At 59.7% G+C, this 56,981-nt stretch carries 53 protein-coding genes and 4 pseudogenes (2 of these 57 running past the window's edge); 17 read left to right on the top strand and 40 right to left on the bottom strand.

The annotated features are described in order from the left end of the window. Window positions 1-627: the 5' end (the start) of a translation elongation factor 4 gene (gene lepA, locus HWX44_RS05215; RefSeq protein ID WP_175973468.1), read on the bottom strand. 1,221 nt of this gene lie to the left of the window's left edge; the window shows 627 of its 1,848 coding nt (coding positions 1-627); it begins with the start codon at window positions 625-627; its stop codon lies off the left edge, out of view. Window positions 628-645: 18 nt separating this feature from the next. Here lepA and HWX44_RS05210 point away from each other — a divergent pair, with 18 nt between their 5' ends. The 4 genes from HWX44_RS05210 (at window position 646) to HWX44_RS05195 (ending at window position 3,530) form a co-directional block, all read left to right on the top strand. Continuing rightward, on the top strand, window positions 646-1,167 hold the full coding sequence (locus HWX44_RS05210) for a type II toxin-antitoxin system PemK/MazF family toxin (RefSeq protein WP_049156445.1): 522 nt from the start codon (window positions 646-648) through the stop codon (window positions 1,165-1,167). A gap of 118 nt (window positions 1,168-1,285) precedes the next feature. Further along, a complete protein-coding gene (rpsT, locus tag HWX44_RS05205) occupies window positions 1,286-1,549 on the top strand; it encodes a 30S ribosomal protein S20 (RefSeq protein ID WP_010190855.1) in 264 nt (87 codons plus the stop codon). After that, window positions 1,550-2,359, top strand: a complete 810-nt coding sequence (locus HWX44_RS05200) for a DNA adenine methylase (RefSeq protein WP_175973466.1) — start codon at window positions 1,550-1,552, stop codon at window positions 2,357-2,359. Continuing rightward, window positions 2,352-3,530, top strand: coding sequence for a type II restriction enzyme (locus HWX44_RS05195; protein ID WP_254868115.1), 1,179 nt, complete (start codon window positions 2,352-2,354; stop codon window positions 3,528-3,530). Before HWX44_RS05200 ends, HWX44_RS05195 begins: the two co-directional genes overlap by 8 nt. Here the strand turns inward: HWX44_RS05195 and HWX44_RS05190 are convergent. The 20 genes from HWX44_RS05190 to HWX44_RS05095 all read right to left on the bottom strand — a co-directional run bounded on the left by HWX44_RS05190 (window position 3,527) and on the right by HWX44_RS05095 (window position 23,402). Beyond that, window positions 3,527-4,168 carry a LysE family translocator gene (locus tag HWX44_RS05190; RefSeq protein WP_049156454.1) on the bottom strand — a complete coding sequence of 214 codons (642 nt, stop codon included), beginning with the start codon at window positions 4,166-4,168 and terminating at the stop codon, window positions 3,527-3,529. The two genes, HWX44_RS05195 and HWX44_RS05190, sit on opposite strands and share 4 nt — an antisense overlap. Then, entirely contained in the window at window positions 4,165-4,533 is a 369-nt protein-coding gene (locus HWX44_RS05185) for an ankyrin repeat domain-containing protein (protein ID WP_049156457.1), read from the bottom strand. Before HWX44_RS05185 ends, HWX44_RS05190 begins: the two co-directional genes overlap by 4 nt. Before the next feature lie 11 nt (window positions 4,534-4,544). Beyond that, window positions 4,545-5,492: a DNA polymerase III subunit delta gene (gene holA, locus HWX44_RS05180; RefSeq protein ID WP_175973462.1), complete on the bottom strand. Its 948-nt coding sequence runs from the start codon at window positions 5,490-5,492 to the stop codon at window positions 4,545-4,547. Next, window positions 5,489-6,739: a ComEC/Rec2 family competence protein gene (locus tag HWX44_RS05175; RefSeq protein WP_175973460.1), complete on the bottom strand. Its 1,251-nt coding sequence runs from the start codon at window positions 6,737-6,739 to the stop codon at window positions 5,489-5,491. The genes holA and HWX44_RS05175 overlap by 4 nt, the downstream gene beginning before the upstream one ends. After that, a complete protein-coding gene (locus HWX44_RS05170) occupies window positions 6,736-7,338 on the bottom strand; it encodes a ComEA family DNA-binding protein (protein WP_144013489.1) in 603 nt (200 codons plus the stop codon). The genes HWX44_RS05175 and HWX44_RS05170 overlap by 4 nt, the downstream gene beginning before the upstream one ends. 104 nt (window positions 7,339-7,442) lie before the next feature. Continuing rightward, entirely contained in the window at window positions 7,443-8,228 is a 786-nt protein-coding gene (locus tag HWX44_RS05165; protein ID WP_254868114.1) for a DegV family protein, read from the bottom strand. Beyond that, complete coding sequence (locus tag HWX44_RS05160) at window positions 8,228-8,926, bottom strand: histidine phosphatase family protein (RefSeq protein ID WP_070517903.1); 699 nt, start codon at window positions 8,924-8,926, stop codon at window positions 8,228-8,230. Before HWX44_RS05160 ends, HWX44_RS05165 begins: the two co-directional genes overlap by 1 nt. Further along, a complete protein-coding gene (rsfS, locus tag HWX44_RS05155) occupies window positions 8,923-9,390 on the bottom strand; it encodes a ribosome silencing factor (protein ID WP_046648992.1) in 468 nt (155 codons plus the stop codon). The genes HWX44_RS05160 and rsfS overlap by 4 nt, the downstream gene beginning before the upstream one ends. A gap of 96 nt (window positions 9,391-9,486) precedes the next feature. Further along, entirely contained in the window at window positions 9,487-10,104 is a 618-nt protein-coding gene (gene nadD / locus HWX44_RS05150) for a nicotinate-nucleotide adenylyltransferase (RefSeq protein WP_049156470.1), read from the bottom strand. After that, on the bottom strand, window positions 10,097-10,945 hold the full coding sequence (locus tag HWX44_RS05145) for a cutinase family protein (RefSeq protein ID WP_254868113.1): 849 nt from the start codon (window positions 10,943-10,945) through the stop codon (window positions 10,097-10,099). The genes nadD and HWX44_RS05145 overlap by 8 nt, the downstream gene beginning before the upstream one ends. 10 nt (window positions 10,946-10,955) lie before the next feature. Next, window positions 10,956-11,861 carry a cutinase family protein gene (locus HWX44_RS05140; protein ID WP_049156476.1) on the bottom strand — a complete coding sequence of 302 codons (906 nt, stop codon included), beginning with the start codon at window positions 11,859-11,861 and terminating at the stop codon, window positions 10,956-10,958. An 820-nt stretch (window positions 11,862-12,681) separates the two neighbouring features. Beyond that, window positions 12,682-13,950, bottom strand: a complete 1,269-nt coding sequence (locus HWX44_RS05135) for a glutamate-5-semialdehyde dehydrogenase (RefSeq protein WP_175973458.1) — start codon at window positions 13,948-13,950, stop codon at window positions 12,682-12,684. A 74-nt stretch (window positions 13,951-14,024) separates the two neighbouring features. Beyond that, window positions 14,025-14,531, bottom strand: a complete 507-nt coding sequence (locus tag HWX44_RS05130; RefSeq protein ID WP_175973456.1) for a DUF1707 SHOCT-like domain-containing protein — start codon at window positions 14,529-14,531, stop codon at window positions 14,025-14,027. Continuing rightward, a complete protein-coding gene (locus tag HWX44_RS05125) occupies window positions 14,531-15,436 on the bottom strand; it encodes a D-isomer specific 2-hydroxyacid dehydrogenase family protein (RefSeq protein WP_175973454.1) in 906 nt (301 codons plus the stop codon). The genes HWX44_RS05130 and HWX44_RS05125 overlap by 1 nt, the downstream gene beginning before the upstream one ends. Window positions 15,437-15,450: 14 nt before the next feature. After that, complete coding sequence (locus HWX44_RS05120) at window positions 15,451-16,380, bottom strand: D-isomer specific 2-hydroxyacid dehydrogenase family protein (RefSeq protein ID WP_175973452.1); 930 nt, start codon at window positions 16,378-16,380, stop codon at window positions 15,451-15,453. Beyond that, on the bottom strand, window positions 16,380-17,540 hold the full coding sequence (proB, locus tag HWX44_RS05115) for a glutamate 5-kinase (RefSeq protein ID WP_254868120.1): 1,161 nt from the start codon (window positions 17,538-17,540) through the stop codon (window positions 16,380-16,382). Before proB ends, HWX44_RS05120 begins: the two co-directional genes overlap by 1 nt. A gap of 91 nt (window positions 17,541-17,631) precedes the next feature. Further along, window positions 17,632-19,161, bottom strand: coding sequence for a GTPase ObgE (gene obgE / locus HWX44_RS05110; RefSeq protein ID WP_070701338.1), 1,530 nt, complete (start codon window positions 19,159-19,161; stop codon window positions 17,632-17,634). Between the two features lie 160 nt (window positions 19,162-19,321). After that, window positions 19,322-19,600 (bottom strand): 50S ribosomal protein L27, encoded by a 279-nt coding sequence (gene rpmA, locus HWX44_RS05105; RefSeq protein ID WP_010190882.1) that lies wholly within the window; start codon window positions 19,598-19,600, stop codon window positions 19,322-19,324. A gap of 43 nt (window positions 19,601-19,643) precedes the next feature. Next, the gene (rplU, locus tag HWX44_RS05100; protein WP_010190885.1) at window positions 19,644-19,949 is read right to left on the bottom strand and encodes a 50S ribosomal protein L21; all 306 of its coding nucleotides are present in this window, start codon (window positions 19,947-19,949) and stop codon (window positions 19,644-19,646) included. A 201-nt stretch (window positions 19,950-20,150) separates the two neighbouring features. Further along, window positions 20,151-23,402, bottom strand: a complete 3,252-nt coding sequence (locus HWX44_RS05095) for a translation initiation factor IF-2 N-terminal domain-containing protein (RefSeq protein WP_175973448.1) — start codon at window positions 23,400-23,402, stop codon at window positions 20,151-20,153. Between the two features lie 157 nt (window positions 23,403-23,559). Between HWX44_RS05095 and HWX44_RS05090 the strand changes: the two genes are divergently transcribed. Further along, window positions 23,560-24,363 (top strand): hypothetical protein, encoded by an 804-nt coding sequence (locus tag HWX44_RS05090; RefSeq protein WP_049157132.1) that lies wholly within the window; start codon window positions 23,560-23,562, stop codon window positions 24,361-24,363. Here the strand turns inward: HWX44_RS05090 and arsB are convergent. Beyond that, complete coding sequence (gene arsB, locus HWX44_RS05085) at window positions 24,360-25,424, bottom strand: ACR3 family arsenite efflux transporter (RefSeq protein ID WP_102234100.1); 1,065 nt, start codon at window positions 25,422-25,424, stop codon at window positions 24,360-24,362. The two genes, HWX44_RS05090 and arsB, sit on opposite strands and share 4 nt — an antisense overlap. 112 nt (window positions 25,425-25,536) lie before the next feature. On the opposite strand from arsB, the gene HWX44_RS05080 reads away from it, so the two are divergent. Next, complete coding sequence (locus HWX44_RS05080; protein ID WP_046648980.1) at window positions 25,537-25,887, top strand: ArsR/SmtB family transcription factor; 351 nt, start codon at window positions 25,537-25,539, stop codon at window positions 25,885-25,887. A 120-nt stretch (window positions 25,888-26,007) separates the two neighbouring features. Here the strand turns inward: HWX44_RS05080 and ndk are convergent, their stop codons facing one another. From ndk to HWX44_RS05050, 6 genes are read right to left on the bottom strand one after another with little or no spacing between them, the layout of a single operon-like run. Beyond that, window positions 26,008-26,418, bottom strand: coding sequence for a nucleoside-diphosphate kinase (gene ndk, locus HWX44_RS05075; RefSeq protein ID WP_039676402.1), 411 nt, complete (start codon window positions 26,416-26,418; stop codon window positions 26,008-26,010). A 59-nt stretch (window positions 26,419-26,477) separates the two neighbouring features. Beyond that, window positions 26,478-26,789 (bottom strand): hypothetical protein, encoded by a 312-nt coding sequence (locus HWX44_RS05070; protein ID WP_046648979.1) that lies wholly within the window; start codon window positions 26,787-26,789, stop codon window positions 26,478-26,480. A 5-nt stretch (window positions 26,790-26,794) separates the two neighbouring features. Further along, window positions 26,795-27,679: an alpha/beta hydrolase gene (locus tag HWX44_RS05065; RefSeq protein WP_254868112.1), complete on the bottom strand. Its 885-nt coding sequence runs from the start codon at window positions 27,677-27,679 to the stop codon at window positions 26,795-26,797. Window positions 27,680-27,688: 9 nt separating this feature from the next. Then, entirely contained in the window at window positions 27,689-28,135 is a 447-nt protein-coding gene (locus HWX44_RS05060) for a DUF4233 domain-containing protein (RefSeq protein WP_102234099.1), read from the bottom strand. After that, the gene (gene folC, locus HWX44_RS05055; RefSeq protein ID WP_175973446.1) at window positions 28,132-29,661 is read right to left on the bottom strand and encodes a bifunctional tetrahydrofolate synthase/dihydrofolate synthase; all 1,530 of its coding nucleotides are present in this window, start codon (window positions 29,659-29,661) and stop codon (window positions 28,132-28,134) included. The genes HWX44_RS05060 and folC overlap by 4 nt, the downstream gene beginning before the upstream one ends. Beyond that, entirely contained in the window at window positions 29,661-32,399 is a 2,739-nt protein-coding gene (locus HWX44_RS05050; RefSeq protein ID WP_175973444.1) for a valine--tRNA ligase, read from the bottom strand. Before HWX44_RS05050 ends, folC begins: the two co-directional genes overlap by 1 nt. Before the next feature lie 57 nt (window positions 32,400-32,456). Here HWX44_RS05050 and panB point away from each other — a divergent pair, with 57 nt between their 5' ends. Then, complete coding sequence (gene panB / locus HWX44_RS05045; protein ID WP_175973442.1) at window positions 32,457-33,278, top strand: 3-methyl-2-oxobutanoate hydroxymethyltransferase; 822 nt, start codon at window positions 32,457-32,459, stop codon at window positions 33,276-33,278. 10 nt (window positions 33,279-33,288) lie between these two features. Further along, window positions 33,289-34,157: pseudogene (gene panC, locus HWX44_RS05040) on the top strand (pantoate--beta-alanine ligase). Here panC and HWX44_RS05035 read toward each other — a convergent pair. Then, window positions 34,067-35,017, bottom strand: a pseudogene (locus HWX44_RS05035) (malate dehydrogenase); the annotation flags it as partial. The pseudogenes panC and HWX44_RS05035 overlap by 91 nt on opposite strands. A 175-nt stretch (window positions 35,018-35,192) precedes the next feature. On the opposite strand from HWX44_RS05035, the gene HWX44_RS05030 reads away from it, so the two are divergent. Continuing rightward, on the top strand, window positions 35,193-35,936 hold the full coding sequence (locus HWX44_RS05030) for a TetR/AcrR family transcriptional regulator (RefSeq protein WP_175973440.1): 744 nt from the start codon (window positions 35,193-35,195) through the stop codon (window positions 35,934-35,936). A 160-nt stretch (window positions 35,937-36,096) separates the two neighbouring features. After that, complete coding sequence (locus tag HWX44_RS05025; protein WP_254868110.1) at window positions 36,097-36,714, top strand: Mu transposase domain-containing protein; 618 nt, start codon at window positions 36,097-36,099, stop codon at window positions 36,712-36,714. Here the strand turns inward: HWX44_RS05025 and HWX44_RS05020 are convergent. The 7 genes from HWX44_RS05020 to HWX44_RS04990 all read right to left on the bottom strand — a co-directional run bounded on the left by HWX44_RS05020 (window position 36,711) and on the right by HWX44_RS04990 (window position 45,806). Next, window positions 36,711-38,147 carry a hypothetical protein gene (locus tag HWX44_RS05020; RefSeq protein WP_175973438.1) on the bottom strand — a complete coding sequence of 479 codons (1,437 nt, stop codon included), beginning with the start codon at window positions 38,145-38,147 and terminating at the stop codon, window positions 36,711-36,713. The two genes, HWX44_RS05025 and HWX44_RS05020, sit on opposite strands and share 4 nt — an antisense overlap. Continuing rightward, window positions 38,080-38,736 carry an ABC transporter ATP-binding protein gene (locus tag HWX44_RS05015; protein WP_049157198.1) on the bottom strand — a complete coding sequence of 219 codons (657 nt, stop codon included), beginning with the start codon at window positions 38,734-38,736 and terminating at the stop codon, window positions 38,080-38,082. The genes HWX44_RS05020 and HWX44_RS05015 overlap by 68 nt, the downstream gene beginning before the upstream one ends. Beyond that, window positions 38,737-40,002, bottom strand: coding sequence for a hypothetical protein (locus HWX44_RS05010; RefSeq protein WP_141745876.1), 1,266 nt, complete (start codon window positions 40,000-40,002; stop codon window positions 38,737-38,739). Further along, entirely contained in the window at window positions 39,986-42,433 is a 2,448-nt protein-coding gene (locus HWX44_RS05005; RefSeq protein WP_175973437.1) for a class III lanthionine synthetase LanKC N-terminal domain-containing protein, read from the bottom strand. The genes HWX44_RS05010 and HWX44_RS05005 overlap by 17 nt, the downstream gene beginning before the upstream one ends. Continuing rightward, on the bottom strand, window positions 42,426-43,904 hold the full coding sequence (locus tag HWX44_RS05000; RefSeq protein WP_049157201.1) for an ABC transporter ATP-binding protein: 1,479 nt from the start codon (window positions 43,902-43,904) through the stop codon (window positions 42,426-42,428). The genes HWX44_RS05005 and HWX44_RS05000 overlap by 8 nt, the downstream gene beginning before the upstream one ends. Window positions 43,905-43,980: 76 nt before the next feature. Then, window positions 43,981-44,124, bottom strand: coding sequence for a hypothetical protein (locus HWX44_RS04995; protein ID WP_158010520.1), 144 nt, complete (start codon window positions 44,122-44,124; stop codon window positions 43,981-43,983). A 489-nt stretch (window positions 44,125-44,613) separates the two neighbouring features. Continuing rightward, a protein-coding gene (locus tag HWX44_RS04990) for an IS3 family transposase (RefSeq protein ID WP_175973435.1) occupies window positions 44,614-45,806 on the bottom strand; the annotation gives its coding sequence in 2 pieces (ribosomal slippage) (window positions 44,614-45,527 and window positions 45,527-45,806; 1,194 coding nt in all). 294 nt (window positions 45,807-46,100) lie between these two features. On the opposite strand from HWX44_RS04990, the pseudogene HWX44_RS04985 reads away from it, so the two are divergent. Then, window positions 46,101-47,213 (top strand): annotated as a pseudogene (locus HWX44_RS04985) (NupC/NupG family nucleoside CNT transporter); the annotation flags it as partial. Window positions 47,214-47,265: 52 nt separating this feature from the next. Here the strand turns inward: HWX44_RS04985 and HWX44_RS04980 are convergent. Together HWX44_RS04980 and clpX are read right to left on the bottom strand one after the other, a co-directional pair. Further along, window positions 47,266-48,194 (bottom strand): annotated as a pseudogene (locus tag HWX44_RS04980) (sugar-binding transcriptional regulator). Between the two features lie 90 nt (window positions 48,195-48,284). Beyond that, window positions 48,285-49,580 (bottom strand): ATP-dependent Clp protease ATP-binding subunit ClpX, encoded by a 1,296-nt coding sequence (gene clpX, locus HWX44_RS04975; RefSeq protein WP_175973433.1) that lies wholly within the window; start codon window positions 49,578-49,580, stop codon window positions 48,285-48,287. Between the two features lie 199 nt (window positions 49,581-49,779). Between clpX and HWX44_RS04970 the strand changes: the two genes are divergently transcribed. Together HWX44_RS04970 and fabG are read left to right on the top strand one after the other, a co-directional pair. Then, window positions 49,780-51,084, top strand: coding sequence for an MFS transporter (locus HWX44_RS04970; RefSeq protein WP_070680867.1), 1,305 nt, complete (start codon window positions 49,780-49,782; stop codon window positions 51,082-51,084). Between the two features lie 41 nt (window positions 51,085-51,125). Further along, window positions 51,126-51,896 (top strand): 3-oxoacyl-ACP reductase FabG, encoded by a 771-nt coding sequence (gene fabG / locus HWX44_RS04965; protein ID WP_070680864.1) that lies wholly within the window; start codon window positions 51,126-51,128, stop codon window positions 51,894-51,896. A gap of 69 nt (window positions 51,897-51,965) precedes the next feature. Here the strand turns inward: fabG and HWX44_RS04960 are convergent, their stop codons facing one another. Both HWX44_RS04960 and HWX44_RS04955 read right to left on the bottom strand, forming a co-directional pair. Next, complete coding sequence (locus tag HWX44_RS04960) at window positions 51,966-52,589, bottom strand: ATP-dependent Clp protease proteolytic subunit (RefSeq protein ID WP_070447792.1); 624 nt, start codon at window positions 52,587-52,589, stop codon at window positions 51,966-51,968. A 21-nt stretch (window positions 52,590-52,610) separates the two neighbouring features. Then, window positions 52,611-53,210, bottom strand: coding sequence for an ATP-dependent Clp protease proteolytic subunit (locus HWX44_RS04955; protein WP_010190917.1), 600 nt, complete (start codon window positions 53,208-53,210; stop codon window positions 52,611-52,613). Between the two features lie 138 nt (window positions 53,211-53,348). Here HWX44_RS04955 and HWX44_RS13455 point away from each other — a divergent pair, with 138 nt between their 5' ends. From HWX44_RS13455 to nrdF, 4 genes are all read left to right on the top strand, one after another. Then, window positions 53,349-54,029, top strand: a complete 681-nt coding sequence (locus HWX44_RS13455) for a metal-dependent transcriptional regulator (RefSeq protein WP_175973431.1) — start codon at window positions 53,349-53,351, stop codon at window positions 54,027-54,029. A 147-nt stretch (window positions 54,030-54,176) separates the two neighbouring features. Next, on the top strand, window positions 54,177-54,614 hold the full coding sequence (gene nrdI / locus HWX44_RS04945) for a class Ib ribonucleoside-diphosphate reductase assembly flavoprotein NrdI (RefSeq protein WP_012715214.1): 438 nt from the start codon (window positions 54,177-54,179) through the stop codon (window positions 54,612-54,614). A 50-nt stretch (window positions 54,615-54,664) separates the two neighbouring features. Then, window positions 54,665-56,860: a class 1b ribonucleoside-diphosphate reductase subunit alpha gene (gene nrdE / locus HWX44_RS04940; protein ID WP_175973601.1), complete on the top strand. Its 2,196-nt coding sequence runs from the start codon at window positions 54,665-54,667 to the stop codon at window positions 56,858-56,860. A gap of 51 nt (window positions 56,861-56,911) precedes the next feature. Continuing rightward, on the top strand, window positions 56,912-56,981 hold the 5' portion of the coding sequence (gene nrdF / locus HWX44_RS04935) for a class 1b ribonucleoside-diphosphate reductase subunit beta (RefSeq protein ID WP_023020918.1). The gene runs 956 nt beyond the window's last position; the window shows 70 of its 1,026 coding nt (coding positions 1-70); it begins with the start codon at window positions 56,912-56,914; its stop codon lies beyond the right edge, outside the window.

Here is a 56,981-nt window from a genome sequence, read left to right as displayed (position 1 = left end):
GGCCGGGGCATCCTCGCCGAACTCGGACGTCGGGGCAGGGACGAGCTCAGCCACCTTATCCAGCAGCTCCGGCACGCCCGCGCCGGTCTTGCCGGACACGCGCAGCACCTCCTCCGGCTCGCAGCCGATGATGTGGGCAATCTCCAGGGCGTACTTCTCCGGGTCGGCCGCAGGCAGGTCAATCTTGTTGAGGACCGGGATGATCTCCAGGTCATTTTCCATGGCCAGGTAGAGGTTGGCCAGGGTTTGGGCTTCGATGCCCTGGGCGGCGTCGACAAGCAGGATGGCTCCCTCACACGCCTCCAACGCACGCGAAACCTCGTAGGTGAAGTCCACGTGGCCGGGGGTATCGATCATCTGCATGACGATCTCCTGGCCCTCGAACTCACCGGAGCGAGGAATCCAGGGCAGGCGCACGTTCTGCGCCTTAATGGTAATGCCGCGCTCGCGCTCGATATCCATGTTGTCGAGGTATTGGTCACGCATGTCGCGCTCCTCCACCACCTGCGACAACTGCAGGATGCGATCAGCCAGCGTCGACTTGCCGTGGTCGATGTGGGCGATAATGCAAAAGTTTCGGATCTTGGACGGATCCGTAAACGTAGTGGCCGCGAAGTTTGTAGACATGTGTTTAGAATAGACGACATGTCTAGGTTGGCACGCATTCTCGGTATCGGAGGCCCTGAGCCTGTCGATGTCGGTCTCGAGCGCATCACCGAAGGCTTGGGGTTGAACCAGAACGATTCCGTAACGGAACCGCGCAAGGCCGCCGACATTCGCGTCGAGTGTGCCGCCGCCCACCCGCGCAGCGTCTTCTTCACCCCCGACATGGACGGGCAGGCAGACTCCGGCGAGGTTGTCTGGGTGTGGGCACCCTCGGATGGCAAGCAGTCCCCGCCGCGCGAGCGGGCCGTGCTCATTGTCTCGCGCACGCGCACCACCGTGCTGGGTCTGCTCATCTCCCCCAACCCGGGCCACGCGAACAAAGAGGAATGGCTCGATATCGGCACCGGCGAATGGGACGAATCCGGCCGGCAGTGCTGGGTGCGGATGGACCGCGTGTTGGAAATCTCCGAGGAACAATGCCGCCGGCAGGGCACGCTCTTCCCGGAACGCCGCTTCGAGCGCATCGCCAACCGGCTGCGCTCGCGTTATCACTGGGCCTGATTTGGGGATTCGGTCCGAGCCCTGCTAAATTTTTTGGGATGCCGGGGCACGCTGGCGGTCAGGACCTTGGGTCCGCCTTCCTCGGTTGCACATTCCTACGACTCTAAGAGGTATAACGATGGCAAACATCAAGTCCAAGCAGAAGCGCATCCTGACCAACGAGAAGTCTCGTCAGCGCAACAAGTCCGTACGCTCCGCCGTGCGTACCGAGATCCGCAAGTTCCGTGAGGCCGTCGCCGCTGGTGACAAGGCTGCAGCCGAGAAGCAGCTGCGCGTTGCCTCCCGCGCACTGGACAAGTCCGTGTCTAAGGGCGTCTTCCACCGCAACACTGCGGCTAACAAGAAGTCCGGCATGGCCACCGCCTTCAACAAGATGGCCTAAATGAAACCGCTCCTGAAGTGGGTCGGGGGAAAGCGCCAGCTGCTACCCGCTATCCACTCCGTGCTGCCCGAGAGCTTCGATACTTATGTCGAGCCTTTCTTGGGCGGCGGAGCGGTTCTTTTTTCTTTGGCGCCCGAACGCGCCCGGGTCAATGACCTGAACACCGAGCTCATCACCGTCTACGAGGTGGTCCGCGATAACGTGGACGAGCTCATCGCCCTGTTAAAGGGCTATCCGAATGATTCGGGTTTCTTCTACGAGATGCGCGCCCGCGACCGCGAGCCGGGGTTTGCGCACTTGAGCCCCGTCGAGCGCGCTGCCCGCACGATTTACTTGAATAAGACCTGCTATAACGGGCTTTACCGGGTGAATAACGCCGGCCAGTTTAATGCCCCGTTTGGCCGCTATGCCAACCCGAAGATTTGCGATGAGCCCAATCTGCGCGCGGTCTCGGAGTACTTGTCCACCCACGACGTGACGTTTTATAACGGCGACTACGCTGCGGTGGAGGCCAACGAGGGGGATTTCGTTTATTTCGATCCGCCCTATGATCCGGTCAACCCCACGAGCAATTTCACCGGCTACCAGTCGGGTGGTTTTGGCCGCGCGGACCAGATTCGTCTGAAGGAAACCTGCGACGACCTCAATGCCCGCGGGGTGAAGTTCCTGCTGTCGAATTCCGCGACGGACTTCATCAAGGAGCTGTACGCGGACTACCACATCGACATCGTGGGGGCCACGCGCGCGGTGAACTCCGTGGCCTCGAAGCGCGGCAAGGTCGATGAGGTGCTCGTGCGCAATTATGCTTAACGACGCCGCCTGGGACCTCGTCTACCCCCACATCGCCGCCGACATCGCGGCCCAGGGCTTCGCGATACTGCCCGCCGCGAAGCTTAAGGAGCTATCGGGCCGCGAGCCGCGGTTGATGGCCAAGCATGACTTTTCGGCAGCGCGCCCCGAGGTCTTTCGAGAGCACGGTTTGTCCATGCTGCCGATTCGCCGCGATGCCTACCTGATTGGCCGCTTTAACCTGTACCAGCCTTTCCCAGAGCAGGCCGGGCCGCTGAAGTCGATGCCGGTTCCGAGCCACATCCAGTCCATTGACTTCGAGAACCTGACCTCGGAGGCCGCCGCACTCACCGCGGCGAGCTTAAGCGGCATGCTCGATGATTTCCTGGGCGGTGAGCTGGTGCCGACGGTCAGCGGGCGCATGTCGACGCTCAGGCTACCCATGCGGGTCGGCGGGCGCGATATCGAAGTAGACCGCGCCCAGATGGAGATTGATGCCGGCTTCGAGTCCGCCGAGCACCTCGTGCTCGTAGAGGCGAAGAACCACCTCTCCCCCGACTTCAACATCCGCCAACTCTACTTCCCGTTCCGCCGCTTCTCGCTGGCCTTGGAGAAGGACGTCGTGCCGGTGTACTTGGTGTATTCCAACGGCATCTTCCACTTCTACCGCTACGTGTTTAGGCAGCCGGAGGACTTCCGCAGCATCGAGCTGGTCAGCGCGGCGCGCTATGTTTTGGGCGAGTCTGGCCTGACTGAGGCGACGGTGCGCGCGGTGATGGCGCGCACACAGATCGAGGACACGCGCGTTCCTTTCCCCCAGGCGGACTCCTTTGCGCGAGTCATCAGCCTGCTGGAGAACCCAGTGGACAAAGCCGAGATGCCTGAGGAATTTGGCTTTACCCCGCGCCAGGCGGATTATTACACCAACGCCGCCCGCTACCTAGGTCTGGCCAAGCTCAGCGGCACGCGCGATGAACGCAATCTCACCCTCGTCGAGGCCCTGGCCTCCCGCCCGGTGTTCCGGGACATGGTGCAGCACGTCGTGGATACGGGCCGAGCGGTGGATAAAGAAGAGGCAATGGTCTTCATGCGGGCGGCGAACCTGGGCCTGGGTGATTCGACCCTGCGCCGCCGCTCCGCCACGGTCGCGGCATGGTCGCAGTGGCTCGCGGAGCTGCTGGAACAGGACTAGGCAGCCTGGATGCCGGCCCACACCAGAGCGCAGCCGGCCACCACGAAGAAGGCGCCGGAGGCTATGTCGATCCACGGGCCGGCGGCCAGGAGGCGGCGGCGAATCGCGCGGGTGGAAATAACCGTCGAGAGAAAGACGAAGAGCAGATAGCTCGACAGCGCTAGGCTCAGCACCAGTGCCACCGATACCCACACCGGCGGGTGCGGCGGCAGCAGCGGGGCGACCATAGCGGCGAGGAAGAGCACGATCTTCGGGTTGGACAAGTTGGTAGCCAAACCCGTGCGGAAGACCTTGCCCACCGACCCCAAGCGTGCGGCCGCCTCCTCCTCATCGACGGGCGGCTGCTTGCGCAGCTCCAGCCCGGAGCGAATGGAGAGCACGCCCATAAACACCAGGAAACAGCCACCGATCACCTGAATCAACGAGAGGACACCGGGGAAGGCGGTGAGCAGGGCGGCCGCACCGAACACGGTCAGCGTGCACCAGAACAGCACGCCTACCTGGATGCCCGTCGCCGCCGCAATGGCGTGGCGGCGCGAGCGCGTGGCATAGCGCGTCACTAGGACGATGTCCGGGCCGGGTGCTGCCGCACCGACGAGATTCATCAGGAGGATGGCCGCAAACGCGGACCAGCTCATGACAGGCGCTCGAGAAGGTCCTCGCGGCCGAACATGCGGGCCGAGTCGAGGGCATTAGGCTGGCCGGCGGAGGGGTCGGCGCCGGCGTCGAGAAGCGCGTCGATCACCGCGTCTTCTTTCTTAAAAATCGCTCCGGCCAATGGCGACTGGCCACGGTCGTTGAGGAGGTTGACGTCGGCCCCCGCCGCGGCGAGCTGGCGTACCAGCTCCGCATGGCCGTGGTAGGCGGCAAGCATAATGAAGGACTGCCCGTCCTGGTTCACCGTGTCCACGTTGACGCCCTGCTTGATGTACTCGAGCAGCGTGGCATCGCCGTTGCGGGCAAAGTCAAAAAGCTTGGTGGCAAAGTTCTGGATGTCATCCATGGAGGGTTAGTCTAGCGCGCCAGCTCCGCCACCCGTTTAACGGCCGCCTCGATGGCGAAGTCCTCGTCCCCGCCCTGGCCCTTGACCGCAGCATCCAGCTCCGCCATGAGGATCACGGCCTTGGTGATATTCTCCCCCGACCAGCGCCGCGCCACCGGTTGGGTGAGTTTTACCGCGTAGGGCGCCATGCCGGTCTGGGAGGCCAGGGAATACTGATCCCCGCGCGCGGAGTAAAGCCGCGCGATATTGCCCACCTTGTTAGCCAGCGCCGAGGCGATGGCCACGGGGCTCGCCCCTAACTGCAGCGCTCGACGGCACGTGGAGACCGCCGCCTCCACGCGGCCAGCCACAGCAGCATCCGCGATATCCCAATTGGCTACCTCTGCCACGCCTACGTAGTACGCGTGTACCGCCTCGCGGGTTACCTTGCCACCTGTGTCGAAGACCAATTGCGAGATGGCGGAGGCGAGTTCGCGGAGGTCGGAGCCGACGCCGTCGAGAAGCGCCTGCACCACATCCGGGGTCGGTCGCACCCCGTGCGAGGCGAACTCGCGGGTGGCCCACTGCGCGAGCTCGCTCGGGTAGAGGGAAAAGACCTCGTGCACCTCGGCCGTCTTGCGCAGCGCCGCGATGAGCTCCGGCGGCTTCTTCTTTTTCTTCAGCGTCTTCGCCGTCACCGAGTAGATCAAAATGAGCGTGATGCCGGGCATCGGGTTGGCGCAGGCGTCGAGGAGGATCGTCGTGACCTCCTTGCCGGCCCGCTCCACATCACTGATGACGATGACGCGGTCCTCCCCAAACAGGGAGGGGCTGGTCGCTTCCAGGATTTCGCCCTCGCTGACCTCGGAGGCCTTGAGCTTGGTTACCTCGCCGTGTTGGATACTCAGGCGGGCGCGCTCGGCCAGGAATTCGTCATCGCCGAGGATGAGGTGCACGGGGGCTGAAGACATGCCTGTCATCTTAGCAACGCCGCGATGATCCACCCGCCGAGCAACAGCACCGCGATAGGGCCGGCGGTCACGGTGGTCACGGGCATCGAGGAGGCGACAAAGTGGATCCAATCCGCCAAGGGCTCAATGAGGATCACAAGCGGCCTGCCCAGCCCCACCTGCGCCAGGGCGGCGGCGATAAGCCCCACGACGGTGATGACCGGCACGACCGGAGCCACCAGCACATTGGCGATGACAGAGACCACCGAGACCCGCCCGGACATGAGCGCGATGAGCGGCATGGTCACGATATCCGCGGCGATGGCCACGGCGAAGGCGCGGGCGACAATACCTGTGCCCAACACGCGCAACAGCAGCGGGCTGAGTACTACGATGCCGGCGGTCGCCGCCACGGAGAGCGCGAAGCCGAAGCTGACCGCTAGGTCGCTGTCCGCCGCGAGCAGAAAGAGCACTCCAAGAGCCAGGGCATGGAGCGGCTCCATCTTCGAGGAGCTGAGCACCGCCGCCAGCCCCGCCAGCCCAGCGACGGTGGCGCGCTGGACGGAGGGCTCCCATCCCACCAGTGCCACGAACAACGCCAACGCGCTTGCCGACGCCCCCACTCTCATCCGTGGCCCCGGCACCACCAACGCGGCCGCGGTGCACACGATGGCGACGTTAGAGCCGGACACGGCACTCAAGTGCGACAGCCCGGTGTCGATGTAAAGCTGCTTGTCCTCGGGGCTTTGCAGGCTGGTATCGCCCAGCACCATGCCAGGGATAAGGCCGTTATCGCACACGGCGCGGAAGTTCTCCGCCACCGCGGCGGTCCAGCTATGGGCGTGCGCGGTGAGTTCGCCGCTGAAGACGGTCTGCCCTACTCCTATCCGGTCAGACGGACCGGGGTGACCGTGCACCGTGACAAGGGAGCCGCTGAAGGCCTCCGGTTTTTCCTTGAGGAAGACCGGCAGCTGCGCTGGATAGCCGGGCACGCGCAAGCGCACCATCCATCCGGAGGCTGTCTGGGTGGGCTCGGCGGCAAGTTTTCCCGTCACCTCCGAACCAATATGAAAGCCCGCCGCGCGCACCGAGCGCACATGCGCAAGGGTGGCGAAGATGGCCCCACTCGCCGCGCACAAGATGCCCTGGCCACGCCACTGCCCGCGCGCTAAAGCGAAGAGCACGAGCCCGCACAACAGCCACGGGTGGCCGAAAAGTACTGCGAGCGTGGCCAACCATGCGACCACCGCGGCGGGCACCAGCCGCAGTTCCCTCACGGCCGAACCTTGTCCTTGAGCTTCGCGAACTTCGCCGGGCCGATGCCGGAGACGTCCATGAGTTGCTCCACGGTGGTAAAGCTCCCGACTTCCTCGCGGTGCGCGATGATCGCCGCAGCCGTGGCCGGCCCCACCCCGGGAAGCTCAGTGAGCTCCTCCGCGGTGGCGGAGTTGAGGGAGATAGTGTCTTCGGCCGCAGCGCCTGGGGCAGCGGGTGGAGCGCCGACGGTGATCTGTTCGCCGTCGTTAAGCTTCTGCGCCAGGTTGAGGTTGTCGGTGGGCACGCGCGGGCGTGCCACCTCAAGGGCGTCGTTGATGCGCGCGCCCGGTGCCAAGGTCACCAGGCCCGGCTGCTCGACGTCGCCCACGACGGAGACCACGATGTCGGCCGCCACCTCGCTGCTCGGCGCGGCCACCTCATAAGGGTTCTCCGCGCTGCGGCTCAGCCCCAGCCAGGCGAGGAGCGCGACGCCGGCTAAACCTGCTACGACAAGCGCCAGCCAGGGTGGCACGCGCACGCGCGGAAAGTCGACGTTGAGCAGTTCTTCTTCCCCGGTGGGGCGGGTGAGGTCACGGAGGCGATCAGCAATGGCGTTCATGCCCGCGACGCTACGCAGCGCCCACACCCCCGTCGAGGGCTTAAGCCTCAGCCTGTGGATAACTTGTTGAAGACATCAACAACGTATTTAGCTCGGCTCCGCCATCAGCTAAAGACCGCGGAGACGCCGATGGCTCCGGGACCGACGTGGACCGCGAGGACGTCGGTAAGCGGCACCAGCATGAAGGAGGAATCCGGCAACGCCAAGCGCAGCAGGTCCTCCAGCCGGCGGGCCGAGACCTTGTCCTCGTTGTACTGCACCACGATGAACGCCGGCTTGCCCTCCGCGCGGGAGGCCACCAGATCCACGAGCTTGGTAAAGGCCTTGGTTTGGGTGCGGGTCTTGCCCACCATCTCCAGCTTGCCGCCCTCAATCGCCATGATTGGCTTGGTGGCCAGCAGCGCGGTCGACAGCATCGCCGTGGCGCGAGAATGCGCCCAGAACGGCGCAGCTCCTCCGTCGAGCTGAGATAGACCAGGTGTGCCCGCGCTCGAGGGTGTTGATGCGGCGGCATAGCACTCGTCGAGTGAGGCGCCTTCCTGGACAAGCTTCGCTGCGGCCATGGCAGCGGCACCCATGACCATGCCCGCGGTGCCGGAATCGATGACGCGCACGGTGTCGGGGAAAACGCCGGAGGCAGTCACCGCCGCCGACCACGTCGAGGACAGTTCCTTCGACAGGTGGATGGCTAGCACCCCGTCATCGCCGGAGCGTTCCATCTGACGGCCATACAGGGCCGCTAGCTCCAAGGCAGTCAGACCAGAGGTGGACAGCTCCGCGCCATCCTTGCCGTGACTTTCCATGACGTGCAGGTCCACGACGCAGATGTCGAGCTCCTCGACGATATCCGCCGGCAACCCCGCGGCGGAATCGGTGACGACGCGAATCACTAGACGTCCGCCCCGGCGCCACCAACGACGGCGCCGCCCATGTTCCAGCCGTCGAAGTACCACTGGGCGCGGCTGACGTTCTCCGGGGTGAATTCCAGCGGGGAGAGCGGACGAGCGGCATCGAACTCGGGCCGCGCGGTCAGCTGCGACCAATGGGTGTTTTTCAGACCGGAAAGAATCCCGTACTGGTGATGCTCAAGGCCCAAAAGGTGGCAGGTCAGCGCGGAAATGGCGCCGCCGTGCGCGACGACAAGCACCGCGCCTTCATCCCAGTCGGAGTGCTCCTGCATGAGCTCATCAATGACCGGGCGGGCTCGGTTGGCCACATCGACGCGGCTTTCGCCCTGCGGCGGCGCCCAGGTGGGGTCGTGGCGCCACAGCGCACGCGCCCCGGGGTACTGCTCATCCACCTCGGCGGAGGTCATCCCCTGCCACTCCCCCAGGTGGGTTTCACGCAGGCGCTTATCGACGGTTACCGCAAGCCCCAAGTGACGGGCGATGATCTCAGCGGTTTCGCGGGCACGGATGAGGTCCGAGGCGACAACCGCGGTGATGCCTTTATCCTCGAGCAGGTCAGCAGCAGCGCGCGCTTGGGAGTACCCTACGTCCGACAGCTCGGTGTCCAGGTGCCCCTGCATCCGTCCGGTGGCGTTGTAGGTAGTTTGCCCGTGGCGGATGAGGAGGAGACGGCGGGTCATAATTCGTCATCTTCCGGCTCTGGCTGGGCCAGGGGAATCTCATCGATCGAGTCCACGTCGCGCGGGTTGACTTCATCAGACCACTCGCCGGGGCGTTCCGGGGTGTCCAGACCGGGGATGTCGAGAAGCGGGCAGTCGTGGTAGAGGCGATCCAGGCCGTAAAACTCGCGCTGATCGTTGCGCTGGACGTGGACCACGATGGGGCCGTAATCGAGCAAGACCCACCGGTTCTCACGATTGCCTTCGCGGCGCTTGGGCTCAAAGCCCTGCTTGGTCAGCTCGTCCTCGACTTCCTCGACGATAGACGCCACTTGGCGCTCGGTATCGGCGGAGGCCAAGACGAAGACCTCGGTAATCGCCAGCACGTCGGAAACGTCAATAGCGGCAATGTTGGTGGCCAGCTTTTCATCCGCAGCCAAGGCGGCGGTTTCCGCCATCTGGCGTGCTTCATCAGTAATCGACATGACAATCCCTACACAAGTACTTTTCTCTTAAGAACTCTAGTCTTACACGACAAGGCGCATTTTCCTAGTCGAATTCCCCCCGCCTCTGCGCGGATACTACAGCGGTTTTTCCGGGTGCGGGCTGTAGAGGTGATTCTTGGCGATGTATTGCACCACCCCATCCGGCACCAGGTACCACACCGGCTGGCCCTGCTCGGCGCGGGCGCGGCAATCGGTGGAGGAAATGGCCATGGCGGGAATCTCGATCAGCTCGATGTCGTCTTGGGAGCCCTCCGGCAACATGTCCTTGCGTAGCTCGTAGCCGGGGCGGGTCACGCCAACGAAGTGCGCCATCTCCAGCATCTCTTCCCAGTTCCGCCAGCTCATGATGGAAGCGACAGAATCCGCACCGGTAATGAAGTAGAGCTCGGCATCGGGGAAAAGCTCGCGCAAGTCCCGCAGCGTATCGATGGTGTAGGTGGGGCCCTCGCGGTCAATGTCTACGCGGGAGACCGTAAAGCGCGGGTTTGAAGCGGTGGCCACCATGGTCATCAGGTAGCGATGCTCGGCGGCGGTGACCTGCTTATCTGCCTTCTGCCAGGGCTGGCCGGTGGGCACAAAAACCACCGTATCGAGACGGAAACGGTGGGCTACCTCGCTAGCAGCGACGAGGTGGCCGTTGTGGATCGGATCGAAGGTGCCACCCATGATGCCGATGCGTTGTGGACTAGTCATGGCTGGTGAGTATACCGGCCACAGCATCAATGACCTGCACGTCCTGCTCGGTAGGCTCCCCCAGGAAGTAGGAGGCATGGCGCTTTGCCTTCGTGGCTAACGCTCGGTTGGCGGCTTCCAGGGAGAAGTCGCAGACGAAGTCACCGTCCAAGCAATAATCGACGGCGCGGTGTTCCGGCAGCCCGGCGCGGTTCTTAGCCCACGACACCTGGTGGAGCGGATTGCCGAACGTCAGCACCGCATGCAGGCGCCCGGTATCAGCGAGGTAGCTTTGGGCGCTTGTCGCGACGAGCGCGCCCTGCGAATAGCCGGCGGCCACCCAGCGCGGCCGGCAGCCGGTGGTGGCTTCATAGTCTTCGACCACCTTTGGGGCGTTGCGGACACCGGTGCGCAGACTATCGACGGCCCCCAGCGTCACCGAGTACGCCAAGTCCCCAATGGGGTGCTGCTGGAGGATCTCCACGATTCGCTGCACGACGTCACGCGGGCTGAGGACCTCTCCCTCCTGCGCCAAGGGCGGCAGGTTCATGGCGGCGGGGTATGCCTCCGGATCGAGCGCTAGTACATAGACGCCATCCATAGCGCCCAGGTGGCGCTGCTCGACCTGGTGAAACAGCGCAGCAAAGTTACGCCCCTCAAAGCCCGTGGATTCTGGCGCACGCGCGGAGTAGCGCTGCGGGCCCACGTATTCGCCTTGTTCCTCGTTCTGATCCGAGCCGCGCGCGACAAGCACTGCGGTCTCGGGGCAGGTGTCGATACCGCCCGCCGAGGCCGCAGGAACGTTCAGGAGAAACGCTGCTGCGCCAAGCGCGGCACACATGCTAAGAGAAAGAGGCTTCACCCTTTCCTGTTTAGCGGAAACGAACGCTGTCTACCATGCGGCCGATGGAATCGTAGACCTGGTTATCCCACTCGTGGTAGGTGAAGAAGTACTGGCCGTGGGAGCCGCCAGTGGGCTTAGCGGCGTAGAGGGTATGGGCGGAGAGATCGCACACGGCATCGAGGGGCAGGCAGTAGTCCACGCGGCTGACGTTGGCGCGCATCTGCGGGAAGTGGCCCATCGGGCCGCCCGCGCCCTGGGTCGCACCGACAACGGCCGGATCCCCGGCGCGGGTCAGCGGGTTGCCAAAGGTCACGACACCGGCGAGCTGGCCGCGGTGGGCTAGCTCCAGCTCGTGGTTGGACAGGACCATAGCACCTTGGGAGTAGCCGGACAGGATGTACTGCGGGTGGCAGCCGGTAGCGGCCTCGTAGTTGTTGATGGCGCTGGTCACGCCGCGCTTGCCGGTCTGTACGGAGTACATGAACTGGTTGATGGCGGAGACCGCGGTGTTGATGACCGGGTTGGCGTACTGTGCGGCTAGGCGCACCAAGTCGGCCGCGGTGGTGGGAAGCGACTCGTTCGGCACGGAATACTCCGGGTACGTCGCCGGGTAGTATTGCGGCTCCAGCCCCAGCACGTAGACATCCTTCATCAGCGAGTTGCCACCGTGTGTTGCCTGATAGCGCGCTTCAGCGCCGTGCAACATGGCGCGAATGGATTCGCCTTCCCACCCATTGGAGGCTCGGCCACCCTGGTTGGAGTACTGCGTGGGATAGATCTGGCCGTTCTGGCCGGAGCCGCGCGCGGCGACGACGACCACGGCGGGGCACTGTTCGTCGGCATGCGCGGCGGGTGCAGATACGGTGTTCGGGACGATGAGGGCGGCCGCGGCCACGACGGCGGCGGCGACGGAGGAAGCAATGCGGGACAGCATGAGCGGAAGGCACCAATCAGTTCTTTGTTATTACCGCGCTTTAGAGTACCCAGTCCTGTCCCGCCGCGCAGCACGAACCCCACACAAGGCGAACAATCTACTCGAAAAGTTTTCGAGTAGGATGTTTTGCGCAGGTCAGGCTCGAAAAATTCCTTTCGAGTAGCTTTCGAGCCGCCTCTAGGGGCGCGTCTGGCCAGTGCCCTGCAGCACCCACCTAGTAGACGTCACCTGATTTAGGCCAATGTAGTGCGGAACAATCCCACCCCACCGCCGGAAACCACCAGGCAGCAGTGTCAAGAGTCACGTTGCTCACCCACCCAAGACCTAAGTCAGGCCACAATGACCGTTTCCGTAGAGCACTGCACGTCTCTTCCCAAACGGATTACCTCTTCGCTCCCCTCGCAATGCGCAACGCCTGCGTCCCTCCATCGACATGCTGGAAGCATCTGACAAAAGGCATCAGTCATAAGGCGTTTTCACGGCTGAAAACGCCATTTACTCATTGCAGATGGCGTTTTTTAGACCCAAAGATGCCCTTTGCCAGATGCCTTTTGCAGGGGACGCCTTCCGGACTTAAGCCATTTTAGTGCGGAACACCCCCCTCACCGCCAAACAACACCAGGTAGCAGTGTTAAGAATGACGTTGCTCACCCACCTATGCCCTAAGTCGGGTTAGAGTACCCAGTCCTGTCCCGCCGCGCAGCACGAACCCCACGCAAGGCGAACAATCTACTCGAAAAGTTTTCGAGTAGGATGTTTTGCGCAGGTCAGGCTCGAAAAATTCCTTTCGAGTAGCTTTCGAGTAGCTTTCGAGCCGCCTCTAGGGGCGCGTCTGGCCGGTGCCCTGCAGCACCCACTTGGTAGACGTCAGCTCCGGCAGAGCCATCGGGCCGCGCGCGTGCAACTTCTGAGTGGAAATGCCGATTTCTGCGCCCATGCCGTAGACCTCACCGTCAGTAAACGCGGTGGAGGCGTTGAGCATGACAGCCGCAGCATCCACCTCGTTGGCGAAGGTCAGCAGCACGTCAGCGTCCTGGGCGGCGATGGCTTCGGTGTGGCCGGTGGTGTACTCGGCGATGTGCGCGATGGCGCCATCAACACCGTCGACGACCTTGGCGCAGATATCCATGGAGAGGAATTCTTCGCGCCACTCTTCGTCGGTGGCCTCCACGGCGTCCTTAACGCCGAAGGCTTCGAGCTCCTTCACATCGCCGTGGATGGTGACGCCTGCCTCCTGGAGCGAGGTGATGATGCGGAGCTTGGAGGCGTCGTCAAGCGCGGCGTCGATCAGCACACCCTCCGTGGCATTGCACACCGAGGTGCGGCGGGTCTTGCCGTTGATCACCATATCGATGGCCTTGTCCAGGTCAGCGGAGGCATCGACGTAGAAGTGGCAATTGCCGGTACCGGTCTCGATGGCGGGGACGGTGGCGTTTTCCACCACAGCGTTGATGAGGCGCGCGCCGCCACGGGGGATGACCAGGTCCACCAAGCCGCGGGCGGTGATGAGATCCTGCACGGAATCGTGGGTCTCACAGGGCAGAAGCTGCACACCTTCGCGCGGCAGATCGAACTCCATAAGGGTGTCCTGGAGGAGCTCCACGAGCTTGGCGTTGGAATTCTTCGCGGACTTGGAGCCGCGCAACAGCGGCACGTTGCCGGACTTCAGGGCCAGGCCGAAGGCATCGACGGTGACGTTCGGGCGGGCCTCGTAGACCATGCCCATCACGCCGAGCGGCACGCGGACCTGCTTCATCTGGATGCCGTTATCCATGGTGCGGCCCTGCAGGATCTCCCCTACCGGGTCCTGGAGGGAGGCTACCTGGCGCAGGCCGCCGGCAATACCCTCGATGCGGGAGGCGTCCAGCGACAGGCGGTCGATGAGGGACTCGGACATGCCATTAGCGCGGCCGGCCTCGATATCGAGCTGGTTAGCAGCGAGGATGTCCTCGGTGTGCGCGATGAGGTTTTCCGCGGCGCGGTTCAGGATTTCATTCTTGCGCGGGGTGGGCAGCTGCGCGAACTGCGGCGCCACCGCCTTGGCGGCGCGGGCTTTGGACAGAACTTCTTCACGTTCGGTGTTGCTCATGCCATACCAGCGTACGGAAGGTCTGCCCGCTTGTCAGGGATTCTGTGCCGCTATGGGCGCGGATCGGCCCTTAGTTAGGCCTCGAGCTCGCGGCGGCGCTCCGCCGCGGCACGCAGGCGCTCGGCGCGCTTTTTCTTTTCTCCTTCGGAAAGCTCATCAAAGAGCTCTTCATCCGACTCGCTGAACTTCAACACCCCGCGCGCAGCCCAGGAAGCGAAGAACGCGATGACTGGCGAGATCCAGAAATAGCTCCAGTCAAAGACGAAGAGGCCTAGGAAGAGCGCGATCATCGCCACCGACCAGATGACGGAATCCACTATCTGCACCTTGCGTCCGCGGGAGAGCATATCCTCCAGCTCCGCCTCGTGGCGGGTAGCGGGTGCTGTAACACGTGGGGTGGAAAGCTCCGGCAGGTCCGCAAAGAGCTTTTCGACGTCTCCGCGCGTGCGCGCCGCGGCAGCCTCGCCGGTGCGCTGCTCAAATTCATCGGGGCCTAACGTGCCGTTGACGAAATGCTGGCTCAACTGCTCCAGGGCCGCAGAACGCTCAGCATCACCAACGCGGATATCGGGATTCTCCATTAATAACCTGCCTTCGGGTCAACCAGGGTAGGCAGCTCCTCCCCCGCCGCGAAAGCCTTGGCCACCTTGATGGTGTGCGCGCCAATCTTCTCGCGCACGGAGCGCTGCGTATTGGCAATATGCGGGGTGATAACCACGCGCTTATCCTGCCACAGCGGGTGATCCTCCGGCAACGGTTCAGGGTCCGTGACGTCGAGTGCCGCACCCGCGATCTCCCCTGCCTCCAGTGCCGCAACGAGGTCCTCGGTCTTGATGAGCGGGCCGCGGCCCACGTTGACCACGACCGCGTGATCCGGCATCTGCTTAAAAGCTTCCGCATCCACCATGTGGCGGGTCTCCGGGGTAAGCGGCGCGATGAGAACGAAGTAATCCGCTTTCGGCCAGACCTTGTCCACCTGGGAAATCGGGTAAGTCTCCTCCGCGCCCTCGACCGGGTTGCCGGAGCGGTTGACCGCGATGATGCGCGGCCCGAAACCGGAGAGCATGCTGATCAGACGCTTGCCAATGCCACCGGCACCAATAATGGCCACCGTCTTATCGTCGTAGAGGTAGGAGGTGTGAGCCTCCATCTCTGCATAGGAATCAAACGTGCCATTAACGCGGCGATGCGCGTGCAGCTGCGCCAGGAGCAGAGCGATGGTGGATTCCGCCACCGTGTTGTCATACACACCAGCCGCGTTCGACCACGGCACGGTGGTTGTCTTCATGGCATCCAAGACGTGATCCACGCCCGCAGAGGGAATCTGCACAAAACCGATGTTCTCCGGCAGCGGGTCCGGGAAATCAGTGCCATTACCGGTGTAGATGAGGAAGGAGGCCTCATCAAGCGGGGCGCGCTCAAAGCCCGCGGCATCGAGCACCTCGATGGTCTCCTCCCAGGGGTGTGGTTCGATGGCGTACTTCAAGAACATCCTCCTTGTTAGTATCCGGCGTCCGGGTCGACGCGCGTGGGCATTTCCTCGCCGCGCTCCCACGCGGCGGCGTTGGCATTGAAGATAGCACCCAAGTGGTACTGGGCCACGTGCTCCGAAGCCGCCATGTGCGGGGTCAGCGTGGCGTTGGGGAGCTCATAGAGCGGGTGGCCATCCGGAAGCGGCTCCGGGTCCATGACCTCGAGGCCCGCTCCGGCAATCTCGCCCGTGCGCAGTGCGTCCACAAGATCGTCAGTCACTACGGTGCTGCCGCGGCCGACGTTGATAAACACCGCCGAGTGCTTCATGGCGCGGAACACAGCGGCATCAAAGAGTGCTTCCGTGGCGGCCGTCGCCGGCAGGATGCTCACAACGAAATCCGCCTCGCCCCATGCTTCGTCGACGCGCTCAATCGGCAGTGTTACGTCCGCGCCGTCCACCGGGCGGCCCGAGCGGTTCACCGCGGTGATGTGCGCGCCGAAAGGCGCGAGATAGGCCATGAGCTGCTTCCCGATGCCTCCCGCGCCCACGATGAGCACGCGCGTTGGCCCCTGCTGGTCATAGAGCCAGGCTTGGGATTCATCGAGCTCGCGCGCCACCGACCACGACTTCGCCAGGGCGAAGGCCTTGTGGTGGTGTGCTTGGGAGAGCATCAGCCCCAGCGCGGATTCCGCCACGGGCTTGGCAAAAGCGCCGGCGGAGTTGCACCACGGGAGCCCGTCCCGCCGGATGAGTCCGGCATCAATATGGCGGTTGACCCCGGGGAAGCAGTATTGCACCCACTGGATATTCTCCGGAATCTCCGGGGTCTGCGCTGGATCCGAGGCGGTGTTGACAAAGACCTCCGCCTCCTCCAAACTCTCGACGCGCTCGTGCCCAGCAGCGTCGATATCTGCCACGGTTGCTGCCCACACATCGGGGCCCATGAAATAACGCATCAAACTCGGGACGCGAAATTGGACAGGTAATCGGCGTGAACAACCGGGCGGCGCATGTCCTCCGGCAGCTCCTCGGTGTGCTTGCCCAGCAGGTTGCGCAGCGTAGCGGAGTCATAGCCCACCTCACCGCGGCCAATGACCTGGCCCTTGGGGCCCATAATGTCCACGATCTCACCGGCGCTGAACTCACCCTTGATATCCGTGATGCCCACGGCCAACAGGGAGTTTCCGCCGCGGACCACGGCTTCCATGGCGCCCTCGTCGAGGCGCAGCGAGCCGCCGGTATCCGCGCAGTAGAGCGCCCAGAACTTCCACGCAGACAGGCGGCGCTCCTCACGGGTGTGGAAGACGGTGCCTACGGAGGCGTCGTCAAGCGCCTGTCCGATGTTATCCGCCGAGGTCAGCAGCACGGGAATGCCGCCGCGGGTGGCCAAGCGCGCAGCAGAGACCTTCGTGGCCATGCCACCGGTGCCGACCTTGCCGCCGTCACCAGCAACAACCGCCTTGAGGTCCTTGCCGGTGCGCACCTCCTCGACGAACTTGGCATCGGGCTCCGCGGGGTTCTTGTCGTAGAGACCGTCCACGTCGGAGAAGAGGAAGAGGGCATCCGCGCCAACCAAGTTGGCCACGAGCGCGGAGAGGCGGTCGTTATCACCGAAGTGCATCTCGGAGGTCGCGACGGTGTCATTCTCATTGACGATGGGTACCGTGCGCATCTGGCGCAGGCGGTCAATGGTGCGCTGGGCGTTGCGGGCGCGATCGCGCTTGCCGACGTCCGACGCGGTCAGCAGCACCTGCCCAATGGTCCGGTTGTAGCGGGCAAAGGATACACCCCACTCGTAGGCGAGGTGGACCTGGCCCACCGCGGCAGCTGCCTGCTTGGTGGCGAGATCGGTGGGGCGCGTGGTCAAGCCCAGCGGGCCCATGCCCGCGGCCACCGCACCGGAGGAGACGATGATGATGTCCGAGACATTCATGCGGGCGCACACGGCGTCAACGATCTTGTCGATCTTCTCAGTCGAGGTCACGAAGTCATCGCGCGTCAACGACGAGGAGCCGATCTTGATGACGATGCGCTTGGCTTTGGAGATCTCCTCACGCAGGGGTGAGGAGAAACCGCTGGATTTTTCCGACAGCGTGGTCGTCTCCGGATAGTCCATATCCGGGGTTGGTCCCTCGAAAGGTTCGAGGGGAAGAGGATAGTCGATCTGGTTGTCGTGTTCGGATGACATACCGGCTCATTATACCGGGCTAGCCCTGCCAGCGATCGCGGTTCGCGGACTCGCGCGTGACCTCCCCGTCGGTGCCATAGTCAAACTCGTCGACGAGACCGCGGCGTGCCTGGGAAGCGCGCTTACGCTCGGCAGCCGAGACTCGCTCGGTGCTCATGAGGCGGCCATCCTGTCCGCGGCCAGCGTCGGTCGCGCGGCCACCAGCCATGGGCTCGTACTCGAAGGTGATGTCCCCGATGGTCACGGGGCAGCCTTCCTGCGCGCCTTGGCGGTGCAGTTCCTCTTCGACACCGGCCTTGGCAAGGCGGTCCGCGAGGTAGCCCACGGCCTCGTCGTTTTCGAAGTCGGTCTGGCGGATCCAGCGGTCGATTTTCTCGCCTTCGACGATGAAGCCGCCCTCCACCTCCGGATCCGGGGTGACGGTGAAGTCGGCGAACCTGCCCTTCTTTTTCTTGCCCACGGACTTCGGCTGAATAATGGTGTGGTTCTTGTCCGCGGCGACCTTGGGCTGAGCCTTGCGGTGCTCGTTGACCATCTCCATGAGCTTGTACTTCAGTGGGTCGAGGCCCTTGCGCGCGACCGCGGAAATGATGAAGACGGGCCAGCCGTACTTCTCCTCGAGGTCACCCTTGACAAATTCTGCTAGCTCTTCGGCCTCGGGAATGTCCGCCTTGTTGAGGATGATGACGCGCGGGCGCTCACGCAGATCACCCAGGCCGGTGTCCTGCTCCAGCAGCTCTTGGTACTTGGCCAGCTCGGTCTCGAGCGCCTCGATATCGGAGAGCGGGTCGCGGCCCGGCTCGATGGAGGCGGTATCCACCACGTGCGCGAGCACCGCGGTGCGCTCGATGTGGCGCAGGAAGTCGAGTCCCAAGCCCTTGCCCTCGGCGGCCCCAGGGATCAGGCCCGGAACATCCGCCATGGTGAAAGACTCATGGCCCATGTCCACTACGCCCAGGTTGGGCTGGAGGGTGGTGAAAGGATAGTCACCAATCTTCGGCTTGGCCGCCGAGAGAACAGAAATAAGGGAGGACTTACCCGCGGAAGGAAAGCCCACGAGGCCGACGTCCGCCATGGACTTCAGCTCCAGGATGAGATCGCGCGCCTCACCAGGTTCTCCCTGCAGCGCAAAGCCCGGAGCCTTACGAGCAGCCGAGGCCAGTGCTGCGTTACCAAGTCCGCCGAAACCGCCCTCCGCAGCCACGAAGCGGGTCCCCGGGACCGTGAGGTCCGCGAGCATCTCCCCATCCTCGGTATAGACCACGGTGCCTGCCGGCACCTCCAGAATGAGGTCCTTGCCGCGCGCGCCGTTGCGCCAGTCGCCAGCACCGTTGCCGCCACGCTCGGATTTGATGTGCGGGCGGTAGTGAAAGTCCATGAGGGTGTGGATTTGGGTTGAGACCTCCAGCAGGATGTCTCCGCCGTGGCCGCCGTTGCCACCATCGGGCCCGCCGAGCGGCTTAAACTTTTCGCGGTGAACGGAGGCGCAGCCGTGTCCGCCATCGCCTGCCTGCAGGTGCAAAACCACTCGGTCAATGAATCGTGCCATGCCCGCTAGTCTAACGGTTCCTGGCATACCGTCCTAGTTGGGCACTACCGGGGATCTGAAGCCCACGGCCCCTTTAGTCTTCTCCACGCTCCCCCGCCAAGGCGTCCGCGTAAAACGACAAAATCCCGAGCGAAAAGCTCGGGATTAAGCCATGAGGCTCTTAGGCAGTTGCTTCTGCAGCAGCCTCTTCAGCCGGAACAATGTTGACCAGACGACGGCCACGCTTGACGCCGAACTCAACAGAGCCTGCAGCGAGAGCGAACAGGGTATCGTCGCCGCCGCGACCAACGTTCTCACCCGGGTGGAACTTGGTGCCGCGCTGACGCACGATGATCTCGCCGGCCTTAACCTGCTGACCACCGAAGCGCTTGACGCCGAGACGCTTGGACTCGGAATCGCGACCGTTGCTGGAGCTGGAAGCACCCTTCTTGTGTGCCATGTGGTTTCCCCTCCTTCAGGGATGAATTAGTGCCGGTTAAGGCTTACTTGATACCGGTAATCTTCAGCGTGGTCACCGGCTGACGGTGACCGAGGCGACGCTTGTAACCAGTCTTGTTCTTGTACTTGAGGATGTCGATCTTCGGGCCCTTGCCCTGCTCGACAATTTCAGCGGAGACGGAGACCTTCTCGAGGTCTGCGGCCTTCGACTTGACGGTTGCGCCATCGACGAGCAGAACCGGGGTGAGAGCAACGGAGGAACCCGGCTCACCCTCGATCTTCTCGACCTTGACGAGGTCACCTTCAGCAACCTTGTACTGCTTTCCGCCGGTCTTGACGATCGCGTACATAGAGGGCTACCCCTTATCTAAACTCGGCTCGCTAGCAGCTGGGTGGTGCCGCTAACGAATGGACATTGGACATTGGCGTTTAGAACCACATCCGCGAGAGACGTGCGGAAACCGCAGCGCGTCCCATCGAGCGCATTCATGGTCTAAACAGCGACTGTCAAAGACTACCCCGTGAGGGGGCGAAAAGGCAAAACGCCTTTTCTAGCGCGACCTGCGCCGTGCTACTCGACGCCTCCCGCGCCCGCCCCTGCGCCTTGTCGACGCCGTAGTCTCCTCGCGCTCCTTCGCCTCAGTGCTGTGCTCCGCGCCCCTACCGCGTTCCTTCGGTGCCGGCGCGGATTGGCTCTGCGCCATCTTGCGCACCACTCGGCGGCGACCGCGGCTGCGGGTCGCGCGCACGTTCATGTTCTCGCCCGACTCCGCGGCCTTGCGCTCTGCCTTGGCCTCCTTTTTAGAGGTGGCCAGCGGAGCGTCCTTGGCTGGGGTCTCGTCCTGTGCAAAGTCTTCGCGCTTCGGGCGAATATCCGAACGGGAATTTCCGCGTGTGCGGCGCTTGCGGCGCGGCGAGTTCTCGAAAGCCTCGACGGCTTCCTCGTAGGTTGGCTCCGAGCGCTGTGCGGAGGACTTCTTCTCCGCTTCAGCGTTCTTAGCGTTCCTATCCTGCTTGCCTTGCTGCGCGCGCAAGCCCTCACTCGTCTCCTCGCGCTGTGGCTCCCGGAAGGTACGCGTTGCCCGGCGCGGCTTGCGCGAGCGCTTCTGCTTGGATTTCGGCTTCGATCGCTTCGCTTCCAGGCTTTCCGCTACCGCGTAGCCAATGGACGCGCTATCCGGCGTCTCCGCGTCATCGTCGTCCACGACGACCACGCTGGCCACGAGTTCCTCCAGCGAAGATTCTTCGTCGCGCGCTGCTTCTTCATTGTCAGCACGGGCAGCCTCATGCTCGGAAGCGGCATCGTCGTCCTCGCGATGCATACGGACGGCGGCCGGGTGCTTCTTCGGATCGCGCTGCGGTGCACGGCGTTCCTTACGGCCGCGGCGCTGCGGCTTCGAGTTATCCTCTTCCGTCTCCTCATCAACCGGGTACTCGTGAATGATGATTCCTCGGCCATGGCAGGCCTCGCACTCGGTGGAGAAAGTCTCGATGAGGCCGGTGCCCACGCGCTTGCGCGTCATCTGCACCAAGCCCAGTGAGGTGACCTCAGAAACCTGGTGACGAGTCCGGTCGCGCCCCAACGCTTCCTTGAGGCGGCGCAGCACCAGATCCTGGTTTTCCGGCAAGACCATATCGATGAAGTCCACGACGATCATGCCGCCGATATCGCGCAGGCGCATCTGGCGCACGATCTCCTCGGCCGCCTCGAGGTTATTTCGCGTCACCGTCTCTTCCAGGTTGCCGCCGGAGCCGGTGAACTTGCCCGTGTTGACGTCAATGACCGTCATGGCCTCAGTGCGGTCGATGACGAGGGTGCCGCCAGACGGCAGCCACACCTTGCGGCCCAGGGCCTTCTGCAGCTGCTCATCAATGCGGTAGGCGCTGAAGGCATCCTCGCCATCGTGCTCGCGGGCGTCGTATCGCACCACGCGGTCGGCCAAGTCATGCGCCATGGAATCAACGTAGGCGCTGACCGTGTTGTAGGAACGCTTGCCGTCCACCACCAAGGTGCTGAAGTCCTCGTTGAAAAGGTCACGCACCACCTTGATGAGCAGGTCCGGCTCTTCGTACAGGGTGACCGGCTTGGCGCCCTTCGTTGCCTTTTCGTGCGCGGCGCGGGCGCTAATGTCCTCCCACAATGAGTGGAGGCGGTTGACGTCGGACGCGATGTCCTCCTCCCACACGTTTTCCGCTGCGGTGCGGATGATGGCGCCGCCATCCCCCGGGATGACGCGCTCCAGAATCCCCTTGAGGCGCTTGCGCTCCGGCGCCGGCAGCTTGCGGGAAATGCCCGCGCTGCGCCCGCCCGGCACATACACCAGGAAACGACCGGCCAGGGAAATCTGAGTGGTCAAACGTGCGCCCTTGTGCCCGATGGGATCCTTGGCCACCTGGACCAGGACTTGGTCACCGGACTTCAGCGCGTTTTCCACCTTGCGGCTGCGCCCACCAATGCCCAGGGCGCGCCAGTCGATGTCTCCCGCGTACAGCACGCCGTTTCGGCCCTGTCCGATATCGACGAAGGCGGCCTCCATCGAAGGCAAGACATTTTGCACGCGGCCCAAGTAGATATTGCCAATCTGGGAAGGGTGCGTCTCGGTCGTGACAAAGTGCTCGACCAGGAGATCATCCTCCAGCACACCAACCTGGGTGATGATGCCAGCGCCGTCGGTACGCTGCTTATCGCGCACCACCATGGTGCGCTCTACAGATTCGCGGCGCGCCAAAAACTCCGCTTGGGAGACGATGTGCTGGCGCTCGCGGCCCTTCTCCCGCAGCTCCGCACGGCGGCGACGCTGCGCCTCGATGCGGGTTGAGCCCTTAATCGCCTTCGGCTCGTCGATGTGCTCGACTTCCTCGCGGACTACCCCGCGGCCTTCTGCTCCGCGGCCACGAGAGGTACCGCGGCTGCCGCGACGGCGACCGCGCGGCTGGCTTGCCGGTGCCGAATCTTCCTCGATTTCTTCCTCGCGTTTTTCTGACTTCTGACGCTTGGCCAGCGGAGTGATCTTCGGCGCCATGAAGACCGGCGCGAAGTCGTACACGTCCGGGTCTTCCTCAGCCATCGGGGTGATCAGCGGAGTGAGCTCGTCGTCCTCGTCGCTATCACCGGCCTCGGCGAGCGCCTCGTGCAGCATTTCGGCATCGACCTTGTCGACGATCTGCGAAATCTCGTTATCAACGTTCTTGCGCACGCGCTCGCGCAGCTTTTCTTCTTCCTCGCTCAGCTGCTCCGGCTGCCCGGCCTGTTCAGTATCCTGTGTCGAGTCCTGTGCCTGTGCAGCTTCCTGCGGCTCCCCCGCGCCATCCTGTTGCGCAGCAGACTCTTCCGGTGCGGGTTCCTCTGCCTGCTCCTTCGGCTCAGCCTTCTTGCCTGCCTTGCTCACGCGCTTCGCCGCGCGCTTGGTGCGCTTCTTCTTCACCGTCTTCTCCGGCTTTTCCTCAGCCGGGGCTTCAGTAGTTTCTTCGACAGGTTCTTCGGGGGTCTGCGCAGCATCGGCCGTGACTGCAGCCTGCTCGGCGTCCTCGGCGGCGGCCTGATTGGTGTCCTCAGTGGCTGGCACGAGGGCATCGATAAGCTGACCCACCTCCTCCGGCGTAAGTGTGGATTGTGCGGACTTCTTGATGCCCATCTCCGCGAACTGGGCCACCAATTCCTTGGAGGCCACGCCCACCTGCTTAGCCAAGGCATAAAGGCGAGTCTTAGGCGCGAGCGCCTCGCGGTCAATCCCCGCTACAGCCGCGGCCAACGTCGATTCAGTGCGTGCTTCTTCTGTTTCTGTTTTCTTCTTGGATGCCATCAGTGGCTAATCTCCTGACGTTGTGCTCACCCCGGGCGCAGGTTGCCGCCACACGGCGGTGAGGCTTTGAAAAAATTCTCTTCATCTTTATTTAGTTGTCAGTGCCTTCCATTCTGGCACAGAGCTCGACCGAGGCTCACATGTTAGTATCGCCGCTATGTCCGACAGCGCGCCCACAAACACACCGGCAGAGCGGAAAATACCTGTCCACGCGCCACGCACAGTGGCGCAGGCGCGCGCTCGTAACGAGATTGCACTGCGGGATATTGTGACCGTGGCCGTGCCCGCGGGCATCGCCTCCGGCCTTCGCGCCGTTGACCTCCCTTACCCCTACGCGGTCCCGGTCTACGCGGTACTCATCATGGTGATGCTCTACGGAGTCTTCCGCATCATTCGCAGCGAGCCGAGGTTGGTGCAGGCCTCCCAAGAAGAGTACCGGGCGGGCGATTACCCTCTTCTCGCCTATTTTCTACCGGTGCTTGCTATCTTCTCCCCTCTCATCACTGAGGGAATTAAATCCACCGGGATTATCGGCGATGTCTCACCCAACCCTATCCTTATCGCCGCTGGACTTACTGCTTTCTCCATCCCTGCGTTCATCTTCGGTGGCCGCGCTTTCGGTACCACCTCCTACCGAGTGGGCAAGCGACGCATCAAGGCCATCACCGAACAAGGAAGCCTCGAAGGCGTCACTCAAGCGAGCATCGCCGCAGTAGAAACTCACCCGGAAGTCCTCAGCGGGCTAGTCGCCGCCGGTGCAGTCACTGGCAATACCACCTCCATCTCTGAGCTGGGGCGGCTGATCGGCTACGAGGAGGGGCTCGAAGAAGAACTCCGTGAACTCGAAGCGGCCGGCGTGGTGAAACTGCCTGGTCTCATCAAGTGGAGTGGTGAGCGGACCTTTAACATCACTCTGACCGAAGCTGGCGTGCGCAGCATGGACGCTGCACGCACGCGCTAGCGCGGAAGAGTGGCATCTCCCGGGAAGAGTTTCGGGCCAATCCAAAGTATGAAATAGACCAGACCAACGAGGACTGGAATCTCAACAAGAGGACCAATCGTTCCGGCAAGGGCTTGAGCAGACATCGCTCCGAAGGTGCCGATGGATACTGCAATAGCAAGCTCAAAGTTGTTTCCTGCTGCAGTGAACGCCACGCTGGCAGACTGCGCGTAATTCATGCCAACGGCCTTTGCTACGCCCAGCGACAGCACAAACATGCCCACGAAGTAGATAACCAGCGGCACGGCCACGTGCACTACCGTTGCTGGCTGCTCCACAATGTGCTCGCCCTGCAGGGAAAAGAGCAACACAATTGTGTACAGCAGACCAATCATGGCCAGGGGCGATACGGCTGGGAGGAAGCGGTTCTCAAACCATTCCCGTCCTTTTACCTTTTCGCCCCACACGCGAGACAGCGCACCCAACAGGAACGGTATGCCCAAGAAGACGAGTACGGCCTTGACGATGGCCCAGAAGGAAAAGTCAGCGCTCGTCGTGTCCAGGCCCAGCCATCCGGGGAGGACGCGCAGGTAGAACCAACCCAGAACACCAAACATAGCGACCTGGAAGATGGAGTTCAGGGCGACAAGCACAGCCGTTGCCTCGCGGTCAGCGCATGAGAGGTCCGACCACACAAGCACCATGGCGATACAGCGAGCAAGGCCCACGATGATGAGGCCGGTGCGCAGCTCCGGCTGGTCCGCCAAGAACAGCCACGCCAGGGTAAACATAAACGCCGGCCCCACCAGCCAGTTGAGGACGAGCGATACCGCCATGAGGCGGCCATCCGTGGCAATTTCCTTGGTCTTCTCGTAGCGAACCTTGGCCAAGGGTGGGTACATCATGACGAGGAGACCAATGGCGATCGGGATGGAAATCCCGCCGATTTCAACGGCGCCCAAGGCTTGGCCAATCCCGGGAATGAAGTGGCCAATGAGCAGTCCGGCAGCCATCGCCAGAATGATCCACATGGGTAAAAACCGGTCAAGAAAAGACAACTTCGGGCGCTGCGACACAGCCATGTCCCCCCTCCTTCGACGTTAAACAATGGACAATACAAACATGCAATATACAGCACGTATTGATACGCGTCAATATAACGTAGGGTGCAAGGATAACCCCTATACTGATCGCATGGCTTCCTCTTCCACGCCCGAAACCAGCGCGCCCAGCACTGAGTGTTGCTCCTTAAGCACAGGCCCGCTCAGCGACGCCGAGGCGAGGCATTTTTCGCAGCAATTCAAAGTGCTGGCAGACCCTGCCCGCCTGCGTCTTTTGTCCATCCTGTGTGATGAAGGCTGTGGGCCCATGAGCGTCACGGAACTCACCGAGCTCACTGCGCTGAGTCAGCCCACGGTCTCGCACCACCTAGCGCGCCTGCGGGAAGCCGGCTTGCTATCCAGACAGCAATGCGGCCGCACCGTCACCCATCAGGTGCACAAAGACGCTTTTGCGGCCTTGCGCACGCTGCTGTCGTTCGACTAACCGGTACCTGATCGGATCTGCGCTCGAGCACACAGGACGGGTTCGGGTTAAGGGTCAGAAATGACAAAAGCCCGAGCGCTATGCTCGGGCTTCGTTACGCGCTCAGCGCGGTAATCATAGTTAGAGGTTCGGGAACCAGATGGAGATCTCGCGCTCAGCGGACTCCGGGGAGTCGGAACCGTGGACGACGTTCTCGCCAACGGTCAGAGCGAAGTCACCGCGAATGGTACCCGGGGTAGCCTTCTCCACCGGGTGGGTGCCACCGGCCAGCTGACGCCATGCGGCGATGGCGGACTCGCCCTCGACGATGCCAGCAACCAGCGGTGCGGAGGTGATGAAGTCAACGAGCTCGCCGAAGAAAGGCTTGTCCTCGTGCTCGGCGTAGTGCTTCTTTGCGGTCTCCTCGTCGGCGACGCGCAGATCCATGGCGACGAGCTTCAGGCCCTTGCGCTCGATGCGGGAGATAATCTCGCCCACGTGGCCGTTCTTGACGCCGTCCGGCTTGATGAGAATCAGTGTACGTTCAGTCATAGGGCACATAGTACAGAATGGGTGCTCCCGCGTCCTGCCAGTGGGCCAATTATTAAGCGCTACGTAAGACGTTGCACGATTTCCTCCGCGCGCTCATGGCTCGTGCCACGAAACCACAGCTGCACTTGGCGCACGGCCGTGCCGTATTGACCGCTCTCCAGCAGGCCTTTCAGATCCTCGCGCTGCCACTCCTCCAGATCCGCAAACTCCACCGGCTTCTCATCGCGCTGCTGCTTGAGCATGCCCACGACGAGGAACACAAAGGCCGGGAGCATCAGCGCAAGCGGGAGCGCAAAGCCCCCAACATACAGCTTGGCCACGAGTGCGGCGATGCACAGCAGCGCGGAAAGACCATAGAGGAGAAAGAGCATGCCCGTTAGTGTAGCGCGTCCAGCGTCGACTGCAGCCAGGCGCGAGAACTCATGAGCAGGCGCTTTGCCACCGCGGTATGGGGAGCCCACAGCTCGAAGGCATGCACGCCGCCGTCTACGACCTCGCATTGCGTGGGCACGCCGGCAGACTTCAGACGCTCGGCGTAGTCCACAATTTCGTCGTAGAAAAGCTCACTGCTCCCCGCATACAACCAAGCCGGTGGCAGACCTGCTAACTCCGCGCGGCGACCGGGCACGGCATAGGGTGCGTCTGGGTTGCCGTTGGTGTAGTAGCGCCAAGCCTGCGCATTGGAGTCCGCGTCCCAGATGGGATTGCGGTCGGTGGAGGCAGCGCGGTCATCGAGCATCGGGCAAAAGAGCCACTGCCCCGCCGGCTGAATTCCGCCTTCATCTAGGAGGCGCTGGCACAGTGCGGCGGCGAGCCCTCCCCCGGCGCTTTGGCCGCCGATGACAATCCGATCTGGGCTGATTCCCAGATCTTCCGCATGCGTGAGGAGCCAGTGGTGGGCCGAGTGGACGTCGTCAAGCGCGGCCGGATAGGGGTTCTCCGGGGCATAGCGGTAGTGCGGCGCAATGACGGTGACACCGACTTCCGCGGCGGTCTCCTTGAGGTGTTTGACGTCTTGGCGCGGATGGCCCATGAGCAGCCCTCCGCCGTGGATCCACAGCACAGCGCCGCGCGGGTTCTCCGGGCTATAGATGGTCGCGCGGATATCGGAATTCTTCACCTGCTGCGTGCGCACGCCCTGGATATAGGGTGCGGGCCAGAGCGCGGGGACGACACGCCCGGCACGGCGGATGAGCGGATTGGTCGGATCCCACAGCGACATAAAAGCCGCGCCCGCGCGCAGCTCCGGCCGGATAAACACCGCGGCGGCCTACTTCTCAGTCAGGTGCTGCGTGGTGAGGTAGCCGCGCTCCATGCGGGCGACGATCACCGAACGCATGTAGGCCGCGAGTGCCCAGAGCAGGGCGAAAATGATAAAGATCGTGGCGACGGACCAGTGGACCATGAAGCCGAGAACAATGCCGATGACGTGGAGGACAATCTGCACCCCGACGATCCAGGACTTGTTCATGAAGGGGAAAGACGCCAGGAGTAGCACCATGAAGCCGATCACCACGCCGTAGTTGAACGGGGTCCACAGGGTGCCGTCGTAGAGCTTGTAGAGCATCGGCAGCGCCAGAACCAGGGTGAGCAGCTCCAGGGTAAGGGAGCTGGCCACCACCATGCCGCCGAATTGCTTGAGGGGGTCCTTGGCGGGGGCTTGGCCAAGTCCAAGCGGGCCAATCTCTTCCTCGGGAACGGGTTTGCGGGGGCTCATGCGGGCTCCTTTCCAAAGAGTGCGCGGGCGTCGCCGGCGGTGACCACTGAGCCAGTAATCACGGTGCCGGATCCGGACTGCACGTCGGCGTCCTCCGCTAATTCAACGGCCTGGGTATAGGCACTGGGTAGGTCGGGTTCGACGTACACTCGTTCTTCACCGAAGATGTCGCGCGCCAGCTCCGCTAGCTCATAGGCATCGCGGGCGCGCGGCGAGGTGTTCTGCGTGATCACGACTTCCGTGAGGACCGACTCGAGGGCAGTGAGGATGCCGGCGGCATCCTTGTCCGTGAAAATGGACACCACGCCGATGAGGCGCGCAAAATCGAAGTCGCGGTCGAGCGCTGCGGCCAACGCCTTGGCGCCGTGCGGGTTGTGGCAGGCGTCAAGGAAGGTCGTAGGGCTGGTGCGCACGCGCTCCAAGCGGCCGGGGGAAAGGGCCTTGGCAAAGCCGGTGCGCACCGAAGCAAGGTCGAGCGGATGGCCTGCCGACGCCCCGAAGAAGGCCTCCACCGCAGCCAAAGCCACGGCCGCGTTCTTGGCTTGGTGCTCGCCGTGCAGTGGCAGGAAGATGTCTTCGTACATCCCACCCAGGCCCTGGATGGTGAGCTGCTGGCCGCCCACTGCAATGCGGGATTCCAGCGCGGCGAACTCGGAGCCCGCGCGCGCTACGCCGGCGCCGACGTCGACGGTGCGCTGCAGCAGCACGCGCATGGCTTCTGGGTCTTGCTCGGCAATGATGGCGATGTTCTCCCCCGGCGTGAGCACGTCGTCGGCATCGTGCTCACGGGCCTTGATAATGCCGGCCTTCTCACCGGCGATCTCGGTGATGGTGTCACCGAGGTAGTCCGTGTGGTCGAGGCCTACCGGCATGACCACGGCCACTTCCGCGTTAACCACGTTGGTGGCATCCCACGTGCCGCCGAGGCCCACCTCGACGACGGCGACGTCGATGGGGGCATCGGCAAAGGCTGCGTAGGAAATGGCAACAAGCACTTCGAAGGTGGACATGGGAATGTCGGAGCGGGAATCCACCATCTCCACATAAGGCTTGATTTCGCGCCAGATGCGCACGAAGTCGCGCGGGTGGATGGGGTGGCCGTCGATGCCGATGCGCTCGGTCACCAGCTGTAGGTGGGGGCTGGTGACGAGGCCTACGCGGCGGTGGAAGGAGCGCAGCAGCGAATCGATCATGCGGGCGGTCGAGGACTTGCCGTTGGTTCCAGCGACCTGGATGACGTGGAAGGAACGCTCCGGATTGCCCAACAGATCCATGAGCATCTCGATGCGCTCGAGGCTGGGCTCAATGATGGTCTCTGGGGCGCGCGCGTTGAGCTCCGCGGTTACCTGAGCCAGCTCCGCGAGCTCCTCCGGCGTGGCCTGCTCGGGCGCTGCCTCCTCGTAGTCATCCTCGCCGCCGAGGTTGAGTGTTAGGCCGGAGTCGGTGATTTCGACCGGCCCGCCATCGGTGCCCTCCGCGAGGGCATCGACGACCTCAAATTCCTCGCGGTCTTTCTCCCCCGCCACTACTTGAGTCCCTTCAGACGTGCGGTGATGCGCTCGACTTCTTCCTGGGCCACCTGCTGGCGAACGCGGATCTTCTCCACGACTGCCTCCGGCGCCTTGGACAGGAAGGCCTCGTTGCCCAGCTTCTTGCCGGTCTGGTCCAGTTCCTTCTGGGCCTTGGCCAGATCCTTCTCCAGGCGCTTGCGCTCGGCTTCGACGTCGACGGCGCCGGAGGTATCCAGGGTGACCTCGACGGTGGCCTGGGACAGGCGCACCTCGATGGAAGCAGAGGCGGTGAAGTCTTCGCCCGGCTCCGTGGTGTTGGCCAAGTTGCGGATGAGCCCCTCCTGCTCCTGCAGGTCGGCCGCGGCGAAGTCGAGGCGGCCCGGGACCTTCTGGGAAGGCTTGACACCCTGATCGGAGCGGAAGCGACGCAGCTCGGTGATGAGCTTGTCGGCGTCCTGAATGCGGCGCGCGGCCACCTCATCCTTCTCCGCGCCACCGTTGGTGTGCTCCTGGGTAGGCCACTGCGCGGTGACAATGGTCTTCCCGCCAGTCAGAGCCTTCCACAGGACCTCGGTGACAAACGGCATGGTCGGGTGCAGCAGGCGCAGAACCAGGTCAAGAACGCGGCCCAGAACGATCTGGGTCGTGCGTCCGGTGGCCTGCTCCTCGGCGCTCGCCCCATCGAAGTCACGCGGGATCTGGGTCTTGGCAATCTCCAGGTACCAGTCACACAGCTCATCCCACACGAAGTGGTAGAGCAGCTCATTGGCCTTGGCGAACTGGTAGTCATCCAGGTAGGCGTCCACCTTGGCGCGGACCTCTTCGGAACGGTCGAGGATCCAACGGTCGGCGTCGGTCAGCGCGTCGCGTGCCGGCAGCTCAGCCACGCCCGCGCCGTTCATGAGCGCGAACTTGGTGGCGTTGAAGAGCTTGGTGGCGAAGTTGCGACCGGCGGCGGCAGCGTCGACAGCCAGCGGCAGGTCCACGCCCGGGTTCGCGCCGCGAGCCAGGGTGAAACGCAGTGCGTCCGCACCATAGTCGCGCACCCAATCCATCGGGTCGATGCCATTGCCCAGGGACTTCGACATCTTGCGGCCCTGCTCATCGCGCACCAGGCCGTGCAGGTAGATGTCGGTGAACGGAACCTGCGGGCGGCCATCCTTGCCCTCACCGAGCAGCTCCGGGGTGTGGGCGCCGGCGAAGGTTCCGAACATCATCATGCGGGCGACCCAGAAGAAGAGGATGTCATAGGCGGTGACCAGCACGTTCGTGGGGAAGAACTTCTCCAGATCGGCGGTCTTTTCCGGCCAGCCCATCGTGGAGAAAGGCCACAGCGCGGAGGAGAACCAGGTGTCCAGAACGTCCGGATCCTGGACGTAGCCTTCCGGTGCTTCCTCGTCGGGGCCGAGGCAGACAATATCTCGCTGGCCGTCCTCGCCCTCCGGGCCGTACCAGATTGGAATGCGGTGGCCCCACCACAGCTGGCGGGAGATGCACCAATCGTGCATGTCATCAACCCACTCGAAGTAGCGCGGCTCCAGGGACTTCGGGTGGATGGTGGTATCGCCCTCGCGGACGGCGTCGCCAGACATCTTCGCCATCTTCTCCACGGCCACGAACCACTGCAGGCTCAGGCGCGGCTCGATGGGCTCGCCGGAGCGCTCCGAGTGGCCCACGGAGTGGACGTAGGGGCGGATCTCCTTGACGATGCGGCCCTGCTCGCGCAGCGCCTCGCGGATCTCCACGCGGGCTTCCTCGCGGGTCAGGCCGTCGAACTTCGTGCCGGTGTTCGCGATGTGTCCGGTGGTGTCCATGATGGTGGGCATGTCCAGGTCGTGGCGCTGGCCCATGGCGTAGTCATTCGGATCGTGCGCCGGGGTGATCTTCACCGCGCCGGTACCGAATTCCATGTCCACGTAATCATCGGCGATGATCTTCAGGCTAAGATCATCGCGGAAGGGGTGCGGCAGCTCCTTGCCCACCAGGTGGGCGTAGCGCTCGTCCTCGGGGTGGACGGCGATGGCGACGTCGCCCAGCATGGTTTCCACACGGGTGGTGGCCACGATGAGGTGCGGTTCATCGTCGTTCAGCGAGCCATAGCGAATGGACACGAGCTCGCCCTCGACGTCCTTGTACACGACCTCAATATCAGAGACGGCGGTCTCCAGCACTGGGGACCAGTTGACCAGGCGGTTGGCCTGGTAGATCAGGCCCTCGTCGTAGAGGGTCTTGAAGATGGTCTGCACGGCGCGGGAGAGGCCATCGTCCAGCGTGAAGCGCTCGCGGGACCAGTCCACGGAGTCGCCGATGGCGCGCATCTGGTTCTGGATGGTGCCGCCGAACTCTTCCTTCCACTCCCAGACCTTGTTGATGAATTCTTCGCGCTCATAGTCCCAGCGCTTCTTGCCTTCCTGCTCGCGCAGGCGGGCCTCCACCTTGGTCTGGGTAGCGATACCGGCGTGGTCAGCACCCGGCAGCCACAAGGTGGCATAGCCCTGCATGCGCTTGCGGCGAATGATGGAGTCGATCAGAGTGTGGTCCAGGGCGTGGCCCATGTGCAGCTGGCCGGTGACGTTCGGCGGCGGCAGCACGATGGAATAGGGCTCCGCCTCCGAGGACGCGTCCGGGGTGAAGTAACCGGCGCTTACCCAGCCTTCGTAGAGGTCCTTCTCTACTGCCTGCGGCTCCCAGGACTTGGGAAGCTGGTCCGCGCGGTTGGTGCCAACGAGTTGCTCTTTATTCTGATCAGTCACCTGGCCAACTCTACCCTGTGCGTCAACTGGCACCAGCGGCCTGTCTAGAGTAAGAGCATGTCTCACAATCCTAGCCGCCGCGCCCGTCTCCGCACCCGCCATTTCGCCCGCGCCAAAGAGAACTCTCAGGCCTTCGCGTGCCTGACGAGCTATGACTGCATGACCGCCGAAATCTTCGACGAAGCCGAGGTCGATCTCCTGCTCGTCGGCGATTCCCTGGCCAATGTGGTGTTGGGCCGCGAAACCACGCTCTCGCTCACGCTCGATGAGATCATTCCGCTGGCTCGCGCCGTGGTCTCAGCCACCTCCCGCGCCTTCGTGGTGGTGGATCTGCCCTTTGGTTCCTATGAGGCCGGCCCCACCCAGGCCCTGGAGTCTGCTGTGCGCGTCATGAAGGAAACCGGCGCGCAGGCCGTGAAGCTGGAGGGTGGTGCGGAGCGCGCACCGATTGTTGCCGCGCTTGTCGCCGCCGGCATCCCGGTCTGCGCCCACATCGGCTTTACGCCCCAGCAGGTCCACGCCTTGGGCGGCTTCGTGGTCCAGGGGCGCGGTGCCGGTGCGGAGAAGCTTCACGACGACGCCCGCGCCCTCGCCGAGGCCGGCGCCTTCGCCGTGGTGCTGGAGATGGTCCCGGCTGCCCTTGCTGAGCAGGTCACCAAGGAGCTGCCCATTCCCACCATCGGCATCGGCGCGGGTGCGCAGACCGATGGCCAGATTCTGGTGTGGACCGATGCCTTCGGCCTGGGCGGGCCCAAGGCCCCGCGCTTCGTGCGCCGCTACGCAGACCTGCGCGGTGCGCTACTGGAAGGTGCGAAGGAATACGTAGCGGATGTGAGCGAACGCTCCTTCCCCAACGCCGAGGAGTCCTTCGAGGACTAAGGTTTTGGCCATGCAGATCCTCACAACTAAATCTGAACTCCGCGCCTTCCGCGCCGCAGCCTCCGGCACCGTGGGCTTGGTGCCCACGATGGGCGCGCTTCACGACGGCCACGCGTCCCTCCTCCGCCGCGCCCGCGAAGAGAACGACACCGTGGTGTGCTCGGTCTTCGTCAACCCCCTCCAATTCACCGACCTGGGCGACTGCGAAGACTACCGCGCCTACCCGCGCGATCTGGATGCGGATGCCGCGCTGCTGGACTCGCTGGGTGTTGATGCTGTCTTCGCCCCCAGCGTGGAGGAGATGTACCCGGATGGCACCCCGCGGGTGTGGGTGCGCACCGGCGAGATGGGCTCGGTTTTGGAAGGTGCCTCGCGGCCCGGCCACTTTGACGGCGTGGCCACCGTGGTGAGCAAGCTGTTCAACCTCGTGCGCCCCGACCATGCCTACTTTGGGCAGAAGGATGCCCAGCAGGTGGCCGTTATCCGGCGCTTGGTGGCGGACCTCGACCTGCCGCTGGAGATCATCAGCGCGCCCATCGTGCGCGCAGCGGACGGCGTGGCAGTCCGCCTTGCTGCCGCCGAGCGCGAGCAGCGTGGCGCTGCCGCGGCGCTTTCCTGCGGACGTGCTTCTCACGAGGCTGAAGCCCAGCCGCCTCCTCGGCGTCGGTGGACTACCTCACCGTGGTGGACCCGGCCACGCTGGAGCCCATTGATGCGCAACACCGGCCCGCCCTGGCGCTGGTGGCGGCGCAGGTGGCGTGCGGCTCATCGATACTTAGTGCTTGCGCCTCGAGGTTAGCTCCGGCCTCGCTCTCACGCAGCTCCTGCACGGAGGCCTCGATGCGCTCCTTCTGGAAATCGTTGAGCTCGAGACCCTGAACGATTTCCCACTTGCCGTCGCGGGCGACGGTGGGGAAACCTGCAACGAGGCCCTCGTCCACGCCATAGGAGCCATCGGAGACGACGGCTGCGGTGCGCCAATCCTCAGTGCCGTGGATCCAGTCGTGCATGTGATCCACCGCCGCAGACGCTGCGGAAGCGGCTGAGGACTTACCGCGCACAGCAATGATCTCGGCGCCGCGCTTAGCCACCTTCGGAATCATTTCTTCCTTGTACCAGGTCTCATCAACCTCCGCGTTGGAGAAGGTCAGGTCCGGGAACTGGGATGCAGAGTGGTTGCCCCAGACGGCAACCTTGGTCAGCTCCGCGGTGGGCATGCCCGTCTTGAGGGAGACCTGGCTCTGGGTGCGGTTGTGGTCCAGGCGCATGAGCGCGGTGAACTGGCTCGGGTCCAGGTCCGGTGCACTGTTGGCAGCGATATAAGCGTTAGTGTTGGCCGGGTTACCCACGACGAGGACGCGGACGTCGCGCGCGGCGACGTCGTTCAGCGCCTTGCCCTGCACGGTAAAGATGGCACCGTTAGCCTCCAGCAGGTCTGCGCGCTCCATGCCCTTGGTGCGCGGGCGGGAGCCCACGAGGAAAGCGGCCTTGGTGTCCTTGAAGGCCACATTCGGATCATCGGTCACGGTGATGCCGCGTACCAGCGGGAATGCGGAATCATGAAGCTCCATCGCCACGCCCTCAGCTGCGCCAATGGCGTCCGGGATTTCCAGCAAAGCCAGCTCCACCGGGGTGTCCTTGCCATAGACATCGCCCGCAGCGATGCGCCACAGCAGAGAGTAAGCGATATTTCCGGCGGCGCCGGTCACGGTAATCTTGACGGGTTGGGAAGCAGTCATGTGTGAATCCTTTCGGCTCGGTACTCACCTTCCCAGCCTAGTCCCGTTTTTCGCCCCCATGGGGTGTAATTTTACCCCCGAAAGATGCGAGTTCTTTGTACTTGAGCTCCATGGCCGTCTTTTTTCGGCATAGTGGACAACTGTACGCATTTCCATCGACTAGACGGGACTTTCCATGAGCGCTGAGACTTCATCGGTCGACTCCGGCTCTGTTGAGCACGTGATCGATGTTGCGATATCGGAGTTTTCTGAGCATGGTTATGCCGAAACCAAGCTCGAGAACGTATCGAAGCTGTCTGGGATGTCCAAACGCATGATCCACTACTACTTCGGGGATAAAAAGGGGCTCTACCAGCAAGCGTTAGCAGCGGCGGCGCGGCGCCTCAACCCGCCGGAGGGCAGCCTCAAGATCAATTCTGCTGTCCCGGTAGAGGGCGTGCGCACCATGGTGGATTGGCTGTTCCGCCAGCATGTGAACAACCCCGAAGCCATCCGGATGCTGACGATGGAATCCTCCCACAGTGTGCTCGAGACCTCGCAGGCGCTTGTCGACGTTTCCGAGATCTCCCTCCACCTAGACAAGCTCCTCATGCTGGGCCAAGATTCCGGCGCCTTCCGCCCGGGCATTTCTGCCAACGATATTTTCACGCTGATTTCGGCGCTGACGATGTACCGCGTGACCAATCATGCGATGATGAGCAATCTGCTCGACATCGACATGCATACCCACAACAACACCGAGGGCCTACACCGTATGGCCGTCGATGCCGTGCTGGCCTTCCTCACGGCGAACATCCCCGACATTGGCTTTGAGTCTTACCTCACCCAGAACGAAACTGAGCTTGATGCCGAGTCTGCGCCCTTGGATGTCTACTCCACTGAGGACGACGGCGACGTGCCCACGGGTCTCTACGAATAGCTCATCACCCCCATATGGCGCCAGCGGCCCATAGTCCCCGCCCTACCCGCTCAGCATGCACGCAAAGACCCATCCCGGCGCCGTTTTGGTGTGGAGATGGGTCCTGGCCCCCGGAAAGTAGACACGTCGGGGGTCAGACCCGTGACCCGCTGAACTCGTCGTGGCCAACCTCACCTCACTACGCACTCTGAAACCGGAAGAGCCGCTTAATGGCCACCAGTGTGTGTTAACCTTGACGAGCTCACTGAAAAGTTTGTGGGCTTCGTCGACGCAATCAAACACGTCCGTGCCGTTTCGCAGCCAGCAGTCAAGCCGCCGGGATCTCTTTGAAGAACACGAACAGCATCTGCTTACGGATCTGCCGACAACCCCGTGGCAACACACCGAATGGAAACGGGCAAAAGTGGCCCCGGATTTCCACATCACGGTTGCAACAGTGGGCTACTCCGTTCCGCGCCAGCTTGTTGGCCGCACTGTCGATGTGCGTATCACCGGCCAGCTGTTGACCCTCTTTGACCGGGCAACCGTGTCAACCCACCGGGTTTCGCATAAGCGTGGGGCCTATGTCACTGGCTACGAGCACATTCCATCTGGAATGGACTCCAATCGTGGACTGTGGACAAGCGACTACTTATATCGCGAAGCCAGCAAAGTTGGTCCGGTAACACGCAAAGTCATCGGAAGAAGTGAGTGTCTGATGCAGCGGCTGAATGAAGAAGTGGTTGCATTCTCTAGCCACTTGCAGACGACCAGCCGAAGAGAAACATGCTTCACTTAGTTCCTCGAACGGTGGTCAGCGATGTACTTGTGGTGAAGGTACTTCCAAAGGGAGTAGAAGAGCCCGAACAGGATGAAAGATAAATAGAGTGCCCCGGCTAATAATAGCGAGACCATCATTGACAGCCCGGCGATTGCAAATTTTATCGACGAACCAAGAACTATCACATGAATGATCGAGCTGACCAGTGCGAATATAGCTGCAATCCCAAGGCTGACACACATAAACAGAAATGGTAAACCTGCGAATCTGACAAGATAGATCACCGAGACAGGAAACCCAATTTTATTAAGTCGGTCAGTTGTAATCGTGACCTGATCTACAGCCATTAGAAATGATGTGACCGACAATATTCCTACAAAGAACAGGGGCAAACCAAGCATTACAAGAAAATCCCAATTCTGGATTCCCCCACCCACTTGATTTAATGCGTCAGCCTCTGTGTGTGAAACTGAAAGGACAATAGCTGGAATGCCCAGCACGTAGGACAACGGCAAGACGATAGACTTCGTCATATTATGAAGCTCTGCAGAGAATGCGCCCAGTACAGCTATCCCGGGAGTGACACCAGCCAATCGGGTAGTACCTTTCTCTATCGCTCTGACGATGTGCAGAATAAAGCGACTACATAGCCAAAACAAGGCAGATACCATAGCTAGAATGACAAAAAGTCCTGCTTGAGCACCAGCCTGGACCGCTATTACAAGAAAGACGACGGGCAGTGCAGCGGCCAAGTCTCCCCACCGCAGCCTATTGAGCCCGTCAATTGAAACACGTACAGGCTTCGCTCCCGATGCCTGAGTCTTCTGCTTCAAAGCGTAACCAATGAACGTGATAATGCCGACAATGAAAACGCTAACAGTGATTATGAGCGTAGCCATCAAAATTGAATTCAGCGATATCGGCTCAAAAAACTGACCAGGGTACAACAAATCGTCAGAGTCCCGACGGGAAATCAGCATCACTAACCGCTGAAAGAGTACAGCTACAGGATAAGAAAGTAAGATAGCCAAGACTTCGATGAATAGGAGCTGTGCGATGAGCATGACAAGGTACCGTCGAGCCGGCCATCCCACAATTTGTAGACAACCGATGAAATAGTCAAGTTTGGTAAACGCTCTATTCACTATCTGCGGAATGCAGAAAATCGAGGCAATCGTCCAAGAGATAGCAACATTTGTCGCTACATTCACCGTGACAGCCTCACCCACTGCTGTACCTTCAGTCGCGGCTCGGGTATTAAGAACAGCTGCAAGTACGCCGATTGAAAAACCGATAGCTACCGCAGCTGCAACGTTGGGACCTAACGACGCTCGAAAATACGATTTTGTAACTTTAAGCGAGATTGCTTGATCGCGATTGGGATTATCCATTGATTGTCCCGCCGTCCAAACGAACAATACGATCACATAGCTTTGCAATGACCGGATCATGGGTAACGATTAGACCGTGTCCCCCCTGTGAACCGCACCAGTTTTTGATTTCACCAAAAGCCCGATGTGCGTTCTTTTCGTCCAAGCTCCCTGTCGGCTCATCGGCGAATAACAACTTTGGGCCACTAGCCAAGGCCCGCGCGATTGCTGCCCGCTGTGCTTGTCCACCTGAGACTTCTTCAGGCAGAGAGTTCCTTTCTGTTCCAATAGCCAAGCTGTCTAAAACTGTTTTGGGGGAGATCCCCTTCGGCTTACCCGACAAGGCCCAAGACAACTCCGCGTTCTCAAGCAGGTTTAATCCCGGAATCAATAGGTGGTCTTGGAAAACTATTGATACAGAATCCCTTAGATGTTTGCGCACCTTTCGTTTTGGCAGGCCCGATATCTGGATTCCATCAAGCACGCTCTTACCTTCGGATAACCGCCCAATACCAGCGAGTCCATTAAGCAGAGTGGTCTTGCCTGACCCAGACGGCCCCATGAGGGCTACCACTTCGCCATTCGCAATCGAGAAGTTCACATTCCGGAATAGCCAATCCTTCCTGTTCTGCACCGTGAATTGAAATCCAGCGTCAATAACCTCAAACATCTACCGGTCCTTCACTGTAGGAAGAAAATTTATCAAGAATGCCATGCCAATGATTCTCTTTAACCGATCAACATCCCATGGCGTATTGGCATGTCCCCCGGAAACATGTAGTTGGATAAGGTCTTCGCGCAGATTCAAGCCGAAGCGGAGCTGGTCCCTGTTACTAATACGTGAATCGTACATAGATGAAAATGACAAGATTGGTAGGTCTTTTTGAGCGACTTCGAAGCCTTTTCTGAGCAAACGTCGGGAAGAGAATGGCAACCTTTGTAAAATATGTTGATTATCAAGGTCTGACAAATATGAGGAACCCTTTGCTGAGATGCATCGATCAAATATCAGGCCCGAATAGGCGGTTCGCTCCTTAGCGATCGACAGAGTAAGGGGCACCGAACCAGCAGAGACGGTGCTAGCAACCACCCGACCTTTGGTCGCAAAATGTTTTGAAATGCAGCTCAAATCATCGGCATAGTCTGCGAGACAGTCTCGTGGCTGAGGCAAAAGCAGCTCCCGAACCCTAAGTAGATTCGAGCCTTCAAACGTAGTTGTGGCGTCTGCAACTCGTTGGCCATAAACCCCATACGAGTGCACTAAGTACGTGTCACAATCATTGTTGACAGAATCTGCTGTGGAAATCTCAACATCACAGATGCTAGATGAGTGTGCTAAATCAAAGACTGGCCAAGAAAGTGATGACCTCCAATACTGTTGGATGTCGCACGATAGCCGTTGAAGAAAGTCGGAGGACACCTCATCTGTAGCCCTGATAGATTGTTGCAATAGCGATTGAGCATCAGTCGCGGAGAAATTTTCTGAAATGTAATGAATTGAAGCTCCAGATTCCAATACTTCCGGTGGGAGTTTTCTAAATGGCCAGGTTTCAGAAATTACGCGATACTCTGCGTTTGCATCCGGAGAGCAAAATTCCCACTCAAGTTCGCCATGCACAAACCTGCACCGCAAAGACTCAATATGTCCCGACCTCCAAACTTTTATAAAGATTTCAGGCTTGTTACGATCCACTAGGAGTACTGGCTCCGCTACAGGGAGAGTCTCGGCTCGAGTTGGAGCATCTGCAAACAACACACGCAAGTACCATCTTTCGTGGCCAGTTGGATCATAGATGCACAGAAGGACTCTGAACTCAACGAGCTCAATTATGTTCGTGACTGCACAAAATGAATCTAGGACTGCAATATCAGGCGAGCCCGAAGTATGAGTGGCTGCATGAAAGCTTCCTGTCTTTTGATCATAATTCAAAATCATCGAGCGCCTCCATTGAAACAATCCTGAGAAGTCCAGGCAAAAGTATGAACCCTCCTGCACCTTCTGATACATCAAAAGCATAGCGAAGGGAAGAATCGTCTAAGAAAAGGTCTCCCGCGCTATCCATCGGTAGTAATCTGCGCACCCGCCTGTAGAGGGCAGGTACTGAATATGGACGATCCAGGTAGCTGCTAATTCCAGCGGTTCCCACTATGAGCCCCATCATCCCGTTCGCGAGGCCACTACAAATGCTGAATTCAGTGTCCACAGCGTTCAGCAGACGTTCTGCCTCTGGGCGCAGCCAATCGCCGCCTAGAGTCTTCTTTATCATTGGCAAGAGTAGACCGAATCCGGCGCTCCCTGTGCTGAGGTACGGAAGTAGGCGGTTACCCTGGACGGCGAATAGAGCTCCTTCACTATTGGAGTCGTAGTTCGTCAATTCCTGTTCAACTAAGTAGGTAATGGCTTCTTTTGCTAGTGCAACATCGGATTCATGCATTTCTTCCAACCAGAGAGACAAAATCCATGCCAATCCCAGAGGCCCATACAGCAGGCCTGTACGCTGGTCGTTCGGCCGGTTAGAGTTCTCATGCAAGGGCTTTTCGAAGTGTAAACTCCGTGCTTGCTTTGCAATACGAAGAATCCACTTACGTACTACTCCTTGGTATGCACAAACTTGGCTCGAGAATCGTGCAATCAACAGGAGCTGCAGTACTTCGGATCGTGAGATGCTTGCAGCTGGGGCCTCGATGGACTGGTACTGCTCTTCCAGTCGGTCTATGATGTCAGGAAGCCCAACACCGTAGGATGATTGACTGTGCTGCAAAAAATTAGGTACGACTCGAGCTAAATCCCAGTCGGCTTGTAGAGCTGTCTTGAGATACGCAAATTCCAGGCAATACCCTGCGCCATTTTCAAGGCGATCAGGTGAGACTGAGATGCTGCCAGTTTCGCGGATGCAAAGCTCGGCATCATGACTGATCTTCTGCCTCATTGTTCTTGCTGTAATCGTAGGTTTTTTTGAGTCCGAGAAGGAAGGGTCTAGTAGGGGGTTTCTCAGACGACCATCAACAGCGGCGAGCTTCCTTAGCTGTTTCAACAGCGTGGATACTCTGTGATCATTCAGCATACTTTCATAGGGGTCATCCCATCTGCGATCCCAGCCGGCCTCGTTGAATTGATTTACTCGTGTATTCCCGAAGGTCAGTTCCTGAATAATTTGTCTAAAGGCGAACCAGTCGGATTCTTCCGCATCGTTTACGTTGAAATTGGCGTAGCCTTGTGCTTTAGAGCTTCCGGGAACGTCGTCCGAAGAATTTGTAGCCTCCTCAAAGTCTACGAAATACACTTCTTCGCCATCAGTTAGAACATTACGACCGTGGAGGTCGCGATGGTATACCTCACTGTAATGTAACAGCTTTATGCGCTTTTCCAGCCGAGTTGCAACTTTCAGCACTTCGCGAAGATAAGGAACCCAATCGTCGCCATTTCTCGCATATAGTGGAAATTTCGCTTTCTTAAACTGATGAAGATCTAGGCATTCTAAATCTTCTGTTATTAGCGCGACATCAGTGGCTAACTCGGTTAAAGCAAGAACTCTTGGAGTCGCACCAGAGCTTATAAGTCTGCTTAGTTGTGTGTGCTCGTTCTTGACTCGAAAGGCTCCGTCGTTCAAGTCTTGATCAAAACCTGCAAATTTCCGGCCAAGCTTCAAGAACGCTTTCTTTCCATCAAAAGTGCAGCGGTATATTCCGCCGGCGTTCGACTGCTTTACGAGAGTGACATTTGAAACATCGAGAGTCCTCCCGCTTTGCAGACGGGCAACAGCCTCATGCACGATCTTTAAGTCTGTCTCGGGACTTTGCACTGGGTCCAAGACCTCGCGGCGGTCAGGAACGAGGTCTCCATCGTCATTCAATAAGCAGTACTCTCCGTCGGCATTGACCATTGGGACGAAAGCTCCATACCTGAAGTGGATGCAGGGAACGGGACCGGGCAGGTCGGTTAGAATTTCAGGCCCGTCAAATGGTTTAAGCCTAGAGGCAAGGGCGATTACTACTTTTTCAAAGGATGCTTTGTCGGGGTAAATAGTTATCAGCTTCCCTGCCGATGTGCGATTAGCATTTTTACTGTTTGCAAGAAAGTATGAGTCCCGTGTATTGACTATCTTGAAGTGCAACCGATACTCATCAATAACCGCTAATGTTTGAGTTACGACTTCATCAAGGTCGGTCGGACTTGATGAGATATGTATCTTCCAGCCTTGAGGGGAAATATCGGAACCGATTAGCCGATAGCTGGTCCAATATTCGCCCCGTCGGAGTACATAACCATCGAGCTCTCCCGTCAAGAAATCCTCTGTGGTGTCCTCCAGAGTTGGGAGTGCGTAAAATCTTCGCGAGCGAAGGAGAGCTCCTTCGAAGTTAAACATTTTCCTCAAGCTCCAATACGTTAGCCGGCAGCATAAATTCAACGAAGTCGGAGTTGTGCGTGGACAGTATTACCCTCGCACCATTGTTGACGTGGTTGCGTAGTAGCTTTGCGAGATCTCGTTGATCGTCCGTGCCAAGAGAAGAAGTTGGTTCATCCAGGATTAGCGTTTCTTTGTTAGATGAGAGCGCAGCAGCAATAGCCACTCTTTGTCTCTCGCCTCCGGACATGCGGGCGATAGTGGTCGTCAACGTGCAATCGGGCATTCGCAGACAACTCAAGTTGTTCATGAATCGCTCGGAGTCTGGTCCACTTCCATATAGCTGTAAGGTATCTTCAAGAGTATGTGGAAGTAGCTTCGGTTCTTGACTTACAAAGGCAGTGTCGGTGGGCCCGACCGTGGCTGCAACGTCGTGCAGGAGCGTAGTCTTACCGATGCCGCTAGGACCCAAAATTATGGTGATGCCAGTTGAATCCAGCAGCTTTTGCTGGTTTCTATCCAGGACTTTTAAGACTCGTTCCGGCAGGGCCTTTCGAGGATTCTCAATATCATTTAGAGTGGAAATTTCACGCCACGCAGTGTGTGCCTTTGCCCGTTGGCTGGCCAAAGATAAAGCCCGAAGCAGTGGTGCCATTAATATGAACATGTACATTAGAAACTCGATGAGTTCCGAAGGATCCATGGCTCCTACCCGCACTCGCCATGACGCTACGCCCAAAGTTGTGACGGCCAGGATGGGTACTATAGAACCATTAAATGGTGCAAACTGAGCTTGTATAGTGGCTGACCGGTAGGTTGCTTGCTGTAAATTATCAAAACTGTTTGTTACGATTTTTTTTAGGTGTTCAAGACGCCCATTCAGTGTTGCTACCTTGGCGACCGAGAAGTATGTCAATAGGGTGTCGCTTAGTTCATCTCGAGAGCGGAGGTTTGCCTGTTCCGCCCGAGCCATGCGTTTTAGAAATGGCACACTCAATGCTGAAAGGGAAACTCCCATCGCTAGCACTAAGAGCGTCAATATTGTATCAATACGCAAAAGGGCTATGAAGGCGAAAATGAACATTCCCGCCCCAGGAAGTATCTTGCTTAGCAGTCCTACGATGTAGTGTGCAACTGTATCAGTATCGCCAACGACAACTTGTAGTCCTCTCCCGTGGTTCAGCTCAAACTGGTTTGCGTCGACCGTTGAGATTAGGTCTTTTTGAAGAGATCCTCTTATTTTGGCAATCAAGCGCCCTTCTTGTCGAATCAATAGCGCATTGAAAGTGGTTGCAAGAACTACTACCAGTAATAGGGCTAGTGCTTGCTCTTCGAGACTCTCCCCAACGTTGTTAGAGCCGTCAATTAGCTTCGCTAGTAGGGCGGGCTGTACTATAGAGAATCCTGCGAAGGCGCTTGAAAACGCAAGACACCAAATAATCTGGCTCGTAACTCCCCAACGGCGAAAGCGCCTGGCGATTTCCATAATCATGAGCTACCCACTAAAGTAGACTGGGGGGAGAGCCCCCCTCCCGCCAGTATAATCGGATACATTGCTTTACTAGGCGCTAGTTTCCACAGTAAGACCAAGTGATGGTGCTGACGTCGTTGTCGCCGCAGTGATTCTGGCTGAAGGTGCTCTCCTTCCGTTCCTCACTCTTCATTGCAAGGTCGGTTTCGTCGACCATGGCCTGCAGTGTACGGATGTTCATGTCGCCTCCTTTCCTGAGCTAGGTTGTATCGGTCAGACTATTTATGCCAAGACTGCCGGTCAATGAATGAGGATCAGTGTTTACAAAGAATTAACCGGGAATTAATCGTGGGCATTTGAGACTTATTCCGCTTTGCAGGCAGGCATCGCAAGAAGTTGCGACTCGACCGCCACTTGACTTCGTATCGAACGGTTCCCGGACTGCGACGACCGGAGGTCACAGACTTGAAAGGGTGACGTGTCCTCCGGTTTTCGTCGTGTGGGTAGTTGATGGGAGCTGTCCTCTGGTTGGGGACTTGTAGACGGTAATCTTTCGATCACTACCTGGCTTTGTGCTGACAGAGCCCCACTTGGGGTTGGAGTGGTCTAGGAATTCGGTCCAGTTCATTTGAGAACTAGCCCAAGTAAACAGGCTGAGCATCGCACGTGGACTAGCAGTCTACTTCTGTGATGGGCCCGACCCCCGGAAAGTGGACACGTCGGGGGTTAGCTATGCTGCTTTGGTCAGTGTAGCTGATGTGAGTGCTTCGAAGGTATCGGGGGCTACAAGATTGCACCAGGAGTGTCGCCGGCGTGTGTTGTAGCGCATGCACCACCGGAAGACTTCCTGGCGGCAGGCGATCGGATTGTCAAAGACTTTCCGATCACGCAGGACTTCACGCTTTAAGGTGGCGTTAAAAGATTCTGCCAGGGCGTTATCCGCACTCGTTCCTACCGCTCCCATGGACTGGCGCACACCCAACGACGAGCAATAGCTTCTAAAGGTTTGTGAGGTGTAAACACTGCCGTGATCGGAATGGAATACAGCCCCGTCAAGACTGCCACGCACACCGTGGGCGTGGGCTAGAGCATCGACGACCAGTGAGACGCGCATGTGGTCTGCGAGCGCATAACCTGCAAGTTTCCGCGAGTAAGTGTCAATAACTGTGGCCAAATACATGTTCTTGCCGCCCTTACAGGGCAGGTAGGTAATGTCGCCGACATAAACGCGGTTTGGCTCGTTGGCTGTGAATTTGCGGCCTACTAAGTCCGGCATGACGCGGTGGCCAGGCTTGCGCCTGGTAGTGACGCATCGGCGGCGCTTGGTAAAGCCTTTAAGTCCCATGGATTTCATGATGCGCGCAACCTTCTTGTGGTTTATCGGGCCAAAGCGCGTATCGGCTTTAAGGCTTGCAGCGATGCGTTTTGCCCCGTAAAGCCCGTGCTCATCATCGAAGATGGTCTTGATTTGTGCGCCAATAAGAGCATCGGAACACGTCTTTAACCTGCGTTTTTCGCGGGTATTGACCCATTTATAAAACGAGGAGCGATTGAGCTTTAACACGTGGCACATCCGCTTGACCGAGTATTCGGTTCGGTGGTCATAGACAAACTGGAAGCGGATCACCAGCGTGTCTCTTCGGCAAAATATTTCGCGGCCTTGCGCAGGATGTCGCGTTCTTCGCGCAGTTTTGCGTTTTCTTTTTCTAGCTGGCGGATCCGTTCGGAATCATTCGCCGCTTGGGCTTTATCATGCACAGCTTTAATGCGCGCACGCTTTCCGGTGCCGTACTTCTTGACCCAAGAATGAAGCGAGGCACGGTTGATTCCGAGCTCTGTTGATGCTGCGTTCAGCGAGAGGTCCTCATTGTTTTCATAGAGGGCCACAGCATCGCGTTTGAACTGTTCGGAGTACCTGGACATGGTGGTAGATTACCTTTCTTTCCAACCCAACCGGGCTGGAGATCAGGTGTCCACCAAAAAGGGGTCAGGTCCGATCCACACTCGCCGTGGCAACGTCCTACCAACGAAAACACCAACGGGCTAGTCAGAGACTTCCTGCCCAAAGGAGGCGACGTTAGTACCCGACCGACAAGGACGTCCAACACATTCAAGACCTTCTCAACGGACGCCCTAGAAAAGTCCTCAACTGGTATAAACCAGAAGAGAAGATACAAGAACTATTCAAGTGATGCATCCACCACTTGAAACCGCCTCGCCTTTCAGATTGTCTTCTGCTACCTAGTGCTGGCATGGGAGCCCGGCTTCAAAGCTCTCGAAGCGGTCTCCCACAGCCTAACCACACTCACTGATTTCACGAACGAAGGAACGTCGTTTGTATTCGGTGGCTTGCTTGGGGAAGACTTCATTTTCGCCCTCAATGTTCTTCCGGTTGTCATCTTCTTGGGCGCGATCATTGCTGCGCTCTACTATCTCCGGGTTATCCAGTACTTCGTGGAGTATGTCGGTTCGGGCATTAAATGGCTTATGGGCACATCCAAGGTGGAGTCTGTCTGGGCCACGACAGTTGTTTTCCTCGGCCAGTCGGAGGCCCCTCTCGTCATCAAGCCGTACCTGCCCAAGCTCACTCGTTCGGAGCTCTACACCTGTATGGTCGGCGGCTTCGCCTCGGTCGCCGGCTCCACGCTCATTGGTTATTCCCTATTGGGCGCACCGTTGGAGTATCTTCTGGCCGCATCCTTGATGAACGCTCCAGGTTCCCTTCTTATCGCCAAGGGCCTCATGCCGGAGACCGAGGAATCTAATCTAGATGCCACGGTCAAGGACGTGCGCGATAACGATTCCAAGAACATCATCGATGCCATCAGTAGCGGTGCCATGGCCGGTGGCAAGATTGCCATTTCAGTGGCCTGCCTCCTCATTGCCTTTATCGCTATGATCGCGATGCTCTCCGCCATCCTCGGCGGCGTAGGTTCCATCTTCGGTCAAGACAATTGGGCTCTTGAAGGCCTCTTTGGTCTCCTCTTCGCTCCGGTGGCATGGCTCATCGGTGTTCCGTGGGATGACGTTATGCAGGTTGGCAACTTCATTGGCCAAAAGACAATCCTCAATGAATTCGTTGGTTACACCGCCTTTGGTGAAAGCATCGACCAGCTCAGTGATAAAGCCATCATGCTCTCTTCCTTTGCTCTGGCGGGCTTTGCCAACATCTCCTCCATCGGTATTCAAATTGGAGCGATCGGCGGCCTCGTACCGGAGCGCCGCGGCGAGATTGCGAAACTCGGGCCTAAGGCCCTGTTCGGCGGCTTCTTGACCAACATGCTCAATGCTGCCATTGTGGGCGTCATCGTCGCCCCCATGGTTCTTTAACCCGCACCAAGGAGAGCCTCTCAGCACGAGGGGCTCTTGTGTTTGTTTTCTCCTAAAGCTGAAGCAATCGGTTCGCTGTTTCTTTGTCGATGACGACATGCGTCGCCAACTTCATGCGCAGCGCGGTATCGATGGCCGCCATCTTTTGAAGCCCACCGGCCACCATGAAGCGTTGCGGAATCGCCTTTAGTTCTGAAAGTGAAATGCCGATAGTGCGCGCATCTATAGCTGGCGAAGCCACCTCCCCATCGGCCGTGTAAAAACGCGAGCATGCATCACCAACGGCCTGGCGTTCAAGCACATGGATCTCCTCTTCACTGAGGTATCCAAGGTTCATCAACAGGCTATCGCGTGAGACAGCTCCCACAGTGAAAACCGCAAGATCAGCGTGGCGCCCTGCATTCAAAATTGAAGAAATGTGTCTATCTTTCTCGACGATTTCTTTTGCTTCCGCAGAGTCGAAAATAACCGGCAGAGGCAGACTTAGGCTCCAAACGCCGCACTAATGCGCTTGAGCGTATCCATGTCATTCGTCACGCGGATAGAGTGCGAATGTCCGCCTTTGAGCTGTACAATCTCGACTCCAGCCACGCTTTTTGGCTGCATATGCCGCGCCACTGCGTGCATGGTATTCCCCCAGGAAATTCCCACGCTCATACCGTCATGGACAAGTTCATGGAGCATCTTGGCCCCGACGCGCCCCAAGCCCTCTGTAAGCGTGTCTTCATCACCACGAGGGCTAAAGACGAGACGAACATCCTCAAGCCCATAACGCTCCATTAGGCGTTGGCCTAGTTCATCGCCGTCCTCACGGGGATCATGGATTTCGACCGTGACGTATCCGCGGGTTTTGGCATGTTGCAAGAGCTTGGCAACGGTTGGCCGGGACAACCCCATCTCAGCGGCCACCTCGCTTTGGCTCAGTCCTCCGCGATAGTAAAGCTTGGCCACCTGCAGTGATTGTTCGTCACGTAGCTCCATGGTCGATTCCTCTCATCCACTCTGGTTTGAGCCGCAAAAATGGCCGAGCGACGCTTTCCAGCACCACCCAGCCATAAATCTACAGCCGGTTTAAGCGGACTCCTTCGCCTCATCCGAGTACACGAACTCCGGCTCGCCACCGTCAGTCACGCAGTCCTTCGTGATGTGGACGCTGGCGATGTCCTCGCGGTCTGGGAGGTCATACATGATGGGCACGAGCAGCTCCTCCATGATGGCGCGCAGGCCGCGGGCACCGGTCTTGCGCTCGAGCGCGAGCTCAGCGATCGCTTCCAGCGCTGCGTCTTCGAAGTGCAGCTCCGCACCATCCATGCTGAACAGGCGCTGGTATTGCTTGACCAGAGAGTTCTTCGGCTCCACGAGCACCTTAACTAGCGATTCGCGGTCCAGGTTATCCACCGTGGCAACCACCGGCAGGCGGCCGATGAACTCAGGGATGAGGCCGAATTTCACCAGGTCCTCCGGGCGCACCTGTGAGAAGAAGTCGACTGATTCCTTCTCATCCTTAGTTTCCAGCTTGGCGCCAAAGCCCACGCCCTTCTTGCCCACGCGCTCCGAAATCACCTTGTCCAAGCCCGCAAAAGCACCGGCCACGATGAAGAGGATGTTCGTCGTATCCAGCTGGATGAATTCCTGGTTCGGGTGCTTGCGCCCACCCTGCGGTGGGATAGCTGCCACGGTTCCCTCAAGAATCTTCAGCAGGGCCTGCTGCACGCCCTCGCCGGACACATCGCGGGTAATCGATGGATTCTCCGACTTGCGGGAGATCTTGTCCACCTCGTCGACGTAGATGATACCGTGCTGTGCGCGCTCCACATCAAAGTCCGCTGCCTGCAGCAGCTTGAGCAGGATGTTCTCCACATCCTCGCCCACATAACCGGCCTCGGTCAGGCTCGTGGCATCCGCAATGGCGAAGGGGACGTCCAACAAACGCGCCAAGGTCTGCGCCAGGTAGGTCTTACCGGAGCCCGTCGGGCCCAGCATCAGGATGTTGGACTTAGAAATCTCAACTTCTTCATCCTGCGCCTTCTTCCGGCGGCCCTCCAGGCCCGCGGCCTCCTCAGCCTTGATGCGCTTGTAGTGGTTGTACACAGCCACCGACAACACGCGCTTGGCCTGGTCCTGGCCAATGACGTACTTATCCAGAAAAGCCGAAATCTCCGAAGGACGCGGAAGGCGCATCTCCTTCTCTTCGTCCGCCTCGACCTGAGCCGCGCCGAGCTCCTCCTCGATGATTTCGTTGCAAAGCTCGATGCACTCGTCACAGATGTAGACGCCGCCGCCGGCGATAAGCTTCTTCACCTGCTTCTGGCTCTTTCCACAGAAGGAACACTTGAGCAGGTCAGCGCTTTCTTGCATACGTGCCATGAAGGCCTTTCAACTCTTTTCTCTGGGGTTATGGTGGGGCGATTTTACCGCAGTTTGTTCCACTCTAGTAAACCACTCAGACTCGAGCGCTATTCCTCACTCAGCGGCGCGCCCTTGAATTTAAAACGGCAGTTAGTGGACATAGACAGAGCGGTTCACTAACTTACATCGAAACCGCTCTATCAGCAGAAAGATTTTCATGGACATCCGCGAACTCATCGACCGCTCCCCCATGGGCGCACGCCAATGGCTCATCATCGCCATTGCCCTCTTCCTCAATGCCCTCGACGGCTACGACATGGTGGCCATGGCCTTCGGCGCCGGCACCGTCAGCGAAGAGTTCGCGCTGTCCGATTCTTCCCTTGGCTGGCTCCTGTCCTCCGCTCTCATCGGTATCGGCCTTGGCTCGCTCTTTCTCGCCCCGTTGGCTGACCGCCTTGGGCGCACCACCCTCATTACGGTCTCGCTCGTCATTGACCTCGTCGGCCTCGTGCTCACCGCCCTCGCGCCTACATTTAGCCTGCTGTTGCTGTGCCGCCTCATCACCGGCATCGGAGTCGGCGGCGTGCTTGTCTGCGTCACCGTCCTCGTCAGCGAGTATTCCAACCTGCGCTTCCGCGGCCTGGCCGTCGCCATCTACGCCTCCGGCTATGGCCTCGGTGCCTCCTTCTGCGGCGTTGTCGCCTCTTCCTTCGATAGCTGGCAGCCCATCTTCTGGGTCGGGGCAGCACTCACCGTTGTCGCCCTTATCCTCACTGTTGCCTTCGTCCCCGAGTCCGCCGACTTCCTCGCCGCGCGCGGCCGCATGGATTCTGTCCGTACCATCGCTGCCAAACTCGGCCTCACGGGAGAGGTCAGCGTCCGCCCCCGCACCGCCCACAAGGCCTCCTACAAGGACCTCGTCTCGCCGCAATTCCTGCGCACCTCCATCAAGCTGTGGCTGGCCTTTAGCTTCATCATGTTTGCTTACAACTTCACCTCGCAGTGGACCCCGAAGTTGCTCACCGCCGAGGGACTTACCGCGCAACAGGGCATCATCGGGGGCATCATGCTCTCCTTCGGCGGTGCCATCGGCGCCATTCTCTTCGGCCTATTTACCACGCGCATCGACGCCCGTCCCTTGCTCATCGTCTTCTGTCTTATCTCCTCCGTCGTCCTTATCGGCTTCATTAACTCCACCACCGTGCCTTCCCTCATGTTTGCCCTCGGCGTTGGCGTAGGCCTTACCCTCAACGCCTGCATCTCCGGCCTCTACACCGTCACCCCGGAGGCTTACCCTTCGGCGCTGCGCACCACCGGCACGGGCGCTGCCATCGGCATCGCTCGCGTGGGCGCTACCCTCGCCCCCATCCTGGCGGGCTACCTCCTCGAAAGCGGCTGGACCCCCACCGGCCTGTACACCCTTGCTGGTGTCACCGCAGTACTTGCAGCAGTCTCCCTCATCGGTGTGCGCGCCTACACGGCAACCACCAAGCAGACAGCACCCCAGCCTGTGGCGGCCTAGGCTGGAGGGCGCACACAGACCCAACCGCTGAGGAGCACCACATGTTTGATCTTCAGGACCACGTCGCCATCGTCACCGGCGCCGCCGCCGGAATCGGCCGCGGTATCGTCAGCGCTCTGCGCGAAGCCGGCGCGACCGTCGTCATCGCTGACCTCAACCTCGAGGCCGCCCAGAAGGCCGCCGAAGAACTCGGGGCGGACGCCCTGCTTGTCGACGTCACCTCGCGCGACTCCGTCCGCAACCTTTACAGGGACGTCGTCAAGCGCTATGGCCGCATCGACATCGTCTGTTCCAACGCCGGTGTCTTCCCCAACTGCCCGCTCGAGGACATGACCGACGAGCAGTGGGATGCCATGTTCGCCATCAACACGCACGGCACGTTCACCGTGGTGCAGGAAGCACTGCCCTATATGAAGAAAGCGGGCTACGGGCGCATCGTCATCACGACGTCTATCACCGGCTCGCACACCGGTTACCCAGGCTGGGCGCACTACGGCGCTTCGAAGGCCGCACAACAAGGCTTCATGCGCTCCGCGGCACTGGAAGTTGCCCGTGATGGCATCACCATCAACGGTGTTCTGCCAGGCAACATCCTCACCGAGGGTTTGGAGGGCCAAGGCCAGGAGTACCTCGACCAAATGGCACGCTCCGTCCCCATGCACCGCTTAGGTTCCCCGCGCGATATCGGCAACGCCGCGGCCTTCCTCGCCTCCCGCGAGGCAGGCTACATAACGGGACAGACCCTCATCATTGACGGCGGCCAGATCCTGCCTGAGTCCCCGGAGGCTATCCTGCCTCCCTACGAGAGCTAAGAGCCTTATAACGACGTCAAGCCCCGCTACCGGAAACATCCGAAAGCGGGGCTGAATTCGTCTATTCAGCTATGCGTTGAGCTTGCGGTAATCAAAGACGGTATCGATAAGACCGTATTCGACGGCTTCCTGCGCGGTGAGGATCTTGTCGCGGTCGGTATCGATGCGCACCTGCTCCGCAGTGCGGCCGGTGTGCTCAGCCAGGGTCTCCTCCATGAGGCGGCGCATGCGCTCGATCTCGTTGGCCTCGATCTCAAGGTCCGACACCTGGCCCTGCGTGCCCTGCGTACGCGGCTGGTGAATCAGCACACGAGAGTTCGGCAGAGCGGCGCGCTTGCCCGGAGCACCGGCGGCCAACAGAACGGCCGCTGCGGATGCCGCCTGGCCCAGGCACACGGTCTGCACGTCAGGACGCACGTAGCGCATGGTGTCGTAGATGGCCATCAACGCGGTAAACGAGCCACCCGGGGAGTTGATGTACATCGTGATATCGCGATCCGGGTCCTGGGACTCCAGGACCAGCAGCTGCGCCATGATGTCGTTGGCGGAGGTGTCATCGACCTGGGTGCCTAGGAAGATAATGCGCTCTTCAAAGAGCTTGGAATACGGGTTGGTGGTCTTCGATCCCTGTGCGTTCTGCTCAATGAACTCCGGCAGAACGTAGCGGGAAGAAGGCATTTGAAGGTTAGACATAGTAATAAAGCTCCTTGTTCCCTAGTTGGTGATAGGACCGTTGACGGACTCGATGACGTGGTCGACGATGCCGTATTCCTTGGCCTGCTGGGCGGTGAACCAGCGGTCGCGGTCCGAATCCTTGGTGATTTGCTCGAAGGTCTGGCCGGTGTGCTCAGCGATGAGCTCAGCCATCTCACGCTTAGTCTGCGCAAACTGCTCGGCCTGGATGGCGATGTCGGCGGCAGTACCACCCACACCAGCGGAAGGCTGGTGCATCATGATGCGGGCGTGCGGCAGCGCGTAGCGCTTGCCCTTGGTGCCACCAGACAGGAGGAACTGGCCCATCGAAGCAGCCAGGCCCATGCCATAGGTAGCCACGTCGCACGGAGAGTACTTCATCGTGTCGTAGATGGCCATGCCCGCGGTGACGGAGCCACCCGGCGAATTGATATAAAGCGAAATATCGCGCGTTGGGTCCTCTGCGGACAGCAGGAGGATCTGGGCGCACAGTTTGTTGGCAATCTCATCATCCACCTGGGTTCCCAGGAAGATAATGCGCTCGCGCAGCAGGCGCTCATACACGCTATCGCTCAGATTCATACCCGTAGACGACGAGTTCATTGAAATCTTCTCAGACATTAATGGTTCTCCTTCAAGTGAAGAATGCTTTAACTGGCCCCACCTTACCGGCATTCCTCTCAAACTTGGCCTCTGTTCGCTATGAGCGTTGGGGCACAGCGCCAAAGGCGCATACGGAAGCTGGGTTAACATTTACTCATGTCTGTTTCTGAGCTGTCCACCAGTACCCAGAACTATTTGAAAGCGATCTGGGGGCTAAAGGAATGGTCATCCGAGCCCGTTACCGCCACACTTATAGCGAAACAGTTGGGACTCAAGCTCTCCTCGGTTTCCGATGCAGTGCGCAAAATGTCGAAGCAAGGGCTCGTGTCACACACGCCCTATGGCTCTGTGGAGTTAACCGAACTTGGCAGGCAGTACGCATTGGTCATGGTGCGCCGCCACCGATTGCTTGAGTCTTTTTTGGTTCAAGCATTGGACTACACGTGGGACGAAGTCCATAATGAAGCCGAAAATCTCGAACACGCGGTGTCTGACATGCTCATAGAACGTGTAGATAAGTTCCTTGATTACCCCACTAGGGATCCGCACGGCGATCCTATCCCTACGGTTGATGGACAGATCACAATCCCCAGTGCGCACCGTCTCACCGACAGCGGTGGACAATCGCAGGTGACTGTGGAACGCATTTCTGATTCTGACCCACAACTGCTGAAGTTCCTTGAAGAGTGCGGCATTGTCACTGGGGCTGTTCTTAGCACGCGCGAGGGAGCACCCTTTTCAGACTCTCTCGAAATACAGGTGGCCGGCAGCTCTCAGTGGGTAGTACTTGGACGCCCAGCTACCGACGCAGTGTTTGTAGCACACCACAGCCTTTAGGTCTCCCCCCACTTGCATTAATCCAGCTCTCACCTGCCGTTTTAAAAACTACGTCTTACCGTAGTTGCAACTACGCCATCGCGTAGTTAGTCTTTTCGAATATCACCTATCCCACTTATGGCTAAGGCCAGGATGAGCAGGATTGCTATGTCAGACTCACCAGATTTGGTGTATTTTTCTAGCGTTTCAGAAAACACAAAAAGATTCGTCGAACGCTTAGATAGACCCGCGGTGCGCATTCCGCTGCGCCCCAAGAAAACCGGGATGATCCAGGTTTCACACCCGTACGTACTCATCGTTCCCACCTACGGCGGAGGCTCGCTCAAACGCGCAGTCCCCAAACAGGTCATCGACTTCCTCAATGACCCAATCAACCGCTCCTTTATCCGGGGCGTTATTACCTCAGGGAATACCAACTTCGGAAGTGCTTACTGCGTCGCCGGACGCATCATTTCCGCCAAGTGCCACGTACCGGAGCTGTATCACTTCGAGCTTCTCGGCACTCAGAAGGACATTGCCGCCGTAAAGCAGGGCCTTCAAAAGTTTTGGGAGCAGCAAAAGCAGCTAACGATGACACCCCATTAATCCCCCACAAGATGAAGAACACATCCGCATCACACAGATTGGACAACACAATGTGGCCTCTCGATGCCACCCCCACACAACCTCATGGCACTACGCCCCGCACCGTTTCAGCAGACAATGCCGGCGGTGTCGGCAAGCGCAAAAGCTACCACGCACTCAACGCGCAGCTGAACTTGTTCGACGCTTCTGGAAAAATCCAGTTTGACAAGGACATTCAGGCAGCACAAGACTATGTCACACACCATGTCGCTCCCCGCATGCAACAGTTCGATTCCACCAAGCAACGCTTGGAATGGTTGGTTGATAACGAGTACTACGAGCGGGATTTCCTTGAGCTTTATGATGACGCCTTTCTGTGCGCCATGTACGACAGAGCACACCAAGCTAAACACCAGTTCCGCACCTTCCTCGGCGCATTTAAGTTCTTTACTTCATATGCACTGAAAACCTTTGATGGCTCCCGATTCCTAGAAGGCTACGAAGAACGTGTCGCCACCACAGCTTTATACCTTGCGCAGGGCGACGAAGAGCTCGCAGAAAAGCTGGTGGATGACATCATGACCGGACGCTTCCAGCCCGCCACCCCTACTTTTCTCAACGCAGGAAAAGCCCAGCGCGGCGAAATGGTCTCCTGCTTCCTCCTGCGAATCGAAGACAATTTGGAGAGCATTGGCCGCAGCGTGAACTCTGCACTGCAACTATCAAAGCGCGGTGGTGGAGTGGCCTTGTTGCTGAGCAATCTGCGCGAATCCGGAGCCCCGATCAAAAAGATTGAGAACCAGGCTTCCGGCGTAGTCCCAGTCATGAAGATTCTCGAAGATAGCTTCAGCTATGCCAACCAATTGGGCGCCCGGCAGGGCGCTGGAGCCGTCTACCTGCATGCGCACCATCCAGATATTCTTCGCTTCCTGGATACCAAGCGGGAAAATGCCGATGAGAAAGTCCGCATCAAGACTCTTTCGCTGGGGGTTGTTATTCCAGATATAACCTTCAGGCTGGCCAAAGAGAACAAGGATATGCATCTTTTTAGCCCGTATGACATCGCTCGCGAGTACGGCGTAGCCATGTCTGACATGTCCATCACCGAGTACTACGACGAGTTGGTTGCCAACCCGCGAATTTCTCACACGACCATTAAGGCCCGCGAGTTTTTCACCACGCTGGCTGAGCTTCAGTTTGAATCCGGATACCCCTACATCCTCTTTGAGGATACGGTCAACCGCGCTAATCCCCTCAAAGGACATATCAATATGTCCAACCTGTGTAGTGAAATCCTCCAGGTCAACACGCCATCGACCTACGGAGCTTCGGGTGACTACACCACCGTCGGCCAGGATATTTCCTGCAATCTAGGTTCCCTCAACATAGCGAAGGCTTTTGAATCGCCGGACTTCGGGGAGACCGTCGAAACCGCAGTGCGTGCCCTCACGAAGGTTTCAGACCTGACGAACATCGAAGCTGTTCCTTCCATCGCTCACGGAAATGCTTCCATGCATGCCATTGGTCTGGGCCAAATGAATCTCCACGGATTCCTTGCTTCACAGCGTATTCCTTATGGCTGCGCCGAGGCACTGGACTTTACAAATATCTATTTCCTCACGGTGACCTACCATGCGCTCCGCGCATCCCATGCACTCGCGGTTGAAAAAGGTCAACGATTCACGGGCTTCGAAGAATCCACCTATGCCACTGGCGCCTACTTTGACAAATACATCGACCAAGACTGGGCGCCAGCCACCGAAACCGTAAAACAGCTCTTCCACGAAGCAGGCGTGCAGATTCCTCAACGCGAGGATTGGCTACGGCTCAAGAATCAAGTGATGCAAGACGGCATCTACAACGCCTACTTGCAGGCAGTTCCACCCACTGGATCAATTTCCTACATCAATGACTCCACCGCGTCCATCCACCCGATTGCCTCCAAAATTGAAATACGCAAGGAAGGCCGCTTGGGGCGCGTGTACTACCCCGCGCCGGAAATGACCAACGACAACCTGGAGTATTTCGATGACTCCTACGCCGTGGGATACAAAAAAATCATCGACACCTACGCCATGGCCACCCAACACGTGGACCAAGGGCTTTCCCTGACCTTGTTCTTTACCGCTGATACCACCACGCGGGACATCAACAAGGCACAAATCTATGCCTGGAAAGCCGGAATCAAGACCCTCTACTACATCCGTTTACGCCAATCCGCGCTCCAAGGAACCGAGGTCGAAGGCTGCGTCTCCTGTGCTTTGTAGGAGCACGGTCCTCCCCTTGTCTACAACCATTCACTCAGAAAGAAGGAAGCTATGTCTTCAACATCGAACAGTGCTGAACTAACCAGCATTTCAGTTACCCCGCCGAGCTACCGGCATGATC

Source organism: Corynebacterium sp. Marseille-Q2823, assembly GCF_903645345.1.
GTDB classification, from domain to species: Bacteria; Actinomycetota; Actinomycetes; order Mycobacteriales; family Mycobacteriaceae; genus Corynebacterium; species Corynebacterium hiratae.
The sequence above is the reverse complement of the archived record's forward strand: the minus strand, read 5'-3'. Positions and strand labels throughout refer to the sequence as shown.

Bases quoted from the DNA above. Each gene is read 5' to 3' on its own strand.
- HWX44_RS05090 (WP_049157132.1), top strand. From the start codon at position 23,560: ATGTCCGACAGCGCGCCCACAAACACACCGGCAGAGCGGAAAATACCT.
- HWX44_RS05120 (WP_175973452.1), bottom strand. From the start codon at position 16,380: ATGCGTTATTTCATGGGCCCCGATGTGTGGGCAGCAACCGTGGCAGAT.
- HWX44_RS05160 (WP_070517903.1), bottom strand. From the start codon at position 8,926: ATGACCCGCCGTCTCCTCCTCATCCGCCACGGGCAAACTACCTACAAC.
- HWX44_RS05020 (WP_175973438.1), bottom strand. From the start codon at position 38,147: ATGATCCGGTCATTGCAAAGCTATGTGATCGTATTGTTCGTTTGGACG.
- HWX44_RS05210 (WP_049156445.1), top strand. From the start codon at position 646: ATGTCTAGGTTGGCACGCATTCTCGGTATCGGAGGCCCTGAGCCTGTC.
- HWX44_RS05000 (WP_049157201.1), bottom strand. From the start codon at position 43,904: ATGATTATGGAAATCGCCAGGCGCTTTCGCCGTTGGGGAGTTACGAGC.
- panB (WP_175973442.1), top strand. From the start codon at position 32,457: ATGTCTCACAATCCTAGCCGCCGCGCCCGTCTCCGCACCCGCCATTTC.
- obgE (WP_070701338.1), bottom strand. From the start codon at position 19,161: ATGGCACGATTCATTGACCGAGTGGTTTTGCACCTGCAGGCAGGCGAT.
- HWX44_RS05135 (WP_175973458.1), bottom strand. From the start codon at position 13,950: ATGAGCAACACCGAACGTGAAGAAGTTCTGTCCAAAGCCCGCGCCGCC.
- HWX44_RS04960 (WP_070447792.1), bottom strand. From the start codon at position 52,589: ATGTCTAACCTTCAAATGCCTTCTTCCCGCTACGTTCTGCCGGAGTTC.
- HWX44_RS05130 (WP_175973456.1), bottom strand. From the start codon at position 14,531: ATGGAGAATCCCGATATCCGCGTTGGTGATGCTGAGCGTTCTGCGGCC.
- nrdE (WP_175973601.1), top strand. From the start codon at position 54,665: ATGTGGCCTCTCGATGCCACCCCCACACAACCTCATGGCACTACGCCC.
- HWX44_RS05140 (WP_049156476.1), bottom strand. From the start codon at position 11,861: ATGCTGTCCCGCATTGCTTCCTCCGTCGCCGCCGCCGTCGTGGCCGCG.
- HWX44_RS05010 (WP_141745876.1), bottom strand. From the start codon at position 40,002: ATGATTTTGAATTATGATCAAAAGACAGGAAGCTTTCATGCAGCCACT.
- HWX44_RS05095 (WP_175973448.1), bottom strand. From the start codon at position 23,402: ATGGCATCCAAGAAGAAAACAGAAACAGAAGAAGCACGCACTGAATCG.
- rpsT (WP_010190855.1), top strand. From the start codon at position 1,286: ATGGCAAACATCAAGTCCAAGCAGAAGCGCATCCTGACCAACGAGAAG.
- holA (WP_175973462.1), bottom strand. From the start codon at position 5,492: ATGACAGGCATGTCTTCAGCCCCCGTGCACCTCATCCTCGGCGATGAC.
- HWX44_RS05190 (WP_049156454.1), bottom strand. From the start codon at position 4,168: ATGAGCTGGTCCGCGTTTGCGGCCATCCTCCTGATGAATCTCGTCGGT.
- HWX44_RS05030 (WP_175973440.1), top strand. From the start codon at position 35,193: ATGAGCGCTGAGACTTCATCGGTCGACTCCGGCTCTGTTGAGCACGTG.
- HWX44_RS05005 (WP_175973437.1), bottom strand. From the start codon at position 42,433: ATGTTTAACTTCGAAGGAGCTCTCCTTCGCTCGCGAAGATTTTACGCA.
- HWX44_RS05170 (WP_144013489.1), bottom strand. From the start codon at position 7,338: ATGAACGCCATTGCTGATCGCCTCCGTGACCTCACCCGCCCCACCGGG.
- rsfS (WP_046648992.1), bottom strand. From the start codon at position 9,390: ATGTCGATTACTGATGAAGCACGCCAGATGGCGGAAACCGCCGCCTTG.
- fabG (WP_070680864.1), top strand. From the start codon at position 51,126: ATGTTTGATCTTCAGGACCACGTCGCCATCGTCACCGGCGCCGCCGCC.
- ndk (WP_039676402.1), bottom strand. From the start codon at position 26,418: ATGACTGAACGTACACTGATTCTCATCAAGCCGGACGGCGTCAAGAAC.
- nadD (WP_049156470.1), bottom strand. From the start codon at position 10,104: ATGACTAGTCCACAACGCATCGGCATCATGGGTGGCACCTTCGATCCG.
- HWX44_RS04970 (WP_070680867.1), top strand. From the start codon at position 49,780: ATGGACATCCGCGAACTCATCGACCGCTCCCCCATGGGCGCACGCCAA.
- HWX44_RS04955 (WP_010190917.1), bottom strand. From the start codon at position 53,210: ATGTCTGAGAAGATTTCAATGAACTCGTCGTCTACGGGTATGAATCTG.
- HWX44_RS05060 (WP_102234099.1), bottom strand. From the start codon at position 28,135: ATGAGCCCCCGCAAACCCGTTCCCGAGGAAGAGATTGGCCCGCTTGGA.
- HWX44_RS05080 (WP_046648980.1), top strand. From the start codon at position 25,537: ATGGCTTCCTCTTCCACGCCCGAAACCAGCGCGCCCAGCACTGAGTGT.
- HWX44_RS05015 (WP_049157198.1), bottom strand. From the start codon at position 38,736: ATGTTTGAGGTTATTGACGCTGGATTTCAATTCACGGTGCAGAACAGG.
- nrdI (WP_012715214.1), top strand. From the start codon at position 54,177: ATGTCAGACTCACCAGATTTGGTGTATTTTTCTAGCGTTTCAGAAAAC.
- HWX44_RS05195 (WP_254868115.1), top strand. From the start codon at position 2,352: ATGCTTAACGACGCCGCCTGGGACCTCGTCTACCCCCACATCGCCGCC.
- rpmA (WP_010190882.1), bottom strand. From the start codon at position 19,600: ATGGCACACAAGAAGGGTGCTTCCAGCTCCAGCAACGGTCGCGATTCC.
- rplU (WP_010190885.1), bottom strand. From the start codon at position 19,949: ATGTACGCGATCGTCAAGACCGGCGGAAAGCAGTACAAGGTTGCTGAA.
- HWX44_RS05200 (WP_175973466.1), top strand. From the start codon at position 1,550: ATGAAACCGCTCCTGAAGTGGGTCGGGGGAAAGCGCCAGCTGCTACCC.
- arsB (WP_102234100.1), bottom strand. From the start codon at position 25,424: ATGGCTGTGTCGCAGCGCCCGAAGTTGTCTTTTCTTGACCGGTTTTTA.
- proB (WP_254868120.1), bottom strand. From the start codon at position 17,540: ATGGACTATCCGGAGACGACCACGCTGTCGGAAAAATCCAGCGGTTTC.
- HWX44_RS04995 (WP_158010520.1), bottom strand. From the start codon at position 44,124: ATGAACATCCGTACACTGCAGGCCATGGTCGACGAAACCGACCTTGCA.
- HWX44_RS05070 (WP_046648979.1), bottom strand. From the start codon at position 26,789: ATGCTCTTTCTCCTCTATGGTCTTTCCGCGCTGCTGTGCATCGCCGCA.
- HWX44_RS05185 (WP_049156457.1), bottom strand. From the start codon at position 4,533: ATGGATGACATCCAGAACTTTGCCACCAAGCTTTTTGACTTTGCCCGC.
- clpX (WP_175973433.1), bottom strand. From the start codon at position 49,580: ATGGCACGTATGCAAGAAAGCGCTGACCTGCTCAAGTGTTCCTTCTGT.
- HWX44_RS13455 (WP_175973431.1), top strand. From the start codon at position 53,349: ATGTCTGTTTCTGAGCTGTCCACCAGTACCCAGAACTATTTGAAAGCG.